The sequence below is a fragment of the Streptomyces sp. NBC_00328 genome, from assembly GCF_036139655.1.
GTDB lineage: Bacteria > Actinomycetota > Actinomycetes > Streptomycetales > Streptomycetaceae > Streptomyces.
The window spans coordinates 3,047,907-3,105,577 of the sequence record NZ_CP108013.1 but is presented as its reverse complement, the minus strand read 5'-3'; the positions used below and the strand labels follow the sequence as shown (position 1 = coordinate 3,105,577).

The window sequence follows — 57,671 nt, the reverse complement described above, 5'->3', positions numbered from 1 at the left end:
GAAGAGTCCAAGGAACAGACACACTGGTAACCCTAAACTTCAGCGTTAGGGTTCGGGTCGGCGTTCGGACCGCCCCATTCGGCATCAGTCGTCGGATCGCGAACACGCGAGGCGACGACACGTAACTCGAGGCGAGAGGCCTTCGACGTGGCAGCACCGCAGAACTACCTCGCAGTCATCAAAGTCATCGGTGTCGGCGGCGGTGGTGTCAATGCCATCAACCGGATGATCGAGGTCGGTCTCAAGGGCGTCGAGTTCATCGCCATCAACACCGACGCGCAGGCGCTGTTGATGAGCGACGCCGACGTCAAGCTCGACGTCGGCCGGGAACTCACGCGCGGCCTGGGGGCCGGAGCCAACCCGGCAGTCGGCCGCAAGGCCGCCGAGGATCACCGCGAGGAGATCGAGGAGGTCCTCAAGGGGGCCGACATGGTCTTCGTGACGGCCGGAGAGGGCGGCGGCACCGGTACCGGCGGCGCGCCCGTCGTGGCCAACATCGCCCGCTCGCTGGGCGCCCTCACCATCGGCGTGGTCACCCGCCCGTTCACCTTCGAGGGCCGGCGCCGCGCCAACCAGGCCGAGGACGGCATCGCGGAACTCCGCGAAGAGGTCGACACCCTCATCGTCATCCCGAACGACCGGCTGCTGTCCATCTCGGACCGCCAGGTCTCGGTCCTCGACGCCTTCAAGTCGGCGGACCAGGTCCTGCTCTCCGGCGTCCAGGGCATCACCGACCTGATCACCACGCCCGGTCTGATCAACCTCGACTTCGCCGACGTCAAGTCCGTGATGTCCGAGGCCGGTTCGGCTCTCATGGGCATCGGCTCCGCCCGCGGCGACGACCGCGCGGTGGCGGCGGCCGAGATGGCCATCTCCTCGCCGCTGCTGGAAGCCTCCATCGACGGCGCCCGCGGCGTCCTGCTGTCCATCTCCGGTGGCTCCGACCTCGGCCTGTTCGAGATCAACGAAGCGGCCCAGCTGGTCAGCGAGGCGGCGCACCCCGAGGCCAACATCATCTTCGGCGCGGTCATCGACGACGCCCTCGGCGACGAGGTGCGGGTCACCGTCATCGCCGCCGGCTTCGACGGCGGGCAGCCGCCGGCCAAGCGGGAGAACGTCCTCGGCTCGGCCGCGACCCGACGCGACGACCCCGCCCCGTCGCGTCCCGCCGAGAGCCGCCCGTCCTTCGGGTCGCTCGGCAGCGTCACGCCCAAGGAGCCCGCTCCGGAGCCCGCCCCGGAGCCGGTCAGCGAGCTGCCGGTGTCCCCGCCGGTCCCGCCGTCCCGCTCCTACTCGGACAGCGCCGCCGAGGAACTGGACGTGCCGGACTTCCTGAAGTGATAGGACAGCGCTCCGCTGCGAGCACCGTGAGCGGCGCCCACTTCGCCTTCACCGACAGGTGGGGCGGGGTGAGCGCCGTTCCGTACGAGGAGCTCAACCTCGGCGGGGCGGTCGGCGACGACCCCGACGCCGTACGCGCCAACCGGGAACTCGCCGCCAAGGCGCTCGGACTCGACGCGGCCCGGGTCGTCTGGATGAACCAGGTGCACGGGCCGGACGTGGCGGTCGTCGAGGAGCCCTGGGGCGCCTCGGAGATCCCCGCCGTCGACGCGATCGTCACGGCGCGGCGAGGGCTCGCGCTCGCCGTCCTCACCGCCGACTGCACGCCCGTCCTGCTGGCCGACCCCGTCGCCGGTGTGGCGGCCGCCGCGCACGCGGGACGGCCCGGCATGGTCGCCGGCGTGGTTCCCGCGGCCGTACGGGCCATGGTGGAACTCGGCGCCGACCCGGCCAGGATCGTCGCCCGCACCGGACCCGCCGTCTGCGGGCGGTGCTACGAGGTGCCGGACGCGATGCGCGCCGAGGTCGCCGCCGTGGAACCCGCGGCGTACTCCGAGACCGGGTGGGGGACTCCCGCGGTCGACGTGACCGCCGGGGTGCACGCTCAGCTCGAACGGCTCGGAGTGCGCGACCGCGAGCAGTCGCCGGTGTGCACACTCGAATCAAGGGACCACTTCTCGTACCGACGGGACCGCACCACCGGGCGGCTCGCGGGTTATGTCTGGCTGGACTGATGGGGCATGACGGACCGTAAGGCGCAACTCGCCGCGAACCTGGCGAAAGTGGAAGAGCGCATCGCGGCGGCGTGCGCGGCCGCCGGGCGCGAGCGCGAAGAGGTGACCCTGATCGTGGTCACCAAGACCTATCCCGCCAGTGATGTGCGGATCCTGTCGGAACTCGGTGTGCGTCACGTGGCCGAGAACCGGGACCAGGACGCTGCGCCCAAGAGGGCGGAGTGCTCGGACCTGCCCCTGTTGTGGCATTTTGTCGGTCAATTGCAGACCAATAAGGTGCGTTCTGTGGTCGGTTACGCGGATTTCGTGCAGTCCGTCGACCGTTCCCGGCTTGTTGCGGCCCTCTCGAAGGAAGCGGTGCTGGCGGAACGCGAAGTGGGATGCCTCGTCCAGGTCGCGCTGGACGCGCAGGAGGGCGGCCGGGGCGAGCGGGGAGGCGTGGGTGTCGGCGGGGTGGAGGAGTTGGCCGACCTCGTCGCGCAGTCCCCGGGGCTCCGGTTCGACGGGCTGATGACCGTCGCTCCGCTCACCGGCGCGTACGAGGGACGTCAACAACAGGCGTTCGAGCGGCTGATGGATTTGTCGACTGTCCTGCGCCGGACCCATCCGGCTGCGAACATGGTCTCGGCAGGGATGAGCTCGGATCTCGAACAGGCCGTGGCGGCCGGAGCGACACATGTACGCGTCGGTACTGCGGTACTCGGAGTCCGACCCGGCCTCCGGTAACGTCGCCAAGAAGTCGGACCACAGCAGAAAATATGGTCATTACCGCCAAATGCGGGCATAACGACCTCGTGGATCGCGGGCACTTGGCACTTCGTCAGCCGATCCACCACAGAGCGGAGGACTCAGAGCATGGCCGGCGCGATGCGCAAGATGGCGGTCTACCTCGGCCTCGTGGAGGACGATGGGTACGACGGCAGAGGATTCGACCCCGACGACGACTTCGAGCCCGAACTCGACCCGGAGCCCGAGCGGGACCGGCGGCGGCATGAGCCGCCGCACCAGTCACATCAGGCGCACTTGTCCCAAAGGGACGAACCGGTACGAGTAGTACAGCCCCCGGCGCCGCGTGACCCGGTGCCGCATTCCGCCTCGCTCGCCTCGGAGTCCGGGCGTCCGGCGCGCATCGCCCCCGTGGCGTCCATCACACAAGAACGTCAGAGCCTGGAGAAGAACGCCCCGGTGATCATGCCCAAGGTCGTGTCGGAACGAGAGCCGTACCGGATCACCACGCTGCACCCCCGGACCTACAACGAGGCCCGTACCATCGGGGAACACTTCCGCGAGGGCACCCCGGTGATCATGAACCTGACGGAGATGGACGATACTGACGCCAAGCGACTTGTCGACTTCGCCGCCGGTTTGGTGTTCGGTCTCCACGGCAGCATCGAGCGGGTGACGCAGAAGGTGTTCCTGTTGTCGCCTGCTAACGTCGATGTCACGGCGGAGGACAAGGCTCGCATCGCAGAGGGCGGGTTCTTCAACCAGAGCTGAGACGCAGGACCGGAACACCGTATGGAAAACAGGGGAGAGGGAAGCGCGGATCATGAGCGTGGTCGGGCAGGTCTTCTACATCGCGCTGATGTGCTTCCTCATCGTGCTGATTTTCCGGTTGGTCATGGACTACGTCTTCCAGTTCGCCCGCTCATGGCAACCCGGCAAGCCGATGGTGGTCGTTCTGGAGGCCACCTACACTGTCACCGATCCACCGCTCAAGCTTCTGCGGCGGTTCATTCCGCCGCTGCGTCTCGGGGGCGTGGCGCTTGACCTGTCCTTCTTCGTGCTGATGATCATCGTTTTCATCTTGATCAGACTTGCGCAGAGCGTGATGTGAGCGATGTGAACGATACGGTCTTGCCGAATGCCGACGACTACGTTGAGGTGAAGAGATGCCGTTGACCCCCGAGGACGTGCGGAACAAACAGTTCACGACCGTCCGCCTCCGAGAAGGCTATGACGAGGACGAGGTCGATGCCTTCCTCGACGAGGTCGAAGCCGAACTGACTCGCCTGCTCCGCGAGAACGAGGACCTGCGCGCCAAGCTGGCCGCCGCCACCCGCGCGGCCGCGCAGAACCAGCAGCAGCAGGGTATGCGCAAACCGCCCGAGCAGCAGGACCAGCAGGGCCCGCCGCAGGGTATGCGAGGGCCTGGCGCTCCTGTGCCCGCCGGGATATCAGGTCCGCCGCAGGGCATGGGCGGCCCCATGGGTGGTCCGCCTCAGCTGCCGAGCGGTGCTCCCGCGCTGCCCGCGGGCCCCAGTGGCCAGGGCGGCCCGCAGGGTCAGGGCCCCATGGGCCAGGGTCCGATGGGCCAGGGCCCCATGGGTCAGGGTCCGATGGGCCAGGGCCCCATGGGTCAGGGTCCGATGGGCCAGGGCCCCATGGGTCAGGGTCCGATGGGCCAGGGCCCCATGGGTCAGGGTCCCGGCCAGATGCAGCAGATGGGTGGCCCCATGGGCCAGGGTCCCGGCCAGATGCAGCAGATGGGTGGCCCCATGGGCCAGGGTCCCGGCCAGATGCAGCAGATGGGCGGTCCCATGGGTGGCCCCATGGGCGGTCCGATGGGTGGCCCGATGGGCGGCCCCGGTCAGCAGATGCCGCAGCAGGGCCCCGGTGGCGACAGCGCCGCGCGTGTCCTCTCGCTGGCTCAGCAGACCGCCGACCAGGCGATCGCCGAGGCGCGCTCCGAAGCCAACAAGATCGTCGGTGAGGCCCGTAGCCGCGCCGAGGGTCTGGAGCGCGACGCCCGTGCCAAGGCCGACGCCCTGGAGCGGGACGCGCAGGAGAAGCACCGCGTCGCGATGGGCTCCCTGGAGTCCGCCCGCGCCACGCTGGAGCGCAAGGTCGAGGACCTGCGCGGCTTCGAGCGCGAGTACCGCACGCGTCTGAAGTCCTACCTGGAGTCGCAGCTGCGCCAGCTGGAGACGCAGGCGGACGACTCGCTCGCTCCGCCGCGTACCCCGGCCGCCGCGTCGCTGCCGGCGGCCTCCGCGCCGTCGATGGCTCCCGCGGGTGCCGGTGCGCCGTCCTACGGCGGCAACCCGGGCATGGGCGGGCCGTCGCAGGGGGGACCGTCCTACGGCGGGCAGCAGCAGATGTCGCCCGCGATGACCCAGCCGATGGCTCCGGTGCGGCCCCAGGGCCCGTCGCCGATGCAGCAGGCGCCCTCGCCGATGCGCGGGTTCCTCATCGACGAGGACGACAACTGACGGCCACCGGAACGCCTTAGGCGTCGGCAGCATTCAGGGCGGGGCCCCCGGAGAGATCCGGGGGCCCCGCCCTTTTGCGTGCCTGCCAAAGGCTTGTGCGGGGGCCAGGGGGCGCTGGTACGGGTGCGCGGGTCCATCGGCGGCCCACGGGGTCGGGACGCCCTGTACGGGCGGCTCGCGGCCCCCGGTACGGCGGCGCGTTGCACCGAGGGCCGGGGTCGGGACGCGGAGAGGCGGGCGTTACGCCGAAAGCCTGGGACAGGGCGTGGGGAGCCAGCCGTGACGCCGACGGCCCGGGGTTGGGCGTGGGGAGGCGGGCTGTGTTGCCGAGGGTCCGGGGTCGGGGCGTGGGGAGGCGGGCGTCACGCCGAAGGCCCGGGGTCACCAGGATGTCCTGGTGGCCCCGGGCCTTCGCTACGGGTGTGGCGTCCTCGTCACGCCTTGCGGAGGCGGAACACCAGGGACAGGCCCTCGTCGGTGAACGGCTCCCCGTAGGTGTCGTCGGCCTCTCCCCGCGCGAAGTCCGTGGCGAGGACCTCGTCGGCGATGAGACCGGCGTGCTCGCCGAGCGCCGCGACGACCGCCGGGTCCGTGGAGGTCCAGCGGAGCGCGATGCGGTCGGCGACGTCGAGGCCGCTGTTCTTGCGGGCCTCCTGGATCAGCCGGATCGCGTCACGGGCGAGGCCCGCCTGCCGCAGCTCCTCGGTGATCTCCAGGTCGAGCGCGACGGTCGCGCCGGAGTCGGAGGCCACCGACCAGCCCTCGCGCGGGGTCTCTGTGATGATGACCTCGTCCGGGGCCAGGGTCACGGTCTCGCCGCCGACCTCGACCGACGCGTTGCCCTCGCGCAGGGCGAGGGACAGGGCGGCGGCATCCGTCCCGGCGATGGCCTTCGCCACATCCTGGACGCCCTTGCCGAAGCGCTTGCCCAGCGCGCGGAAGTTCGCCTTCGCCGTGGTGTCGACCAGTGAGCCGCCGACCTCGGAGAGTGAGGCGAGCGAACTCACATTCAGCTCCTCGGTGATCTGCGCGTGCAGTTCGGGGTCGAGGGTCCCGAAGCCGGTCGCGGCGATCAGCGCGCGGGACAGCGGCTGACGGGTCTTGACGCCCGACTCCGCGCGCGTGGCCCGGCCGAGCTCGACGAGACGGCGCACCAGCACCATCTGGCGCGACAGCTCCGGGTCGATGACGGACAGGTCCGCCTCCGGCCAGGTCGACAGGTGCACGGACTCCGGGGCGTCCGGGGAGACCGGGACGACCAGGTCCTGCCAGACCCGCTCGGTGATGAACGGCGTCAGCGGGGCCATCAGCCGCGTGACGGTCTCCACGACCTCGTGCAGCGTGCGCAGCGCGGCCTTGTCGCCCTGCCAGAAGCGGCGGCGGGAGCGGCGCACGTACCAGTTCGAGAGGTCGTCGACGAAGGCCGACAGGAGCTTTCCGGCCCGCTGGGTGTCGTACGCCTCCAGAGCCTGCGTCACCTGGTCGGTGAGCGCGTGGAGTTCGGAGAGCAGCCAGCGGTCCAGGACCGGGCGGTCCGCCGGGGCCGGATCGGCCTCGCTGGGCGCCCAGTCGCTGGTGCGGGCGTACAGCGCCTGGAAGGCGACGGTGTTCCAGTAGGTGAGGAGCGTCTTGCGGACGACCTCCTGGATGGTGCCGTGGCCCACGCGCCGGGCCGCCCACGGGGAGCCGCCGGCCGCCATGAACCAGCGCACCGCGTCGGCGCCGTGCTGGTCCATCAGCGGGATCGGCTGGAGGATGTTGCCCAGGTGCTTGGACATCTTGCGGCCGTCCTCGGCGAGGATGTGGCCGAGGCACACGACGTTCTCGTACGAGGACTTGTCGAACACCAGGGTGCCGACGGCCATCAGCGTGTAGAACCAGCCGCGCGTCTGGTCGATGGCCTCGGAGATGAACTGCGCCGGGTAGCGGCTCTCGAAGATCTCCTTGTTCTTGTACGGGTAGCCCCACTGCGCGAACGGCATCGAACCCGAGTCGTACCAGGCGTCGATGACCTCGGGGACGCGGGTCGCCGTCAGGCCGCAGCCGTCTTGCGGGCACGGGAAGGTGACCGCGTCGATGTACGGGCGGTGCGGGTCGAGTTCCGACTGGTCGGTGCCGGTCAGCTCGGACAGTTCCGCGCGCGAGCCGACACAGGTGAGGTGGCCCTCCTCGCAGGTCCACAGCGGCAGCGGGGTACCCCAGTAACGGCTGCGCGAGAGCGCCCAGTCGATGTTGTTGTTCAGCCAGTCGCCGAAGCGGCCGTGCTTGACGGACTCCGGGAACCAGTTGGTCCCCTCGTTCTCCTCCAGGAGACGGTCCTTGACGGCCGTGGTGCGGATGTACCAGGAGGGCTGCGCGTAGTACAGGAGCGCGGTGTGGCAGCGCCAGCAGTGCGGGTAACTGTGCTCGTACGGCACGTGCTTGAAGAGCAGGCCGCGGGTCTGGAGGTCCTCGGTGAGCTTTTCGTCCGCCTTCTTGAAGAAGATGCCGCCGACGAGCGGGACGTCCTCCTGGAAGGTGCCGTCGGTGCGGACCGGGTTCACGACCGGGAGGCCGTACGAGCGGCAGACCTTGAGGTCGTCCTCGCCGAAGGCGGGGGACTGGTGGACCAGACCCGTACCGTCCTCGGTCGTCACGTACTCGGCGTTGACCACGAAATGGGCGGGCTCGGGGAACTCGACGAGCTCGAACGGACGTTGATACGTCCAGCGCTCCATCTCGGCACCCGTGAAGGACTCGCCGGTGGCCTCCCAGCCCTCGCCGAGCGCCTTCTCCACGAGCGGCTGCGCGACGACGAGCTGCTCCTCGCCGTTCGTCACGACGACATAGGTGACACCCGGGTGGGCGGCGACCGCGGTGTTGGACACCAGCGTCCACGGCGTGGTCGTCCACACCAGGAGCGAGGCACGGCCGGCCAGCGGACCGGAGGTGAGCGGGAAACGGACGTACACGGAGGGGTCGACGATCGTCTCGTAGCCCTGGGCCAGCTCGTGGTCCGACAGGCCCGTCTCGTCGCGCGGGCACCAGGGCGCCACGCGGTAGTCCTGGACCAGCAGGCCCTTGTTGAAGATCTCCTTGAGCGACCACCACACGGACTCGATGTACTCGGGGTCCATGGTCCGGTAGGCGTCGTCCAGGTCGACCCAGTAGCCCATGCGGTTCGTCAGCTCGGTGAACGCGTCGGTGTGACGGGTCACGGACTGGCGGCACCGGTCGTTGAACTCGGCGATGCCGAACGCCTCGATGTCCTGCTTGCCGGTGAAGCCGAGCTCCTTCTCGACCGCCAGCTCGACCGGCAGGCCGTGGCAGTCCCAGCCGGCCTTGCGGGCCACGTGATAGCCGCGCATGGTGCGGAAGCGCGGGAAGACGTCCTTGAAGACGCGCGCTTCGATGTGGTGGGCGCCCGGCATGCCATTGGCGGTGGGCGGACCTTCGTAGAACACCCACTCCGGCCGGCCCTCGGACTGCTCGAGGCTCTTGGCGAAGATCTTCTGCTCACGCCAGAAGTCGAGCACGGCGTGCTCGAGGGCGGGCAGGTCGACCTGGGCGGGCACCTGGCGGTACGTCGGCGCTGTCATCGGCGAGCTTCCTCCAACGGACTTTCTGCCTTCCGTCGGAGGGACGAGAGCCGTGTTGCTACGGACGCCGTGTGCGGCGCGCTCCCGCGGTACCACCCTCCTTGGCCCTCCGACGCGCCGTTCGTGTCGGTGAGCCCCCTCATTGGGGTCGCGATGCCGGGTCTACTGGCCCCTCAGGGGGTGTTCTTCCGGCGGCTCCGGGGTGATCTTCGCGTCGCGCTCGCCCCCGGGCTTCCACCGTCCCCGGGTCGCTCCTGGCCGCGTACGCCGCTACTCGTCCCCATCCACGCTTCTCGCTGCGCCCAGTGTACGGCGCACCGGGGACGGCGGCCGACCGGTTTTCCCGGTCACCGCCGTGGCCCGCTCGGTGACCCGAATGGCGAGGTGCGCGCGTCCGGATCCCGGGACGCCGGTCCCGTCGGATTACCCGGCGGGGAGCTGGGCACAACGCAGGCAGACTCGCCGCGCGGGGCTCGCGTGGCGGGCGAATCGTGGCAGGCCCCGTTGCCGCGGGCCGGAAGTCGATTTATCGTCCCAGCACGATTCGCGAGCAAGATCACAATATGTGAAGGGGCCGCGGCCATGGTGGCGAAGAAGACCGCCGTACAGCAGTCGGCGTCGGGCAGATCCACGAGTGCGGCGGCCAAGGACCCGGGCGGGAAGAAGAACGCGCGGGCGGCCTCCGCGAAGACGGCCGGGACGAAGGCGGCCTCCTCGGGGACCGCGTCCGCCAAGGCCGCGGCCAAGAAGACGGCCGGCGGGAAGACCACGGCGAGGAAGGCGGCGACGGCGGGAAAGTCCGCGTCCGGGAAATCGGCGGCCTCCGCAGCCTCCGCGGCGAGGAAGAGCACGGGCACGGCGAGGAAGAGCACCGGTACGGCCAGGAAGACCGCCGCTTCGGCGGCCCAGGGCGCGGCCGAGGCCGCGAAGACGACGGGAGCCACGACGGTGGTTGCGAAGAAGACCCGTGGCGCGGCCACGGCCGCGAAGAAGGCCACCGCGGTACCGAAGGCGAGGATCGCCGCGGTGGAGCCCGGAGAGCTCGCGGTGCGGCCGGGAGAGGACCCCTGGACACCGGAGGAGGTCGGGGCGGCCCGCGCGGAGCTCCAGTCGGAGGCGCTGCGGCTGCGTACCGAGATCTCTTCGTCCGAGGAGGCTCTCGCGGGCCTGATGCGGGACTCCGGCGACGGCGCGGGCGACGACCAGGCGGACACCGGTACGAAGAACATCACACGCGAGCACGAGATGGCGCTCAACTCGAACGCGCGCGAAACGCTGGAACAGACCGAGCACGCCCTGGACCGCCTCGACGCGGGCACCTACGGGCTCTGCGAGAACTGCGGCAACCCCATCGGGAAGGCCCGTATGCAGGCCTTTCCGCGCGCCACCCTGTGCGTCGAGTGCAAGCAGAAGCAGGAACGCAGGCACTGAGCCCCGGGCGCCGCACGGGAGCGCGACCGCCTCGCGGCCGGGAGTGATCCTGAGCACCTGGGCCCGCGAGCGTGTGACGTACCCTCGTCCTCAGTCAGGAACCTAGGTCGAGGGACTCACTCACGTGGCAGAGGCGGAGCGCATCATCGGTACGCCGGACATTCCGGGGGCGGCGGGGGCCGAACCGGAGCAGTCCGGCGGGAACGCGGCGTCCGGCGACCGGGCCGGCGCCGACGCGCCGGCTCCGGCCGAGCGGCCCAGGGGCAAGCGCAGGATCGCCGTGCTCTTCACGGTGGCCGTACTGGCGTACGCCCTCGATCTCGTCAGCAAGATGATCGTGGTGGCGAAGCTGGAGCACCACGACTCGATCGACATCCTCGGGGACTGGCTGAAGTTCGAGGCGATCCGCAACGCGGGCGCCGCCTTCGGCTTCGGCCAGGCCTTCACGATCATCTTCACGGTGATCGCGGCGGCGGTGATCGTCGTCATCGCGCGGCTCGCCCGCAAGCTCTACAGCGTGCCGTGGGCCATCGCGCTCGGCCTGCTGCTGGGCGGTGCGCTCGGCAACCTGACCGACCGGGTCTTCCGTTCGCCCGGCGTCTTCGAGGGCGCGGTCGTGGACTTCATCGCACCCAAGCACTTCGCCGTCTTCAACCTCGCCGACTCGGCGATCGTCTGCGGCGGCATCCTGATCGTGCTGCTGTCCTTCCGGGGCCTGGACCCGGACGGCACGGTCCACAAGGACTGAGACCCGCCCCGGGCCCGTCGTACGGACCGTCTCACGGTCCGTACGACGCCTCGGGACGGCCCCGGCCGGGCACTGGCGTTCGGGCCGTGGTCCGGCGGTGTCCGAGCCGTCCGGCATACTCGACGGGTGAGCACCGTTCCCGAGATCCGCACCCTGCCCGTGCCCGACGGCCTTGAGGGCGAGCGCGTCGACGCCGCCATCTCCCGCATGCTGGGCTTCTCCCGTACCAAGGCCGCAGAACTCGCCGCGGCGGGGAAGGTCACGGTCGACGGCTCGGTGGTCGGCAAGTCCGAGCGCGTGCACGGCGGCGCCTGGCTCGAGGTCGAGATGCCCGGGGCCCCCGCGCCCGTCCAGATCGTCGCCGAGCCCGTCGAGGGCATGGAGATCGTCTACGACGACGACGACGTTCTCGTGATCGTCAAGCCCGTCGGCGTGGCCGCGCACCCCAGCCCCGGCTGGTCCGGCCCCACCGTCATCGGCGGCCTCGCCGCCGCCGGCTACCGCATCTCGACCTCCGGCGCCGCCGAGCGCCAGGGCATCGTCCACCGCCTGGACGTGGGCACCTCCGGCCTGATGACGGTCGCCAAGTCGGAGTACGCGTACACCTCGCTCAAGCGCCAGTTCAAGGAGCGCACGGTCGACAAGCGCTACCACGCGCTCGTGCAGGGCCACCCGGACCCGACCAGCGGCACCATCGACGCGCCCATCGGACGCCACCCGAACCACGACTACAAGTGGGCCGTCACCGCCGAGGGCAAGCCCTCGGTCACGCACTACGACCTGGTCGAGGCGTTCCGTGCCGCCTCCCTGCTCGACATCAAGCTGGAGACCGGGCGCACCCACCAGATCCGCGTCCACATGTCCGCCCACCGCCACCCCTGCGTCGGCGACCTGACCTACGGCGCGGACCCCACGCTCGCCAAGCGTCTCGGCCTCACCCGCCAGTGGCTGCACGCGGTACGGCTCGGCTTCGAGCACCCCGCGGACGGCCGGTGGGTGGAGTTCGAGGCCGGCTACCCCGAAGACCTCCAGCGGGCGCTGGACAAGGTCCGCGAGGAGAGCAACGCGTGAGCGGCGGTCCGGACGGGGCGGCCGGCGTCCCCTCCGCGCTGCGGGGCGGTGCCTACGAGGTACGGGTCGCCGAGCACGCCGGCGACCGTGAGGCCTGCTTCGCGGTGCGCAAGGACGTCTTCGTCGGCGAGCAGGGCGTCCCCGAGGACATCGAGTACGACGCGTACGACCCCGGCGCCCTGCACGTGCTGGCGGTCCGCGAGGACGGCGTGCCCCTCGGCACCGGACGGCTGCTGGAGGGCGAGGCGGCCGCGGCGAAGGTCGGCGGGGATCCGGCCGTCGGCTCGCTCGGGCGGCTCGCCGTGACGCGCGAGGCACGCGGCCTCGGCGTCGGCGCCGCGCTCGTGCGGGCCATCGAGACCGCGGCACGCGCGCGTGGCCTGGCCGCCGTGGACCTGCACGCGCAGACCCACGCCCTGGGGTTCTACGAACGGCTCGGATACGTGGCGTACGGTCCGGAGTTCGCGGACGCGGGAATGCCGCACCGCGCGATGCGCAAGGTGCTGTGAGCCGGGGGATCGCCGTAGCGGCGTGGCACGCTTGAGGTCTGGATCGCCCGTGATCGTCTAGACCCCGCCGGAGCGCTGACCGTGGATCAGTTGGCCCTGCTGTTCGTGCTGCTGCTCGGGGCCGTGGTCAGCGTCCCGGTCGGAGAGCGGTTCGGGCTTCCCGCACCGGTCCTGATGACTCTGCTCGGCATAGTGCTGGCCGTGCTGGACTTCGTCCCGAACGTGGACATCCCGCCGGACCTGATCCTGCCCGCGCTGCTGCCGCCGTTGCTCTACGCCGCGGTGCGCCGCACCTCGTGGAGACAGTTCACCGCGAACAAGCGCCCGATCTTCCTGCTCGCCGTGGCCCTGGTGTTCGTCACCACGCTGGCGGTCGCGGCCGTCGCGAGCGCGATCGTGCCGGGCCTGCCGCTCGCCGCCGCCTTCGCGCTGGGCGCCCTCGTGGCACCGCCCGACCCGGTCGCGGCGACCGCCGTCGCGGGACAGCTCGGGCTGCCGCGCCGCCTCGTGTCGATCCTGGAGGGGGAGGGGCTCTTCAACGACGTGACGGCGATCGTGCTGTACCACGTCGCGATCGCCGCCGCGGTCAGCGGAACCTTCTCGCCCTGGCGGGCCGGACTCGACCTCGTGCTCTCCGCCGTCGTCGCGCTCGTCGTCGGGGTGGCCCTCGGGTGGGCCGCGAACAGGCTGATGACGCTCGTCGGCGACGCCACCCTCCAGATCGGGCTGACCCTGCTGGTGCCGTACGCCGCGTACGTGCTGGCCGAGGAACTGCACGGGTCGGGGGTGCTCGCCGTGCTCACCACCGCCCTGTTCCTCGCGGAGTACGCCACCGACGCCGACGACGTCATGACCCGGCTCGCCGGGTCGACCGTCTGGGACGTGGTGGACACGCTCGTCACCGGCGTCGCCTTCGGGCTCATCGGCCTCGAACTCCACAACGCGATCCGTACGGCGTCGGGACGCTGGGGCGAGATGCTCGGCTGGGCCGCCACGATCGTGGTGGTGGTCGTGCTCGTACGCCTGGCCTGGCTGCTGCCCGCGACCTGGCTGACCAAGCGGCTGCACGCCAAGCGGGACTACGACGAGGAGATCCCGACCTCATGGCGGGAGACCGTGGTCATGTGGTGGGCCGGGATGCGCGGGGTCGCCTCCGTGGCCCTGGCGCTCGCGATCCCGCTGGAGATGGACGACGGGTCGCCGTTTCCCGACCGGGACGAGATCGTGTTCATCGCCTTCGGGGTGATCATGGCGACCCTGGTGCTCCAGGGGCTCACCCTGCCGTGGCTGGTCAGAAGACTCGGGGTACGGGCCGACGAGGACGTCGAGAAGGCCTTCGAGAAGGAGCTCGCGGTACGGGCCGCCAAGGCCGCGAAGCGCAGGCTGCGGGAGATCGAGGAGGTGGAGGAGCTGCCGGAGGAGGTCTCCGAGCAACTGCTGCGCCGGGCCTTCGAGATCGGCGTGCGGATCAGTCCCGACATGGGGGACGAGGAGCGGCGCGAGGCGCATCTGCAGCGGGTCCGGCGGATGAAGCGGATGAGGCGGATCCAGGGGGAGATGATGAGCGCGGCCCGGCACGAGGTGCTGTCCGCGCGGAGCGAGCCCGGGGCCGACCCGGAGATCGTGGACCGCGTCCTCAGACACCTCGACGTCCGCAGCCTCCGCTGACGCCTGCCGAAGCATCCACTGGCGTCACCGGCGCCGGGTGCGTCCATCCGGCGCCGGACGGGCTGCCCGGGCTCAGCCGCGGCCCGGGCCGGTGCGGGGTGGTTCGTGGGCATGGCGGCCGTGGTTCGGGCGGGCGGCCACCGCGTCCGGCTCCGGGCGCCCCGTGCGCGGGCCCTGCCCGGGGAGCAGCGCCGCCTCGGCCGTGTTGACGCGGGGGAGCGCGTAGGGGTGCTGTTCGGCCAGCCAGCGGATCAGCTGCTCGCGGACCGTGACCCGTACCGTCCAGATGTCGTCCGCGTCCTTCGCGGTGACCAGGGCGCGCACCTGCATGGTGTTGGGCGTCGAGTCGGTGACCGCGAGGCCGTAGTCGCGGCCGTCCCAGGCCGGGCACTCGCGCAGGATGTCGCGCAGCTTCCCGCGCATCGCCTCCACCGGGGCGGAGTGGTCGAGGTGCAGGAAGACGATGCCGGTCATCTGGGGAGTGCCGCGCGACCAGTTCTCGAACGGCTTGGAGGTGAAGTACGAGACCGGCATGGTGATCCGGCGCTCGTCCCACGTCCGTACCGTCAGGAACGTCAGGGTGATCTCCTCGACCGTGCCCCACTCGCCGTCGACCACCACCGTGTCGCCGAGCCGCACCATGTCGCCGAAGGCGATCTGCAGTCCGGCGAAGAGGTTCGCGAGGGTGGACTGGGCGGCGACACCGGCGACGATGCCGAGGATTCCGGCCGAGGCCAGCAGCGAGGCACCGGCCGCGCGCATCGCGGGGAAGGTGAGCAGCATCGCGGCGGCCGCGACGACACCGACGACCGCGGTGACCACCCGCTGGATCAGCGTGACCTGGGTGCGGACCCGGCGGATCCGGGCCGGGTCGCGGTGCGCGTTCGCGTAGCGGCTGTACGAGGTCTCGACGACCGCCGTGGCGATGCTCACCACCAGCCAGGCGGCGGCGCCGATGAGGATCAGGGTGAGCGTCCGGCCGATGCCGATCCGGTGCTCGACCAGGAGCTTCGCCTGGTCGTAGGACCCTCTGAGCAGGGCCGCGAACAGGACCAGCTGGAAGGGGACACGGCCGCGGCGGAGCAGACCCCACAGGGAGGTCTCGCTGTGCCGGTCGTCAGCCCGGCGCAACAGACGGTCCACGGACCATCCGATGAGCAGGGTGAGCGCGACCGAGCCACCGACGACGATCACCGGGCGCAGTACGTTCTCCATGTCTGAGAACCTAACCGGCCACCGGCGTCATGAACATGTGTTCTCGGGGCGGAGCCGGGTATCCCAGAGGCCGCCGCCGATGACGGCCGGACGGGTGCTGTCGGTACCGGCTGGCACCATGGAGTCCATGAACATCATGCTCTTTCACTCGACCTACGGACCGCGGCCGGCGGTGCGCGCGGCGGCGGACCGGCTGCGGGCCGCGGGACACGAGGTGTGGACCCCCGACCTCTTCGAGGGGCGCACCTTCGAGACCGTCGAGGAGGGCATGGCCTTCAGTGACGGGATCGGCAAGGACGAGCTGCTCAAGCGCGCGGTCCTGGCCGCCGCGCCCTACTCCGATCGCGGCCTGGTGTACGCGGGCTTCTCCCTCGGCGCCTCCGTGGCGCAGACCCTGGCCCTCGGCGACGAGAAGGCCCGCGGGCTGCTCCTGCTGCACGGCACGTCGGACATCGCCGAGAGCGCGTCCGTGGACGAACTGCCGGTCCAGCTGCATGTCGCCGAGCCCGACCAGTTCGAGACGGACGACTGGCTGAGCGCCTGGTATCTCCAGATGCAGAGAACCGGAGCGGACGTGGAGATCTACCGGTACGCGGGCGCCGGCCACGTCTACACCGACCCCGGCCTGCCCGACTACGACGCCGAGGCGGCCGAGGCCACCTGGAAGGTGGCGCTCGGCTTCCTCGATTCGCTGTAGCCCGGGGGGACTACACCGGGTCGTACGTCCGCTCGACCGTCTGCGTGCCGCTGCGCGTGCGGTACGAACGGGCCCAGGACGAGGTCGCGTCCGGCTTCGTGCGGTCGGACAGCACGTAGTAGTCCATCTGCGCGCGGTCGGCCGTGATGTCCAGGACCCCGTAGCCGTGCCGGTCGGTGTCGACCCAGTGGACATGGCGGTTGGCCGCGCGGATGACGGGTGAGGCGACGGCCGAGACGACGCCCTCGGGGACCTTGACGATGTCGTCGAGGTTGTCCGACGTCATCGAGGTGACGACGAACTCCGTGGCGGCGGACGGGGACAGCGGGTACGTACCGGCGTCCACCGGCACGTCGTTGGCCCAGGCCATGTGGATGTCACCGGTCAGGAAGACCGTGTTGCGGATGGCGTTGGACCGCAGGTGCGCGAGCAGTTCGCGGCGGTCGTCGGTGTAGCCGTCCCACTGGTCGGTGTTGAGGGCGATGCCCTCCTGCGGGAGTCCGAGCAGCTTGGCGAGCGGCTTCAGCAGATCGGCGGAGAGGGAGCCCACCGCGAACGGCGAGATCATCACCGAGTTGCCGACCAGACGCCAGGTGGTGTCCGAGGACTTGAGCCCGGACTTCAGCCAGTCGAGCTGGGCGCGGCCGGTGATCGTACGGTCCGGGTCGTCGACCGAGCCGCTGGCGGTGGAGGCCTGCTGCGACCGGAAGGAGCGCAGATCGAGCAGCGCGAGGTCGGCGAGCTTGCCGAAGCGCAGCCTGCGGTAGGTGGTGCCGGCGATGGCCGGGCGGACCGGCATCCACTCGAAGTAGGCCTGCTTGGCCGCTGTCTGACGGTCCGTCCAGGCGCCCTCGGCACCCTCGGTGTGGTTGACCGCGCCGCCCGACCAGGAGTTGTCGGCGAACTCGTGGTCGTCCCAGATCGCGACGACCGGTGCCTTGTGGTGCAGGGCCTGGAGGTCGGGGTCGGTCTTGTAACGGCCGTGCCGGGTGCGGTAGTCGGCGAGCGTGAGGATCTCGTTCGCGGGGGCGTGCGGCCGTACGACGGTGCCGCGGGTCCCGTACTCGCCGGACTTGTACTCGTAGATGTAGTCGCCGAGGTGCAGCCAGGCGTCCAGGTCGTTCCGGGCCGCGAGATGGCGGTAGGCCGAGAAGTAGCCGGCCTCCCAGTTGGCGCAGGAGACCACGCCGAAGCGCAGACCGGCCACGGAGGCGTCGGCGGCCGGGGTGGTGCGGGTGCGGGCGACGGGCGAGTCGGTGCCGCCGGCGGAGAAGCGGAACCAGTAGTCGGTGGCGGGCTGCAGGCCGCGGATGTCCGCCTTGACGGTGTGGTCGGAGGCGGCCGTCGCGATGGTGGAACCCTTGGCGACGATCGTGGTGAAGGCCTTGTCCTTGGCGACGGTCCAGCTCACCTCGGTGTCCGGGCCGAGTCCGGAGCCCGGTATCGCCTGGGAGTCGGGTGTCACCCGGGTCCACAGCAGGATGCCGTCGGGCAGCGGGTCGCCGGAGGCGACTCCGTGCAGGAACGCGGGCGCCTCGGCGGCGCGGGCGGGCAGGGCGGCCGCGAGCGGGGCGGCGAGGACGGCGGTGGCGGCCGCGGCCTTGACGACCGTACGGCGGCGCGGGGCGCGGGAGTTGAGGTCCCCCGCGAAGTCGGATGATCTCTGTCGACTGGTCACGGGCGATGAGGTTACCGATCGGTACACGCCAAGAGCGGGCGAACTGGAAAAGTTCGCCCGCTCTTAGGCTTTTCGCCGCTCGGGTCGCACCGGCCACAAGGGCCGCTCGCGTCACCGGAGTTGTCGCTCCGGACGGCTCGGGGGCCGTCGCGGCACCGGTCAGGCCTTGAGGGCCGCGTCGATCGCCGTGGTGAAGTCGGCGACCGTCATCGGCGCGTTGCCGTCCGAGGTGGTGACCTTCTTGCCGTCCATCACCAGGCTCGGCGTGCCGTTGACGCCGTCCTTGTTGGTGTTCCACGTCTCGGACATGGCCAGCGCCCAGGCGTCGTACGTGCCGTTCTTGACGGCGTTCTGGAACGTGGTGTTGTTCTTGAGCGCGTCGACCGTGTTCGCCACCTTGATCAGGTAGTCGTCGCTCTTGAACTTGTCGGTCGTCTCCTCGGGGTGGTACTTCGCCGAGTACAGCGCGCTCTTGTACTCCAGGAAGGCTTCCTGGCTCACGTTCAGCGCGGCACCCATGGCGCTCATCGCGGTCTTCGAGCCCTCGCCGCGGGAGCCGATCTGGATCTTGCCCTTCTCGTCGGAGTCGCCGTCGATGAACGTGCCGCCGATGTACTGGATCTTGTACTTGCCGGCGTCGAGGTCCTTCTTGACGGTCGGGCCGACGGTCTGCTCGAAGGTGGCGCAGATCGGGCAGCGCGGGTCCTCGTACAGCTTCAGGGTCTTCTTCGCGGTGCTCTTGCCGATGACGACCGTCGTGCCGTCCTTGCCCGTGGTGTTGGCCGGGGCGACCACCTTGTCGCTCGCGACGGCCTCCCACTGGGACGGCTTGTTGTTCTGCACGACCGCGTAGCCGATGCCGCCCGCTATCGCGAGGACCGCGACGAGGGAACCGGCGACGATCGCCTGGCGCTTGACCTTGTCGCGCTTGGCCTGGCGCTCGCGCTCCAGGCGCAGCCTCTCGCGCGCCGCCGTCTTCGACTCCTGGCTGTTCCGCTTGCTCATAGTGGTGTTCTCCATCGGGACGCGCACGACGTGGTACGCGGAATACGTAAGGGGGACTGCTGATGCTCAGGGCTGTTCGGAGGAACGTCCGTTCACCCGCGGTGGCCCGGAAGCGGTGACCGGTGAGCGGTGACCGGTGAGCCGTGGCCGGGGCGGTCGCCCGCGCCGGTCCGCTCAGACGGGAACGGCCCGGCGCGGCGGTCCGCGGCGTCCCAGGGAGTGCGTGAACAGACGGGTGCGGGCGGCGGCCGGCCGGGGCGCGGTGCGCGGCAGCGGACGGGCCGGAGCGAGTCGTACGGTCACCGCGGCGACCGCGAGCAGCAGCGGGCGGAAGGTCGAGGCGGCCACCGCGCGCAGCAGCTGGTCCAGGGCGCGCTCGCCCCGGCGCAGCCACGCGGCCGCGAGCAGGCCGACGGCGACATGCGCGCCGAGCAGCAGCCAGGCGGCGGCCGGGTCGGCGTGCGCGAGCAGGGCGGCGGCGCGGTCGGGGGCGCCGCCGGTCACCCGGGACAGCGGGGCCCCCACGCTGCCGCCGCCGCACAGTACGTCGAGGCCGACCGAGCGCAGCGGGCCCGCGACCGGGCCGCCCGCTCTGCCGTAACAGACGTGCTGGCCCGTCGTGAACACGGTGTCGGCGGCCAGTTCCAGCGGGATGAGCAGGGCCGCGATGCGGCCGAAGCCCCGCTCGCGGCCCGCGAGGGCGAAGGAGAGAGCGAAGACGGCGGCGCTGATCGCGGCCACGGTGGCCAGCGGCAGCGGCATCCGGGACAGCAGCACGTGCGACGCGGCGGAGAGCGTCACGACGACAGCCGTGAACACGGCCGCGCGCGCGGCTCTGAGCTGGGTCCCGGATATGTCCATAGCGGAAGTGAGTCTCCCACGCGCTCCCATAAGCGTCCCCTAAAGGGTTGCTGTGCGTTACGGGAGCGTTGTGGGGCGGCCGGTCGCGGGGCGTGCGGCCCCGTGGCCGGCCGTGCGCTCTACAGGCCCGGGATCCGTCCGTTGCGGAACAGGTCCACGAAGATCTGGTGGTCGGCTCGCGCGCGGCCGCCGTAGCTGTGCGCGAAGTCCACCAGGAGGTCGGCGAAGCCGTCCTCGTCGGCCGCGATGGCCGCGTCGATGGCCCGCTCGGTGGAGAACGGCACCAGCTCCGAGTGGCCGCTCTCGTCGTCCGCCGCCGCGTGCATCGTGGCGGTGGAGCGGCCGAGGTCCGCGACCACCGCGGCGATCTCCTCGGGGTCGTCGATGTCGCCCCAGTCCAGGTCCACCGCGTACGGCGAGACCTCGGCGACGAGCTGGCCGGCGCCGTCCAGCTCGGTCCAGCCGAGCCACGGGTCGGCGTGCGCCTGGAGGGCGCGCTGCGAGATCACCGTGCGGTGGCCCTCGTGCTGGAAGTAGCCGCGGATCGCGGAGTCCGTGACGTGCCGGGAGACGGCCGGGGTCTGCGCCTGCTTGATGTAGATCACCACATCGTTCTCCAGGGCGTCGCTGTTGCCCTCCAGAAGGATGTTGTACGAGGGCAGGCCGGCCGAGCCGATGCCGATGCCGCGGCGGCCCACGACATCCTTCACGCGGTACGAGTCCGGGCGGGTCAGCGAGGACTCCGGGAGCGTCTCCAGATAGCCGTCGAAGGCCGCGAGGACCTTGTAGCGGGTGGCGGCGTCCAGCTCGATGGAGCCGCCGCCGGGTGCGAAGCGGCGCTCGAAGTCGCGGATCTCGGTCATCGAGTCCAGGAGCCCGAAGCGGGTCAGCGAGCGGGCGTCGCGCAGCGCGTCCAGGAGCGGGCCCTCGGCGGTGTCCAGCGTGAAGGGCGGCACCTCGTCGCTCTTGGCGCCGGTGGCCAGCGCGTGGATGCGCTCGCGGTACGCGGCCGCGTACACCCGCACCAGCTCGGTGATCTGCTCGTCACTGAGCGCCTTCGCGTAGCCGATGAGGGCCACGGAGGCGGCGAAGCGCTTGAGGTCCCAGGTGAAGGGGCCCACATAGGCCTCGTCGAAGTCGTTCACGTTGAAGATCAGACGGCCCTGGGCGTCCATGTACGTGCCGAAGTTCTCGGCGTGCAGGTCGCCGTGGATCCACACGCGCGAGGTGCGCTCGTCCAGGTACGGGCCGCCGCGCCTGTCCTGGTCGAGGTCGTGGTAGAAGAGCGCCGCGGTGCCGCGGTAGAACGCGAAGGCGGAGGCCGCCATCTTGCGGAATTTCACACGGAACGCGGCCGGGTCGGCGGCCAGGAGCTCGCCGAAGGCGGTGTCGAAGACGGCGAGGATCTGCTCGCCGCGTTGCTCGGCGCTGAGCTGCGGGACCGACATCGCTGGGTGCCTCCTGGTGCAGGTGGTGCGTGGCTGACAGGGCGGGCGTGCCGCCCCGGGGACAAGGGGTCCGTCCACTTCCAACGGACGAAGATACGCGGGAGTGCCCGGGTTCCGGCGACGAACGTACGCCCGGAATCCCGGCCCCGCATGAAGGTACGGGTGATCCTCCGCAGAGTGTCAGTCCGGCGTCATAGACTTCGACGCTGACCCCCCAGACTGTCCGCAGCCTGTAACCGATGGTTCTTCCTGGAGGCCGAAACCGTGTCGAAGCCGCCGTTCACGCACCTGCACGTCCACACCCAGTACTCGCTGCTGGACGGTGCCGCGCGGCTCAAGGACATGTTCGACGCGTGCAACGAGATGGGCATGTCCCATATCGCGATGAGCGACCACGGCAACCTCCACGGGGCCTATGACTTCTTCCACACGGCGAAGAAGGCGGGCGTCACGCCGATCATCGGCATCGAGGCGTACGTCGCCCCGGAGTCCCGGCGCAACAAGCGCAAGATCCAGTGGGGCCAGCCGCACCAGAAGCGCGACGACGTGTCCGGTTCGGGCGGTTACACGCACAAGACGATCTGGGCGTCGAACCGGACGGGCCTGCACAACCTCTTCAAGCTCTCCTCGGACGCGTACGCCGAGGGCTGGCTCCAGAAGTGGCCCCGGATGGACAAGGAGACGATCTCCCAGTGGTCGGAGGGGCTCATCGCCTCCACCGGCTGCCCCTCCGGCGAGCTCCAGACCAGGCTGCGCCTCGGCCAGTTCGACGAGGCCGTGAAGGCGGCCGCCGAGTACCAGGACATCTTCGGCAAGGACCGGTACTTCCTGGAGCTGATGGACCACGGCATCGACATCGAGCGCCGGGTCCGTGAGGACCTGCTCCGGGTCGGCAAGAAGCTCGGCATCCCGCCCCTGGTGACGAACGACTCGCACTACACGTACGCGCACGAGGCGACGGCCCACGACGCCCTGCTGTGCATCCAGACCGGCAAGAACCTCTCCGACCCGGACCGCTTCCGCTTCGACGGCACCGGCTACTACCTGAAGTCGACGGACGAGATGTACGCCGTCGACTCCTCGGACGCCTGGCAGGAGGGCTGTGCCAACACCCTCCTGGTGGCCGAGCAGATCGACACGACCGGCATGTTCGAGGCGAAGAACCTCATGCCGAAGTTCGACATCCCCGACGGCTTCACCGAGGTCACCTGGTTCAAGGAGGAAGTCCGCCTCGGCATGGAGCGCCGCTTCCCCGGCGGCGTGCCCGACGACCGCCAGAAGCAGGTCGAGTACGAGATGGACGTCATCATCCAGATGGGGTTCCCGGGGTACTTCCTCGTCGTCGCCGACTTCATCATGTGGGCCAAGAACCAGGGCATCGCGGTGGGCCCGGGCCGTGGTTCCGCGGCCGGCTCGATCGTCGCGTACGCCATGGGCATCACCGACCTCGACCCGATCCCGCACGGTCTGATCTTCGAGCGGTTCCTCAACCCCGAGCGCGTCTCCATGCCCGACGTCGACATCGACTTCGACGAGCGTCGGCGCGTCGAGGTGATCAGGTACGTGACCGAGAAGTACGGCGCCGACAAGGTCGCCATGATCGGCACGTACGGCAAGATCAAGGCGAAGAACGCCATCAAGGACTCCGCGCGCGTGCTGGGCTACCCGTACGCGATGGGCGACCGGCTCACCAAGGCGATGCCCGCCGACGTCCTCGGCAAGGGCATCGACCTGAACGGCATCACCGACCCCTCGCACCCCCGCTACGGCGAGGCCGGCGAGATCCGCGGGATGTACGAGAACGAGCCGGACGTGAAGAAGGTCATCGACACCGCCAAGGGCGTCGAGGGCCTGGTCCGGCAGATGGGCGTGCACGCCGCCGGCGTGATCATGTCCAGCGAGCCCATCGTCGACCACGCGCCCATCTGGGTGCGGCACACCGACGGCGTGACCATCACCCAGTGGGACTACCCCCAGTGCGAGTCGCTGGGCCTGCTCAAGATGGACTTCCTGGGCCTGCGCAACCTCACGATCATGGACGACGCCATCAAGATGGTGAAGGCCAACAAGGGCGTCGACCTGGAGATGCTCGCCCTCCCGCTGGACGACCCCAAGACCTTCGAACTGCTCTGCCGCGGCGACACCCTCGGCGTCTTCCAGTTCGACGGCGGCCCGATGCGCTCGCTGCTCCGCCAGATGCAGCCCGACAACTTCGAGGACATCTCCGCCGTCTCGGCCCTGTACCGGCCGGGCCCGATGGGCATGAACTCGCACATCAACTACGCGGAGCGCAAGAACAAGCGCCAGGAGATCACCCCGATCCACCCGGAGCTGGAGAAGCCGCTGGAAGAGGTCCTGGCCGTCACCTACGGCCTGATCGTCTACCAGGAGCAGGTCCAGAAGGCCGCCCAGATCATCGCCGGGTACTCGCTCGGCGAGGCCGACATCCTGCGCCGCGTGATGGGCAAGAAGAAGCCCGACGAGCTGGCGAAGAACTTCGTCCTCTTCCAGGAGGGCGCCCGCAAGAACAACTACAGCGACGAGGCGATCCAGGCCCTGTGGGACGTGCTGGTCCCGTTCGCCGGCTACGCCTTCAACAAGGCGCACTCCGCCGCGTACGGACTGGTCTCGTACTGGACCGGCTACCTGAAGGCGAACTACCCGGCCGAGTACATGGCCGCGCTGCTCACCTCGGTCAAGGACGACAAGGACAAGTCGGCCGTCTACCTCAACGAGTGCCGGCGCATGGGCATCAAGGTGCTGCCGCCCAACGTGAACGAGTCCGAGCAGAACTTCGCCGCCCAGGGCGACGACGTGATCCTCTTCGGTCTCTCGGCCGTCCGCAACGTCGGCACGAACGTGGTGGAGTCGATCATCCGCAGCCGCAAGGCCAAGGGGAAGTACGCCTCCTTCCCCGACTACCTCGACAAGGTCGAGGCGGTCGCCTGCAACAAGCGCACCACGGAATCGCTGATCAAGGCGGGCGCGTTCGACACGATGGGGCACACCCGCAAGGGCCTCACCGCGCAGTTCGAGCCGATGATCGACAACGTGGTGGCGGTCAAGCGCAAGGAGGCCGAGGGCCAGTTCGACCTCTTCGGCGGCATGGGGGACGAGGACACCAGCGAGCCCGGCTTCGGACTCGACGTGGAGTTCACCACCGACGAGTGGGACAAGGTCTATCTGCTCGCCCAGGAGCGGGAGATGCTCGGCCTGTACGTCTCCGACCACCCGCTCTTCGGCCTGGAGCACGTCCTGTCCGACAAGGCGGACGCGGGCATCTCCCAGCTCACCGGAGGCGAGCACGCGGACGGCGCCGTCGTCACGATCGGCGGCATCATCTCGGGCCTGCAGCGCAAGATGACCAAGCAGGGCAACGCCTGGGCGATCGCCACCGTGGAGGACCTCGCGGGCTCCATCGAGTGCATGTTCTTCCCGGCGACGTACCAGCTGGTGTCGACCCAGCTCGTCGAGGACGCGGTCGTCTTCGTCAAGGGGCGCCTCGACAAGCGCGAGGACGTGCCGCGGCTGGTCGCGATGGAACTCCAGGTCCCGGACCTGTCGAACGCGGGCACCAACGCGCCCGTGATCCTCACCATCCCGGCGCTGAAGGTGACTCCGCCGATGGTCAGCAGGCTCGGCGAGATCCTCAGCCACCACAAGGGCGAGAGCGAGGTCCGCATCCGGCTCCAGGGCCCGAGCAGGACCACGGTGCTGCGGCTCGACCGGCACCGCGTGAAGCCGGACCCGGCGCTCTTCGGCGATCTGAAGGTGCTGCTCGGCCCGGCCTGCCTGGCCGGCTGACGACCGCACGGCGGAGACCTACCGACGCACCGAGGGGCGCATCCTGTGACGGATACGCCCCTCGGTGCATGCCCGGGCTTCAACAGCCCGCGCGGCGGCCTCAGTTGTGGCCGAAACGCCTCTGATGCTTACGGGCAACATCAGCGGGGCTGCCCTGGGCCTGCGACATCGGCGACTGCTGTGCCTGGGCCGAAGACCGCTGGGCCTGCTCCTGCGCGCGCTCGGCCTGCGAGGAGCGGTCCTGCTGGCCGCCCTGCTTGCGATTCTTGTTCTTGGCCATGGTGATCTGCCTCCTGTGGGGGATCTGGGGGCCGGGGCCGCGACCAGATTCACATAGGCTGACAAGCAGCGCATTTCGTAGAATTACCGTGCGTAATGAGACCTGTGCGCAGGTGTTCTTCCGATCCGCCACGCCGAAGATCGAGTTCCGGCCGTTAACCTCCGCACGGTCGGGCAGACTCCAAGGAAGCCCGAAGCAAACCTCCCGGAAAGAGGGTGGACCGCGTGGACCGATGCATCGTCCTGGTGGACGCCGGGTATCTGCTCGGGGCCGCCGCCAGTCTCCTCGCCGGGGAGCCGTCACGATCCCGGATCACCGTCGACCACACCTCCCTCATCCAGGGACTGCGCGAGCGCGCCGAGTCCGACACCGAGCGGCCCCTGCTGCGCATCTACTGGTTCGACGGCGCTCCCGACCGCGTACCGCAGCCCGAGCACCGCAGGCTGCGCGTGATGCCACGGGTCACGGTGCGCCTGGGCGCGCTGACCCGCAGCGACGGGCGGTGGGCGCAGAAGGGCGTGGACGCCGCCATGCACGCCGAGCTGACCGAGCTCGCGCGCAACCGCGCCTGTTCCGACATCGTCCTCGTGACCGGCGACGGCGATCTGCTGCCGGGCATGATGGCCGCCAAGGAGCACGGCGTGGCCGTACACCTGTGGGCCGTGCAGGCCGCGGACGGCGACTACAACCAGTCCGAGGACCTGGTGGCCGAGGCAGACGAGCGGCGGGTGCTCGACCGCGCCTGGATCACCAAGGCGGTCCGCGCCAAGGACATCGGCGGGATCTGCGCTCCGCCGCCCGTACCGCGCCCCGAGATCGCCGCCATCCTCTCCGCGCCGCTGCCCGAGTCGGCCCTCGCCGCCGCGGCCGAGCGCTCCGCCCAGGAGACCGAGCACCACCAGGCGGCCGAATCGCCGAACGGCACCCAGGAACGGGGCCCCTCCGCCAAGGGGGTCCCCACACCGAAGGACCTGGCCGCGCTCCGCGGACCGGGCACCCAGGCCGCCCAGCACCCCGCCAACGCCACGCTGCGCTGGTCCTCGGACAAGGGCTGGGTCGACCGGCCCGGCACCACCATGGAGTCCCCGGAGGCGGCCGCCCTGCCCACGCTCGCCCAGCTCACCTCCGCGGAACAGCGGTGGGCGGACCGCGAGGAGGACATCACCACGGTCGGTGGCGACCCCTACGAGGTCGGACAGGTCTTCGCGCGCCGCTGGATGGGGCGTCTCACCGACCCGAGCCACCTCCAGAAGCTGTCGGCGATGTACCCGCGGGTCCCCCACCGGGTGGACGGCGAACTGCTGCGCTACGCGGCCCGCTTCGGCCTGCTCGCGCACAAGGACGACCAGATCGACGAACACGACCGCTACGCGATCCGGGCCGGGTTCTGGCGGGAGATCGATGTGCGCACCGCGACCGAGCACGCGCCCGTGGGGGAGTGATCCCGGGGCCCCCGGACAGGGACCGCGGAGGCCTCCGTCCGGTGCCCGCCACGGCCCCGGGCGCATAACAGGGCATCGGACCCCGTACTCTCGTCCTTCGTGAGTACGCGCACGGCACAGACGGCCCCGACGGGACACAGGGGCGATGTCGTGTGCGCCGTGCGAGGTCTCACCAAGACCTATCCGGCGGTCCGCGGCCGCCGCGGCACCCCGGCGACACCCGAGGTCAGGGCCACCGACGGGGTACGCCTGGACATCCGCCGGGGCGAGATCTTCGGACTGCTCGGGCCGAACGGCGCCGGCAAGTCCACCCTCGTACGCCAGCTCACGGGGCTGATGCGTCCCGACAGCGGCAGTGTCGAGATCCTCGGGCACGACATCGTGCGCCACCCCGAGCGGGCGGCCCGCCTCCTCGCCTACCTCGGGCAGGAGTCCACCGCCCTGGACGAGCTGACCGTGTCCCTCGCCGCCGAGACGACCGGGCGGCTGCGCGGGCTCGACCTGCGCGCGGCACGGGCCGAACGGGACGCCGTCCTCGACGAACTGGGCCTGACCGCGCTCGCCTCCCGTCCCCTGAAGAAGCTCTCCGGCGGACAGCGCAGGCTCGCCTGCTTCGCCGCAGCCCTCGTCGGGCGGCGTCCGCTGCTCGTCCTCGACGAGCCCACCACCGGCATGGACCCCGTCGCCCGGCGCGCCGTGTGGGCCGCCGTCGACCGGCGCCGCGCGGAACAGGGCGCCACGGTCCTGCTGGTCACCCACAACGTCATCGAGGCCGAGACCGTCCTCGACCGGGTCGCCGTCCTCGACGAGGGACGGGTCATCGCCTGCGACACCCCAGCCGGGCTCAAGGAACAGGTCGCCGGCGAGGTACGGGTCGAACTCGTCTGGCGCGAGACCGCCCCGCTGCACGTCCCCGAGGTCGCCGCGCTGCGCGCCCGCGCCGTCGAGTCCGGCCGCCGCTGGACCCTGCGGCTCGCGCCCGAGGAGGCCCGCGCGGCGGTTGCCACGGTCACCGGCGGAGCCGCCTTCGCCGCACTCGACGATTTCACGCTGGCCACGCCGAGCCTGGAGGACGTGTACCTGGCCCTCGGCGGCCACGCGACACAGGGACTGGTGAAGGCGTGAGTGTCCGGGGCGTGGAATCCGTACGGGAGAAGGGCGTCGTACGTGTGCGGAACAGGACGGCTGCCGACGAAGGGGAGCAGTTCGACGTGAGTGCCGTACCCGCTGGAGTGCTGCCGGGCAGCGCGCTGCCCCTGGCCGAGGACGACGCCGACGCGGCGGCGGAGCTGGGGCCGCGGGCGCGGCTGTGGCCCTCGATGGCCGCCGTGTACCGGGCACAGCTCTCCCGGGCCCGTGTCGCGCGCATCCCGCTGCTGTTCGTGGCCACCTTCCAGTCCCTCGGCATCATGATCATGATGCGCGGGGTGGTGGACGGAGGCGCCGAGGCGCGGGCCGTGGTCGCCGGGTCGACGGTCCTGGTCGTCGCCTTCGTCGCCCTCAACCTGCTCGCGCAGTACTTCGGGCAGCTCCGGGCGAGCGGCGGGCTCGACCACTACGCGACGCTGCCGGTGCCGCCGTCGGCCGTGGTGCTCGGTGCCGCGGCCGCGTACGCGTCCTTCACCGTGCCCGGCACCGTCGTCACCGCCGTCTTCGGGTGCCTGCTGTTCGGGCTGCCGCTGGCCCATCTGTGGGTGCTGGCCGCGGTCGTCCCGCTCGCCGGCGCCGCCCTCGCCGGGCTCGGGGCCGCGTTCGGGCTGCTCGCGCCGCGGCCCGAGCTGGCCACCCTGCTCGGCCAGATGGGCATGTCAGCGGCCCTGCTGCTGGGCGTTCTCCCGGCGGACCGGATGCCGGCCCCGGTGCAGTACCTCCGGGACCTGCTGCCCTCGACCTACGGTGTCGAGGCCTTCGCCCGCACCTTCGGAGCGGCTCCCGACTGGGCCGCCGTCCTCGGCGATCTGGCCGTCTGCGCCGGAGTCGGGGTGGTCTCGCTGGCCCTCGCGGCCTGGGCCTACCGCCGGGCGGCCGTCCGGTGACGCGGCCGGCAGCGACGCCTGGCACGATGGCAGGGTGACCGCTCCGCTGACTCCACCTCCGCCGCCGCACGAACAGTCCCCCGAGGACCGGCGCGAACCGTACCCTGCCTGGCAGACCCGGCCCGCTCCCGGCCCGGCGGGTCACCCCGTGTACCCGGGCGCGTACGAGGTCCCCTACGGACAGGACGGACCCGGGATGAAGACCGAACTGCGGGAGGCCGCCGTGATCACGATCGCGGTCGCTCTCGCGGGGGCTCTGCTCGGGGTGCTCTGGTCGTGGCTGGCGCCGCACGTGCCGTTGATCGCGGACGCCACCACCGTGTACATCAAGGACACCGAGGGCGAGCAGGCCATCGGCGTGGACGGAACCTTCACCCTGCTCGCGCTGGGCTTCGGAGCGCTGAGCGCCCTGGTCGTGTTCCTCGTACGACGGCGTGGCGGTGTGCCTCTGGTGATCGCGCTCGCCCTGGGCGGCCTGCTCGGATCGCTGCTCGCCTGGCGGGTCGGGATCTGGCTCGGACCCACGCAGAACGTGGTCGCGCACGCCAAGGCCGTGGGCAAGGGCGTCACGTTCTCCGCGCCGCTGAAGCTCGGGGCCAAGGGCGCGCTGCTGGCGTGGTCCCTGAGCGCCCTGGTGGTCCACCTCGGCCTCATGGCCCTGTTCGGCCCCCGTGACCCCGATCCGTACCAGCAGAAGCCCTACCCGGTCACCGCGCCGCCGCCGGGACCTCCGGCCGCCTAGCGTCACCCGCCCGCGTCTTTGCCCTGATCGGCCGGACAGGCCGGTCCTCGGCCCTGCCCCGGACGGGCGGCAGGGCCGGCCGGGCGCCGGGAGAACGGCTGCCCGGGCCGGCCCTTCGGTGCGGAGCGTGGGTCATGCGGGACGGCGGCCGTGGTTCGAACGGCCCTTCTTGATGCGCCACCTGCGTTTCCGCGTTCTCTTCGACATGCCCCTCGTGCTTAACCGAGGAAGAGGCATCCGTCGAGGGGCCGCGCAGGCCGCCGCCTTCGAGGGGTCCTGGACGGCAGGACGGGTGCCGGCGCCGGCAGGGCCGCCGGGCGGCAGGTCACGCCCGTCCGACGGGCGCGGACACCGCCTCCGTGAGCTTCGCGAGGTCGGCGGGGGAGAGCTCCACCTCCATGCCGCGGCGGCCCGCCGAGACACAGATCGTGTCGTGCCCGGAGGCCGAGGAGTCCAGGACGGTGCGGAGCCTCTTGCGCTGCCCGAGGGGCGAGATGCCGCCGCGGACGTACCCCGTCGTGCGCTCGGCCGCCGCCGGGTCGGCCATCACCGCCCGCTTGCCGCCCACCGCCGTGGCGAGGGCCTTGAGGTCGAGCGAGCCCGCCACCGGGACGACCGCGACCACGAGCGCGCCGTCCACGTCCGCCACCAGGGTCTTGAAGACCCGCTCCGGCGACACGCCCATCGCCTCGGCCGCCTCCTCGCCGTAGGACGGGTGGGAGGGATCGTGCTCGTAGGCGTGGACGGTGAACGGGACGCCCGCCTCCGTCAGCGCCACCGTGGCGGGGGTGCCGCCGGACTGCTTCTTCGCCTTCTTGGCCATCGACCTTCTCGCAAGCGTCAGTTCAGGCTCGTCGGGCCGCGCGTCAGGTCCGACGCGGGCAACGACGGCAGATTACGGATGATGGCCGTCTCGGCGCGCAGCACCTTCAGCTCCTCGCGCAGCCTGGAGGCCGTGTCGGGGGCCTGGAGCAGCCGCTGTCTGGCCGGGACGTCCAGCATCGCGGCGGCGGCGACGAGATAGGAGACGACCGCCGGTTCGTCCGGCAGGTCCGCGCCGGTCGACAGCGAGCGCTCGCGCGCACCGGCCAGCCGCTTCTGGTACTGGCGGAAGGCGCGCAGGACCCCCTCGGCGAGCGCCCCGGCCTCGTCGCCCGGGTCCTCCGGGAGCTCCTCCAGCTCGGCCGTCAGGAACGCCCCGGAGGCGTCCACCGACAGCAGCCGGACCCGTGTCGTGCCGGTCGCCAGCACCTCGAAGCTGCCGTCGGCGCGCTCCCGGACGGTCGCCGCGTCCGCGACGCAGCCCACCTCGTGGAAGGCCGCGAGCGGATCGTCCCCGAACCCGGCGGCGGGCCCGCGGTCGGGCACGGCGGTCCCGTCGGGCATGCCGGGCGCGCTGGGCGAGACCTCATGGCCGTCGCGGATGGCGACGACGGCGAATCGGCGGGATTCGTCCTCGGGCGTCTTGAGCAGATCGCGCATCATGGCGCGATAGCGCTCCTCGAACACGTTCAGAGGAAGCACGAGCCCGGGGAACAGCACCGAGTTCAGGGGGAAGAGCGGGAGCCGGACGGTGGTCACGACGGGAAAGCCTAATGGTCGACGGAGCGGACGAGTCCGCCGTACCCGATCCGTGGGAGCCGGCTGGGGGCACGATCCCGCAGCGGAAGCCCCGAGGCCACCTCCAGACGGACCCCGTCGCGCAGCTCCAGGTACCGGCCGAGCGGGTCGTCGGAGACCCGGGCCCAGGGGAACGAGGTCACGTACGGGCCGATGAGACGGAGCTGCTCCAGGGCGTCCTGCCAGCGCTCCAGCCGGACCAGGACGTACGCCAGCAGGTTGCGCACCTCGGCGGGCCACGGGTCGGCGGCGGCGTAGGCGGCGGAGACCGAGATCGCGAGGTCGGCCGCGGCGTCCAGGCGCTCGCGCGGCACCTCGGGACCGCCGCCCTCGGTCAGATAGGCGAAGGCCGCGCGCACCGGCAGTGCCTGGACCAGGGAGCCCGGCAGGGCGTCCTGCGCGGCGGGCTCGGCGAAGTCGAAGCACTCGGTGTGCGAGCCGTACCAGGCGGCGGAGAGGTACTGCAGAGCGGCCACGTGACAGCCGTAGTGGTGCGGGGAGCGCCGGACGGCCTGGGCCCAGAGCCGCTCGAAGCCGGTGTGCCCGACGTTGGTGCCGCGGGCCTGGTCGAGCGCGATCCGCCACGGCACCGGGTCGCGCGGATCGCCCTCGGCGGCGGACATGATCAGCGGGCCGACCTCGCGCAGCAGTTCCATCCGCGCGGGCGACTCCCAGCCGCGGCGGACGGCCAGTTCGGCCTTGACGAGCAGGGCGTCCGGGTCGTGCGGGGCGTCGGCCTGCCACCGCCTGAGCCATTCGTCGCGGGAGCGCGCGAAGGCGGCGAGGCGTACGGCGTACCGGTCGCGGTCCTCCCACTCGGCGGACGCGCGGGTGGCGGCCAGCAGCGCGGCCGCGGGGGCGTACTCGCCCTGGGCCGCGGCGACGAGTGCCGGTCCCAGGCGGTGGTCGGGGGCGTCGAGCAGCACGTCCTCGTCGGCCGGCAGTCCGGCGGCGAGGCGTGAGGTGTGCCGTGCCATCCGGGTGGTACGGAGGAGCGCGCTCAGCAGTGCCATGGTGTCGACCATTGAAAACCGCAGGTCGGAGCTGTGCCAGAGGCGATCGGTGACGCTTTCGTAAAGCCAATTGGTTGTGCGCTACATGGTCAAGGTCGGGCAAAGCGTGATCTGCCTCCGGTGCGCCGACCCTGGACGACCGTTCGACGGACATGGACGGCCGTGCGCCGAACGCGAACGTTCGTGCGAACGGCACGGACGTCCATGCGGCGTCCATGCCGTGACTTTGCGATGCCTGGGCAATGTCCAATGCCTGTGCGATGCCTGCGCGGCGACCGGGTGGCGTCAGCCGCGGCGCAGCAGCCGGGTGGCGCCGGCGGCCACCGTCGTCGCCAGGACCCAGCCGAGCAGAACCACCACCGCGGCCAGCCACTGCCAGCCGCCGCGCAGTTGCCAGAAGCCGGTCTGGCCCAGGTCGATGACCGGCAGCAGCAGATCCAGGGCGTAGAGCGAGGCGTTCCACGCGGGATGCCCGTCGGTGTTGACCGGCCGGTGCCCGGCGTGCGCGAAGGCGACCGACGTCGCCGCCCACAGCACCGCCATCCACAGGGCGGCGCGCCCGGGTCGGTATCCGTAGGCGACCGTCATGTCCTGCGCGTAGCCCCAGAGCTTGGCGGCCAGCGGCAGGGTCTCCCGGCGGCGGCGCTGCTTGGCGAGCAGCACCTCGCGGGCGTCCTCGTCCTCACCGGAGTCCCGTAGCACGGCGGCGAGGCGCTCGTACGGCTCCGGGGCGTACTCGGCGGTGGCCGCCGCCACCCACTCCAGACGCCGGGTCAGCGGGAAGGCGCCCTGCGGGACCAGGTTCTCGTACGTGAAGCCGCCCATGTGCAGGCTGCCGGGGCCCGGCCAGCTCGACGCCCGGTCGACCAGGTTGACGATCCGCGCGCCGGACAGCACGACCGTGCCGCGCTCGGGCCGCTCGCCGAGGAAGCGCAGCTCGGGCGTCTGGACCCGGAGCAGCGACAGCCCCTGGTCGTCGTCGAAGGTGAAGCGGGCCCGGTCGAAGTCGACCGCGTCCCCGAAGCGCCCGTCGTCCAGGCGGATCCCGCCCTGGCACTCGAACCGCTGCACCAGCGTGCCGCGCGCGGGCGTGGTACCGCTGGTCATCACCGGATTGCCGAGGCCCGCGGGGGTCATGTAGAGCGTGCGGTTGACGGTGAGCTGGGGGGCGTTGAGGGCGAGCCGGGTGTACGGGTTGCTGAGCCTGCTGCCGCGCAGGCTCAGCGACACGCCGACGGTCGCGCCGCGCAGACTGAGTTCGCCGTGCGACTCCAGCATCTCGGCCTGGAGGTCCTGGCCGACGGTCATGCCGTCGCCGGTGATCGAACGCCCGCGCCGGTCCCGGTAGACCACCGCCTGGTTCAGCAGCAGATCCGTGCCGATGTGCGCGTCGGTCAGCCGCACCCCGTTGTGGAAGCGGCAGCGCGGCAGATGCAGATCGCCCTCGGTGTGCAGCCGGGCCGCCTCCAGCCGGGGCACCGCGCAGTCCACCAGCCGCAGCGTCGTGAACCGGGACTCCGGCAGCAGCACCTCCTTCTCGAACCGGCACCCCTTCAGCTCCACGTACGGCACCACCGTGCCGCCCGCGAGGTCGAGCACACCGGTGATCCGTACACCCGTCAGCTTCAGGGAGGGGACCCGGCCCTGGAGGGCGGGCGGCCCGTCGAGCAGCAGCCAGGCCACTATCCGGGCCCGGACACTGCGCTCGGGCCCCCAGGGACGGCCGCCGTGCGGATCGTCGACGGCCGTGTCCCCGTCGCGCAGGTCGTACACGCTGCCGTTGCGGAAGGCCTGCCACATCCCCGCCTCGGCGGCGGTCAGCTCGTCCGGCAGGTCCCCGGTCCGCAGGCCGGCACCATCGGTCACGGCACCTCACTTCCTCCCCGGCTACTCGCGGGTTCGTACGTTCGTGCAATGCCCGCTCAGTGACGGCGTGAACGCTCCTGGTGAAGGCGGATCTTCCGCGGAGGCGAAGGTGGCTTGTATCAGCCACTGATACAGGCGTCCGGCGCCCTGCCGCCGTCTGAGAGAATTGAGTCCGTGATCTCCCGAATCGATCTGCGCGGCGACGCCCTCCCCGACGGCCCCGCCCTGCGCGACCTGCTGCCCCGAGCCGACTTCGACGTCTCGGCCGCCCTGGAGAAGGTGCGGCCGATCTGCGAGGCAGTGCATCATCGGGGCGACGCGGCGCTGATCGACTACGCGGAGAAGTTCGACGGAGTACGGCTGGAGTCCGTACGCGTCCCGGCCCAGGCCCTCGCCGACGCCCTGGAGCAGCTCGACCCCGCCGTGCGCGCGGCCCTGGAGGAGTCGATCCGCCGCACCCGCCTCGTCCACCGCGCACAGCGCCGTACGACCCACACCACCCAGGTCGTGCCCGGCGGCTCGGTCACCGAGAAGTGGGTGCCGGTCGACCGGGTCGGGCTGTACGCGCCCGGCGGCCGCTCCGTGTACCCGTCATCCGTGATCATGAACGTGGTCCCGGCGCAGGAAGCCGGCGTCGGGTCCATCGCGCTCGCCTCCCCGGCCCAGTCCGCGTTCGGCGGCCTGCCGCACCCGACGATCCTCGCCGCCTGCGCCCTGCTCGGCGTCGACGAGGTGTACGCGGCCGGCGGCGCCACGGCCGTCGCCATGTTCGCCTACGGCACCGAGTCCTGTCCCTCGGCCGACATGGTCACCGGCCCCGGCAACATCTGGGTCGCCGCGGCCAAGCGCTACTTCACCGGCCGCATCGGCATCGACGCCGAGGCCGGCCCGACCGAGATCGCGGTCCTCGCGGACGACACCGCCGACCCCGCGCACATCGCCGCCGACCTGATCAGCCAGGCCGAGCACGACCCGCTCGCCGCCGCCGTCCTGGTCACCGACTCGCCGGACCTCGCGGACGCCGTGGAGAAGGAGCTGGAGCCGCAGGTCGCGGCCACCAAGCACATCGACGACCGGATCGTCCCGGCCCTGAGCGGCAGGCAGTCCGCGATCGTCCTCGTCGACGGCGTCGACGAGGGCCTGCGGGTCGTCAACGCCTACGGCGCGGAGCACCTGGAGATCCAGACGGCGGACGCGGCGGCGGTCGCCGACCGGGTCAGGAACGCCGGAGCGATCTTCGTCGGCCCCTGGTCCCCGGTCTCCCTCGGCGACTACGCGGCGGGCTCCAACCACGTCCTGCCCACCGGCGGCTGCGCCTGTCACTCCTCGGGCCTGTCCGTCCAGTCCTTCCTGCGCGGCATCCACATCGTGGACTACACGAAGGACGCGCTCGCCGACGTCGCCCATCACGTGGTGACGCTGGCGGAGGCGGAGGACCTGCCCGCGCACGGCGCGGCGGTCAAGGCAAGGTTTGTCGGAGACGAACAAATGTCGCGCGGCTGGAAGGTACCCGAGGGCAAGTGACCGGCATCGACGATCTCCCCGTACGGGACGAACTGCGCGGCAAGACCCCTTACGGCGCACCCCAGCTCGACGTCCCCGTACGCCTGAACACCAACGAGAACCCCTACCCGCTGCCCGAGGCGCTCGTCGAGCGGATCACCGAGCGGGTCCGCGAGGCCGCCCGCGGCCTCAACCGCTACCCCGACCGCGACGCGGTGGAGCTGCGCACCGAGCTGGCCGCCTATCTGACGAAGACCGGCAAGCACCCGGTCGGCACCGAGAACGTCTGGGCCGCCAACGGCTCGAACGAGGTCATCCAGCAACTGCTCCAGACCTTCGGCGGACCCGGCCGCAGCGCGATCGGCTTCGAGCCGTCGTACTCGATGCACGCGCTCATCGCGCGCGGCACGGGCACGGCCTGGATCTCGGGCCCGCGCAACGAGGACTTCACCATCGACCTCGCCGCCGCCGAGCGGGCGATCGCCGAGAACCGGCCGGACGTCGTCTTCATCACCACCCCGAACAACCCCACGGGCAACGCGGTCCCGCCCGAGACGGTCCTCGCGCTCTACGAGGCCGCGCAGGCCGCGAAGCCGTCGATGGTCGTGATCGACGAGGCGTACATCGAGTTCAGCCACGGCGACTCGCTGCTGCCGCTGCTGGAAGGACGGCCGAATCTCGTCGTCTCCCGGACGATGTCGAAGGCCTTCGGCGCGGCGGGACTGCGCCTCGGCTACCTCGCCGCCCACCCGGCGGTCGTGGACGCCGTCCAGCTCGTCCGGCTGCCGTACCACCTGTCGGCCGTCACCCAGGCGACCGCGCTGGCCGCCCTGGAACACACCGACACCCTGCTCGGATACGTGGAGCAGCTGAAGGCCGAACGGGACCGGCTGGTCACCGAACTGCGCGCGATGGGCTGCGAGGTGACTGAGTCGGACGCGAACTTCGTGCAGTTCGGACGGTTCGCCGACACCCACGCGACCTGGCGCGGGATCCTCGACCAGGGCGTCCTGGTCCGGGACAACGGCGTACCGGGGTTCCTGCGGGTCTCCGCCGGAACCCCGAAGGAAAACGACGCGTTCCTCGACGCGGTACGTGAACTACTGGGCTCTGTGGGGGACGACCCCACATCCCCGAAGGAGCAGAGCGCATGAACCGCGTAGGACGCGTGGAGCGGGTGACGAAGGAGACGTCGGTCCTCGTCGAGATCGATCTCGACGGCTCCGGCAAGGTCGACGTGGCCACCGGCGTCGGCTTCTACGACCACATGCTCGACCAGCTCGGCCGGCACGGTCTGTTCGACCTGACCGTGAAGACCGAGGGCGACCTGCACATCGACTCGCACCACACCATCGAGGACACCGCCCTCGCCCTCGGCGCCGCCTTCAAGCAGGCACTCGGCGACAAGGTGGGCATCTACCGCTTCGGCAACTGCACCGTCCCGCTGGACGAGTCGCTCGCCCAGGTCACCGTCGACCTGTCCGGCCGCCCCTACCTCGTGCACACCGAGCCCGAGAAGATGGCGCCGATGATCGGCGAGTACGACACGACGATGACCCGGCACATCCTGGAGTCCTTCGTCGCCCAGGCCCAGATCGCCCTGCACGTGCACGTCCCCTACGGACGCAACGCGCACCACATCGTGGAGTGCCAGTTCAAGGCGCTGGCCCGGGCCCTGCGTTACGCCTCCGAGCGCGACCCGCGCGCAGCCGGCATCCTCCCCTCCACTAAGGGCGCACTGTGACAGGCCTTTCCAGCATTCTCATCGTCGTCGGTCTCTTCCTCGCCGGAGGGATCTACTCCTTCGTCAAGCAGGACATGCCCAGGAGCCTCGTCGTCCTGCTGTCCATCGGCGCCGCGATGTGCCTCGTCGCGGGCGTCATGAGGCTGGAGGTCTGGAGTTGAGCGCGTCCAGGAAGGTCGTCGTCTTCGACTACGGCTTCGGGAACGTACGCTCCGCCGAGCGCGCCCTGGCCCGCGCGGGCGCCGAGGTCGAGATCACCCGTGACTTCGACACCGCGATGAACGCGGACGGGCTGCTGGTGCCGGGCGTCGGCGCCTTCGCCGCCTGCATGCAGGGCCTCAGGGAGGCGCGCGGCGACTGGATCATCGGCCGCCGGCTGTCCGGCGGGCGCCCCGTCATGGGCATCTGCGTCGGCATGCAGATCCTCTTCACCCGCGGCATCGAGCACGGCGTGGAGACCGAGGGCCTCGACGAGTGGCCGGGCACGGTCGGACCGCTGGAGGCCGACGTCGTGCCCCACATGGGCTGGAACACCGTCGATACCCCGGAGGGCTCCGAGGCCTTCGCCGGCCTCGACGCCGACGCGCGGTTCTACTTCGTCCACTCCTACGCCGTCCACGACTGGTCGCTGGAAGTCGGCAACCCGCTGCTGCGCGCACCCCTGGTGACCTGGTCCACGCACGGCAAGCCCTTCGTGGCGGCCGTCGAGAACGGCGCCCTGTGGGCCACCCAGTTCCACCCCGAGAAGTCCGGCGACGCCGGAGCCCAGCTCCTCACCAACTGGATCGGAACACTGTGAGCAAGCTCGAACTCCTCCCCGCCGTCGACGTCCGCGACGGCCAGGCCGTCCGTCTCGTGCACGGCGAGTCCGGGACCGAGACCTCCTACGGCTCCCCGCTGGAGGCCGCCCTGGCCTGGCAGAGCGCCGGCGCCGAGTGGCTGCACCTCGTCGACCTGGACGCCGCGTTCGGCACCGGCGACAACCGCGCGCTGATCGCCGAGGTGACCGGGGCGATGGACATCAAGGTCGAGCTGTCCGGCGGCATCCGCGACGACGGCACCCTTGCCGCCGCGCTCGCCACCGGCTGCACCCGGGTGAACCTCGGCACCGCCGCCCTGGAGACCCCCGAGTGGGTCGCCAAGGTCATCGCCGAGCACGGCGACAGGATCGCGGTCGGCCTCGACGTCCGCGGCACGACCCTGCGCGGCCGCGGCTGGACCCGTGACGGCGGCGACCTCTACGAGACGCTGGCGCGCCTCGACTCCGAGGGCTGCGCCCGCTACGTGGTGACGGACATCGCCAAGGACGGCACGCTCCAGGGCCCGAACCTGGAGCTGCTGCGCAACGTGTGCGCGGTGACCGACCGCCCGGTGGTGGCCTCCGGCGGTGTGTCGTCGCTGGACGACCTGCGCGCCATCGCCGAACTCGTGCCCCTCGGCGTCGAGGGCTCGATCGTCGGCAAGGCCCTGTACGCCAAGGCGTTCACCCTGGAAGAGGCCCTGGCGGCGGTAGCCCGGTGAGCGCCGTACGCCGACTTTCGACCGGCGCGCCCTCGGAGGAGGCCTTCGGGTACTCCCGCGCGGTGGAGCTGCCGAACGGACTGGTGCTGGTGTCCGGCTGCACCTCGGTGGTCGACGGCGATGTCGTCGAGGGCGACCCGTACGAGCAGGCGGTCAACGCCTTCGGCGCCGCGTTCGCGGCCTTGGAGCAGCTCGGCCTGGGCCGCGAGGATGTTGTTCGCACACATATGCACATCACCCATGCCCGGGACGTTGAAGATGTTGGCCGCGCCCACAAGACGCTGTTCGACGACATCCGCCCCGCCGCATCCATGATCATCGTCGAGGGTCTGGTGGACCCGCGGCTGGTGGTCGAGGTCGAGGTGGAGGCGTTCCGTCCGGACGGGGACCGTGGGGAACGGTCCGGCGAGGACGGCGGAGCACGGTCCGGCGAGGACACCACAGAGCGGGGAGAAGCTCAGTCATGACGCTGGCGGTCCGAGTGATTCCCTGCCTGGACGTGGACAACGGCCGGGTCGTCAAGGGCGTCAACTTCCAGAACCTGCGCGACGCGGGCGACCCCGTCGAGATGGCCAAGGTGTACGACGCCGAGGGCGCCGACGAGCTCACGTTCCTGGACATCACCGCGTCCTCGGGCAACCGTGAGACCACGTACGACGTGGTGCGTCGTACGGCCGAGCAGGTCTTCATCCCGCTGACGGTCGGCGGCGGTGTCCGTACGGCCGAGGACGTCGACAAGCTGCTGCGGGCCGGCGCCGACAAGGTCGGTGTCAACACGGCCGCCATCGCCCGTCCCGACCTCATCCGGGAGATCGCGGAGCGGTTCGGGCGGCAGGTGCTCGTGCTGTCGGTGGACGCGCGCAGGACCGGGAGCGGTTCCTTCGAGGTGACCACCCACGGCGGCCGACAGGGCACCGGCGTCGACGCCGTCGAGTGGGCCCACCGGGCCGCCGAGCTGGGCGCGGGCGAGATCCTGCTCAACTCGATGGACGCCGACGGAACGAAGGACGGCTACGACATCGAGATGATCGAGGCCGTACGCAAGCACGTCACCGTTCCGCTGATCGCCAGCGGCGGCGCGGGCCGGCTCGACCACTTCCCGCCGGCCATCGGGGCGGGCGCCGACGCGGTGCTGGCCGCGTCCGTCTTCCACTTCGGCGACCTGCGGATCGGCGAGGTCAAGGAGACCCTGCGCGCGGCGGGGCATCCCGTCCGCTAGCCGGCCCCACCGACGGCTTTCACAGCCTCGTACGGTCTCCGTCACGGTCTCCGTCACGGCCCGTACCCGGGCAGCCTCCGCTGCCGGGTACGGGCCGTTCGCCGTGTTCCGTGGCCGGTGTGGGGCCCGCGTGGCCGTTGTCCCGGGGAGGCCGCTTCGCGGGAAAGGGGGCGCCTGCCGCCGCACCGTGAAGCCTCGCTCCGGTGGGGGAGGCTTCACGGTGCGGCGCAGGGGCGCGGTGGGCCAAGACCGGTGATTCTGCCGATGTACGGGCCGGGTCCGGGGCGGACAGTTGCCACCGCAACCACCGAGACGGACCCCCGCCGTCATCGCAGCGTGCGCCTTCCGACACCCATGCCAGGGCGGCGTTCCGACCGCGGCGCGGGTCCGTCCTCCCTCACCGAGAGGATGCATCCACCGTGCAGCAGCCGAACCGCCCCTTCCCCGCCGCACCCGTCGGCCCTGATCCGTCCCCCCGCCGCCCGCACCGGCTCACGAGCCGTCTGGCGCGGGCCGGTCTCGCGGTGCTCCTGGCCGCGGGCGGCCTCGTCGCCGCGCAGGCCACCGGAGCGCAGGCTGTCGCCGGAGCACCGGCCGTCTCGGCACAGGCCGCCGCGAACCCGTACGAGCGGGGCCCCGCCCCCACGGTCGCCAGTATCGAGGCCGCGCGCGGGTCGTACGCCGTCTCCCAGACCACCGTCTCCTCGCTGTCCGTGAGCGGCTTCGGTGGCGGAACCGTCTACTACCCGACCTCGACCGCCGACGGCACTTTCGGGGCGGTCGTCATCTCGCCGGGGTACACCGCCTACCAGTCGTCCATCTCCTGGCTCGGGCCCCGGCTCGCCTCCCAGGGCTTCGTGGTGTTCACCATCGACACCCTCACCACCCTCGACCAGCCCGACAGCCGCGGCCGGCAGTTGCTGGCCGCGCTCGACTACCTGACCCAGAGCAGTTCCCTCCGGACCAGGATCGACAGCAGCCGGCTCGGCGTGATGGGCCACTCGATGGGCGGTGGCGGCACGCTGGAGGCCGCGAAGAGCCGTCCCTCGCTCCAGGCGGCGATCCCGCTCACCGGCTGGAACCTGGACACCACCTGGCCGGAGATCAAGACGCCGACCCTGATCGTGGGCGCCGACGGCGACACGATCGCGCCGGTGGCCACCCACTCCGAGCCCTTCTACGCGAGTCTGCCGAGCACACTCGACAAGGCGTACCTGGAACTCAGGGGCGCCACCCACTTCACGCCCAACAGCTCGAACACCACGATCGCGAAGTACAGCATTTCGTGGCTGAAGCGGTTCATCGACAACGACACCCGCTACGAGCAGTTCCTGTGCCCGCTGCCGCAGGCGTCCCTGACGATCGCCGAGTACCGGGGCAACTGCCCGCACACCTCCTGATCCGTCCCGCACGGTCTGTCCCGCACCGGCGGTCCACAGGGCCGGTTCGTGCGGGCCCGGTTCGTGCGGGGGTGACGGCCGCCGTCCTCCGGCGGCCGTCACGTGTGTGTCCGGCCGCGGTGCCCGCGAGGGGGCCGCGGCCGTTGTGCGGGCGCACAAGCCTGGCCCGCCGGGCCTGGGAGTCTGCCCACCCGCCGTCCCCTTGAGGGCCTTGTCTTCCCAGGTCGGATGGGTTTTCCGGGCCCAGTCTCGCAAGTGAACGCGGGGCTTCCGCCATCGTTTACGCGGAAGTAACGTGACGGTCGTGACGGGAAACGCGACTGTGCCAAGTCTCCTCCGGACGGCGGCCCGGAGCTCATTACCGTTGCTCGTCCGGCACGAGCCGAACGAGCCGAACGAGCCGAAGGAGCCGGACGAGCCGAAGGAGCAGGACCGCTCCGACCAGCGCCGCGCCCCCGGTCGGCCGCTCCCCCCGGGACACGATCCGCAACCGGACGCGCCCCGCCCGCCGGACGCGCCCCGCCCGCCGGACGCGCCTCGCCCGTCGGTCGCGGCGCCCGAGCTTGCCCGCCCGGCCGCCGGGACCGGGACGCCGGTGCCGGAGACCCGGGAAGGGGCCGTGCCCGGTGCGGCGCCCGGTGAGGGCGGGGGCGGGTGCCCGGAGCCGGGTGTCCTGGGCGCGGGCCCGGCAGGTCTGCTGCTGCTGGTGGCGGCCGAGCGGGAGCGGGACGCGAGGAGCGCCGGGGCGGACGCCGCGGTGATCGTCGGGGCGGCCGGAGCGGGCGGACTCGACGCGGACGCCCTCGACGCCGCCGAGGACGCGGGACTGATCCGCCTCGCCGGAGGCCGCGTCCAGCTCGTCGACCCCGGCCTCGCCGGCACCGTATACGCCGCCGTCCCGCCCGCCCGTCGGCGTGCCGCGCACCGGCTGCTGGCCGACGCCCACACCGGGGGCCCGCACGCCCTGCCGGTCCTCTTCCACCGGGCCTCGGCGGCCGTCGCCCCCGCACCCGGCCTCGGCGACGCGCTGGCCGCCGCGGCGGAGCCGCCGGACGGCGGACCGACGCACGCGGAGCGCTCGGCGGCCTGGGCGCGGTCCGCCGAACTCGCCGTCGGCCAGGGGCTGCGCGCCGCCCGCCTGGTCAACGCCGCGGACCAGGCCCGGCTGGCCGGACTGCCGCACCGCGCGCGGGAGTTGCTCGCGCGGGCCGGGTGCGAGGGTCCGGCCGGAGCTGTGCGCGGCGCGGCCCAGCGGGTGAGCGGGCTGCTCGCGCTCCAGGACGGCCCGGTCGCCGACGCCCGCGAAGCACTGCTGCTGGCCGGCGAGTCGCTGGCTCCCGTCGACGCGCACCTCGCCCAGACCGCGCGGCTCGCCGCCGTCGAGGCGTCCTGGGCGATGGGGGACGCGGCGGCATGCGTGGAAGCCCTGGACGGGGGTCCCGCCCAGCCGGGATCCGACCCGCTGCTCGCGGCGTACCGGGCGGGGATGTCCGCGGTGATGCACGGCCGCCTGGACAGCGGACGGCAGCCGTTGCGGGAGGTCGTGGCCGGAGCGGGCGCCGCGGCCGGGGTGCCCGACGGCACGGAAGCCCTGCTGCGGGCCGGGAGCGCGGCCCTCCTCGTCGGCGACCTCGACGCGGCCGCTCGCGCCAACTCCCGGGCCCTCGCCGTCGCCAGGGCCCGGGGCCCGTACATCCTGGTCGCCCAGGCGCTGGAACGGCTGGCCTACGGAGAGCTGCGGGCCGGCCGCCACGCCCGTGCCCGCGCCCACGCCGAGGACGGCCTGCGTACCGCCCTCGGCGCCGGTCAGGACAACCTCGCGGCGCACCACCACGCGATCCTCTCGCTGGTGGCGTCCGTGGAGGGTTCCCCGGAGGCCGTCGCGGAGCACGCCGCGGCCGCCGAACGTGTCGCGGCGGCCCATGGACTCGTGCAGGCGGCCACGCTGTCCCAGTGGGCGCGCGCCCGTGCCGACCTGGCCCGCGGCCGGCTACCCGAGGCGGCGGCTCGGCTCGGCCCCCTGGTCGGCGCCGGCCCGCGCCGCGGTCACTTCGCGATACGGATGCTCGCCGTTCCCTGCTTCGTGGAAGCGGCGGCCCGCACGGGACAGCATGAGGCCGCCCGGTCGGCCGTGGGCGAGTTCGCGCGCTGGGCCGCGCAGGGCGCCGACCCCCAGGCCCCCGCTCAACTCGCGCGTTGCCGTGCGCTGTTGAGCGGCCCCGAGGAATGCGAGGCACTGTTCGCCGCCGCGCTGGCCCGGCACGACGAGGTGGCCGGGGACTTCGAACGCGGCCGCACCCAACTCCTCTACGGCGCCTGGCTGCGGCGCAGGCGCAGACCCGGTGAGGCGCGCGGCCGGCTGCGGGACGCGCTGGTGTCCTTCGAGCGGGGCGGGGCACTCGGCTGGGCCACGCAGGCGCGGGCCGAACTGCGGGCCACCGGCGACGCCGGACCGGGCGAACCGGCAGGTCAGCTCACGCTTCTGACGCCCCAGCAGCTTCGGATCGCCCGCTGTGTGGCGGAGGGGGCCACCAACCGCGAGGTGGCGCTGCGCCTGTCCGTGAGCACCCGCACCGTGGACCACCACCTGCGCAATGTCTTCGCCGCTCTGGGGGTCCGCTCCCGCGTCGAACTGTCCCGTCTGGTGGACCGGGCGGAGAAGACCACCGCAAACCCCTAGGTACCGACCGGTAGGTATGTCATCCTGCGGGATCAGGAGGTCCGGAGCACCCGTGTGCCGCGCGTCGGCCGGCGGGCAGCCCCGGCCGAGCCGACTCCGGTGGAGGACAGCGATGCAGCACCTCGTACCCGCCCATGTCCGGGCCCAGCCCGGAACCCGGTCCCCGGTACCGGCCGCCCGCCCGGCCGTCGACGCGGAGGCGCTCGCGGTGCTGCACCGCGCCGCCCGGGCGCTGATGGCGGGGCTGCCCGAACTCGGCGAACGCCTGGTGGACCTCCTGGTGGCGCGCGAACCCGCGTACCGCGCGGCCATGGAGGCGGACGCGGACAGCGTTCGCGACGAGGTGCGGCGCTCGCTGCGGCTCAACGTCGGATCCCTGATCCAGCCCGGCGAACTGCGCGAGGCCGCCCACCGCTGCTCCTGGGCCATCGGCAGGGCCCGCGCCGAACGCGGCCTTCCGCTGGACGCCCTGCTGCGCGCCTTCCGGCTGGGCGGGGGCATGATCTGGCAGGAGCTCGTCGACGAGACGACCCGCCGCCATCCCTCCGACGCTCGCCTGCTCGTGCATGTGGCCGCCGATGTCTGGAACTTCGTCGACGACCACTGCGCCGTGGCCGCGGACGCCTACCGTCAGACCGAGCGCGAGCTGATGTGGCGCCGGGAGAACCGGCTGCGGCTGATGACGGCCGCGCTCCTCGACGGCACCGCCCGGATCGCCGATCTGCCGGCCACGGCCGCCGCCCTGGGGCTTCCCGAACACGGCCGGTACGCGGTGGTGCTGGCCCGCCTGCCGTCCGGCCGCGCCTTCACGGACGTACGCGGCCAGGTGAGCCTCGCCGGCCTGCGGGTCCTCTGGTACCGCGACCGGGACAGCGAGGGCAGCTACGGCATCGTCCTGCTCGGCGACCTCCCCCACGACGGGGAGCAGCCCGGCCGCGGCCACGACGGCGGGCTCCTCGGCGCGGGCCACGGGCCGGGCTCCGCTCCGGCGGCCGAGGCGGGTCCCGACGGCGTGGACGGCCGGGTCGGGGAGCGTCCCGGGACGCACGGGCCCGACGTGGACGCCGGGGAGATCGCCCGCCGGCTGACCGCCCCGCCGGTGGCCCGGATCGGAGTGAGCCCGGTCGTGGAGGGGCTCGCGGCGATCGGCGACGCCCGTCGCCTGGCCGACACGGCACTGCGGGCCTGCCCGCGCGTCGGCGGAACCGTCGTACTGGAGGAGCATCTGCCCGCCGCGCTCGTCGTCTCCGCTCCGGTCCTCGGCGCGGCCCTGTCGGAGCGGGTTCTCGGGCCGCTGCTGCGGCTGGACCTGTCCGACCGGGACATCATGCTCGACACCCTCACGGTCTGGCTCGCCTGCGACGGCTCCGCCCAGCGGGCCGCGGGCCGCCTCTACTGCCACCGCAACACCGTCCTGAACCGGCTGCGCCGCTGCGAACAGCTCACCGGCCGCTCCCTGACCCGGCCCGCGGACGTGGTCGAGCTGTCCCTGGCCCTGGCGGCGCATTCTCTGCTCGATCCGTGACCTGCCCGCCGGGCCGCCTCTCCGCCGGGCCGCCTCTCCGCCGGGCCGCCTCTCCGCCGGGCCGACGGCCCGGCGGACGGGCTCCCGCGCAGCGTTCGCCGCGCCGACCAGATGTGAAAGAAAAGTTGCGCAATTTTAGTTGCGCAACTTTTCTTTCATATCTAGGGTCGGCTCATGGCAAGCAAGGAGAACCGCCGGATCACGGACGTAGGCACGCTCAAAGCCCTCGGACACCCCCTGCGCATGCGCCTGTACCGCGCCCTGCTCGTCGCGGACGCGGCCACCGCCTCCCAGCTGGGCGAGCAGGTCGACGAAGCGCCGTCGCTCGTCAGCTACCACCTGCGCAAGCTCGCCGAGCACGGGCTGATCGAGGAAGCCGAGCCGCGCAGCGGCGACGGTCGCGAGCGTTGGTGGCAGCCGGCCTCCGACGGCGTCAGCGTCCGGGGCGTCGATTTCCGGGACGCGCCCGAGCGGGAGGCGGCCCATCTCGCCTTCACCCGGCTCTACCACGACCAGCGCAGCGACCTGTACCGGCGCTACCTCGACGAACGAGCCGCCTGGCCGACGGAGTGGAACGACGCCGCGGCCGACGCGGAGGCCACGCTGCGGCTGACGGCGGCCCAACTGGGCGAATTGCAGGACGAGTTGCTCGCCGTCATCAGGAAGTTCGACGAGAAGGGCCGCGCGGACGAAGCGGCCGGCGACACCGAGGGGCGCGAGAACGTCGCCCTGCACGTCTACGGATTCCCGTTCCGTGTCTGACCCCGAGAGCACATCCGCCCCGAAAGGCCCCGGCCCCGTGACCGCGACCGTCATACCCGGCCCCGCCCGGACCACCGCGCACGCTCCCGGCAAGGCCGCCCACCGCGACGGCAACGTCCTGCGCTGGCTCGGCGCCTACACCTCGTCGATGATCGGCGACAACGTCTACTACATCGCGTTGTCCTGGGCCGCCGTCCAGGCCGGCAGCCCTTCCCAGGCCGGGCTCGTGATGTCCGTCAGCGCCGTACCGCGGGCCCTGCTGATGCTGGGCGGGGGAGTGGTCGCCGACCGGTTCGGGCCGCGGAAGGTCGTCATCGGCAGTGACGCGGTGCGCTGCGCGACCGTGCTGGCGGTCGCCGCGCTGCTCTTCGCGACCAGTCCCGGGCTGTGGCTGCTGAGCCTGCTCGCCGTCGTCTTCGGCATCGTCGACGCCGTGTTCATGCCCGCCGTGGGCGCCCTGCCCGCCCGTGTCACCGGACGTGACCAGCTCGCTCGGGTACAGGGCATGCGGGGTCTCGCCGTCCGCTCCGCCAATGTGCTGGGCGCCCCGCTCGGCGGCCTCGCCGTCGCCCTCGGCGGCGCGGCAACGGCGTTCGCGCTGGCCGGCCTGCTCATCGCCGTGTCGGTTCCGCTGCTGATCTCCGTACGCATGCGGGAACTGCCCCCGGGCGACGCCGCGGACCCGGCGGACCGCACCGCCTGGCGCGACCTCCTCGACGGGCTGCGCTACATCCGAGGCCACCGCGTCCTCGCCCCGCTCATCGCCGCCATCGCCCTCGGCGACCTCGGCTTCGTGGGACCGCTGAACGTGGGACTGACCCTGCTGGCCGACCGGCGCGGCTGGGGCGCGTCCGGGATGGGCTGGGTGCTCGCGGCCTTCGGCGTCGGTGCGGGAGCCGCCGGGCTGCTGCTGACGCTGCGCGGACGGCTGCCGCGCGCGGGGACCGTCGCAGCCGTGGCCATCCTGGGCGGCTCCGTCGCGATCGGCGCGCTCGCCTTCGCGCCCGGCGTCGCCGCGGCCGTCGGTGTCGCCCTGGTCATCGGCCTGCTCGCCGGGCTCAGCGGAGCCCTGTGCGGGGCACTCCTCCAGACCCAGTCCGACCCCGCTTACCTGGGCCGGGTCACCGCCGTCGGCGGGATCGTCAGCCTGGGCCTCGCGCCCCTCAGCATGCCGCTGACCGCCGCCGCGATCGGCTGGTGGGGCACCGGGCCCGTCTTCGTCACCAGCGCCGCCGTGTGCGGCCTCGGCGGCGTCCTCGTCCTGTGCGTACGGGACCTGCGGCGCGCCGAACTCCCCGGCTGACCGACGGTGCCGTCCCGGTCGTCCTGGCCGTTCTGCCGGGCAAGTACCTGGACCTCTATCGCCGGACCGTCGCCAGGTCCCTGGAGCCCTAGATCCCCAGCTGCCTCGCCTCGTGGAGCTTGGTGATCGCGTCCTTGTCGCCGTCCAGTTCGACGTCCGCCACGCTCTGCCGGCCGAACGCGAACATCAGCAGCTCCGAGGGCTCACCGGTCACCGTCACCACCGGCGTTCCCTTGTTCAGCACCGTCGTCTGGCCGTTCGGGCGGCGCAGGACCACACCCGTCGGGGCGCCGCGGCCCATCAGCCGGGCCGTTCGGTCCAGGCGCGACCACAGGGCCTCCTGGAACACCGCGTCCAGCTCGCGCGGTTTCCAGTCCGGCCGCGCGCGCCGTACGTCCTCGGTGTGGACGTAGAACTCCACCACGTTCGACGCCTCGTCCACCTGCTTCAGGGTGAACGGGGAGAAACGCGGCGGCCCCGTACGGATGAGCCGGATCAACTCCTCGTACGGCTTCTCGGCGAACTCCGCCATCACCCGCCCCAGGCGGGGCGCGAGCTGCTTGACGACGAGACCGCCGGCGGCGTCGGGGCGGCGCTCGCGCACCACCACGTGCGCGGCGAGATCCCGGCCGGTCCAGCCCTCGCACAGAGTGGGTGCGTCCGGTCCCACGGCTTCCAACAGATCGGCCAGAAGGAGCCGTTCGCGCTTCGCATGGGTCGACATGTCAGCCAGCCTACGACCGGGCGGTCGCCCCGCCCAGTGGAGAGCGCGGCGCGGCCCGCCGATCCCCCCTGTGGACGGGCACGGAGGTCCGGCCTGTGGACAACGGCCGGGCGGGACGGTCCGGCGCGGCACAATGGCACCCATGACCAGCACGCCTCCCGCCAGCAGCCTGGACCCCGAGATCGCCGCCCGCCTGAGGCGCAGCGCCGACGGACTCGTCCCCGCCATCGCCCAGCAGCACGACACCGGTGAGGTGCTGATGCTCGGCTGGATGGACGACGAGGCGCTGCACCGCACCCTCACCACGGGCCGCTGCACCTACTGGTCGCGCAGCCGCCAGGAGTACTGGGTCAAGGGCGACACCTCCGGCCACTTCCAGCACGTCAGGTCCGTGGCCCTGGACTGCGACGCCGACACCCTGTTGGTGCGCGTCGACCAGGTGGGCGCCGCCTGCCACACCGGCGCCCGCACCTGCTTCGACGCCGACGTGCTGCTGAAGGACGGCGGCGACAGGACCGAGGACGCCGATTCCGGCGCACCGGCCGGGAATCAGTAAGGTCAGCCGCCATGGATCTCGAGACGTTCCGCAAGCTGGCCACCGACCGCCGTGTCATCCCCGTCAGCCGCAAACTGCTCGCGGACGGCGACACGCCGGTCGCGCTCTACCGCAAACTGGCCGCCGAGCGCCCCGGCACGTTCCTGCTCGAATCCGCCGAGAACGGCCGCACCTCCCTGTCCTGGTCCCGCTACTCCTTCGTGGGCGTCCGCTCCGCCGCGACCCTCACCGAGCGGGACGGACAGGCGCACTGGCTCGGCACCCCGCCCGTCGGCGTCCCCGTGGACGGCGACCCGCTCGCGGCCCTGCGCGCCACCATCGAGGCGCTCCACACCCCGCAGGGCGAGGGACTGCCCCCGTTCACCGGCGGCATGGTCGGCTATCTGGGCTACGACATCGTGCGCCGCCTGGAGAAGATCGGCCCCGGCGAGCGGGACGACCTGAAGCTGCCCGAGCTGACCATGCTGCTCACCAGCGACCTGGCCGTCCTGGACCACTGGGACGGCTCCGTCCAGCTGATCGCCAACGCGATCAACCACAACGACCTCGACACAGGCGTCGACGAGGCGTACGCGGACGCCGTCGCCCGCCTCGACGCCATGGAGGCCGACCTCTCGCGCGCGGTGTCCCAGCCGCCCGCCGCGCTCCCGCCCTCCGAGCTCCCCGAGTACACCGCGCTCTGGGGCGGCCCCGACTTCCAGGACGCCGTCGAGGACATCAAGGAGCGCATCCGGGCCGGCGAGGCCTTCCAGGTCGTCCCCTCCCAGCGCTTCGAAACCCCCTGCACGGCCAGCGCGTTGGACGTCTACCGCGTCCTGCGGGCGACCAACCCCTCGCCGTACATGTACCTGTTCCGCTTCGACGGCTTCGACGTCGTCGGCTCCTCCCCGGAAGCCCTGGTCAAGGTCGAGGGCGGACAGGCCATGGTGCACCCCATCGCGGGCACCCGGCCGCGCGGCGCGACCGTCCAGGACGACCAGGCCCTCGCCGACGAGCTGCTCGCCGACCCCAAGGAGCGCGCCGAGCACCTCATGCTCGTCGACCTGGGACGCAACGACCTCGGACGGGTCTGCGAGCCCGGCTCCGTCGAGGTCGTCGACTTCATGTCCATCGAGCGGTACTCGCACGTGATGCACATCGTCTCCACGGTGACCGGCCGGGTCGCCGCGGGCCGTACGGCCTTCGACGTGCTCACCGCCTGCTTCCCCGCCGGAACCCTCTCCGGCGCGCCCAAGCCGCGCGCGATGCAGATCATCGACGAACTGGAGCCGTCCCGGCGCGGGTTGTACGGCGGCTGCGTCGGCTACCTCGACTTCGCCGGCGACTCCGACACCGCCATCGCCATCCGTACGGCCCTGCTGCGCGACGGCACGGCGTACGTCCAGGCCGGCGCCGGCATCGTCGCCGACTCGGTGCCGGCGCTGGAGGACGACGAGTGCCGCAACAAGGCGGCGGCGGTGCTGCGCGCCGTCCACACCGCGAACCGCCTCGGGAACTAGCACTTACGGCAGCCCCCGGTACCAAGGGGCTGCCGGACGGCCCCGGGCGGTGGCACGACGGGCGCGTGCGGGGCCGGCCGGGGCCACCGGACCGGCTCGCGCGGTCCGGTGGCGGGCAGTTGGAGCAACGCCCGGCGTACGGCCCCGGCGGCGCCCGGGGCCGTACGACCCGTGCGAACCGCGCCCGAACGGAGCGAATAGGACGAGGCTCACGTAACCCCGGATGACGGTTCGCCCGGGGTTCAGGCGATAGTGGGGTCTGTGACTGCTGTACCTCACCCCCGATCCGAAGCCGCGGGACCCGCCCGGTCCGGCCGCCGCAGCCTTGCCGTGACCCTCCTGAGCGGCGCGCTCGGCGCGGCCGTGGCCCTGCTGTCCACCCGGCAGAGCTGGGCGACGGGGACCGCGACCGTGGCCGGCGGAGCCTTCCCGCTGACCGCCAAGGGCAGCGACGTCACGGGTGTGCCCGCGGCGCTCGCGATAGTCGGCCTCGCCGCGCTCGTCGCCGTCTTCGCCGTCCGCCGCTCCGGCCGCCTCCTGGTCTCCGCGCTGCTCGCGCTCTCCGGCGCCGGCATCGTCCTCGCCTCCGTCCTCGCCGCGGGCGACAGCTCCGCCCTCGACGAGCGGGCCGCCGCCGCCTCCGGCAACACCGCCGCCACCGCGGCCGGGATCGGCCACACCGTCTGGCCGTACGTGACCGCGGCGGCCGGCGCGCTCATCCTGCTGGCCGGGCTGCTCGCGCTGCGCCACGGCCGCTCGTGGCCCGTCATGTCCGGCCGCTACGAGCGGGACGGCAGGCCCCGGCCCCGCAAGGCCAAGCCGGTCGACCCGGACCGCCCCGAGGACCTCTGGAAGGCACTCGACCGCGGCGAGGACCCCACCGGCCCCGACCCGGCCGGGACCTAGGCCCGTAGTCCAGGGGACCTGCGCCCCGGGTCCTTCGCCGTGAACCGGCCGGACCGGCACGCGAGGAGTGACCCCCCGCTCATGGCGGACCCGTGCGTACGGGACAATGGGCGGTGAGTGTCCGACTCACACACGCATACAGCAACGAGGAGCAAGTCATGGCGGGCAGCAGCCACGGTCACACCCCGGCCGCCTGGACCGGTGTCATCATCGCCTTCATCGGTTTCTGCGTCGCGGGTGCCTTCATGGTCAAGGCCGAACCGCTGGGCTTCTGGGCCGGCATGGTCGTCGTCGTCCTCGGCGGTGTCGTGGGCATGCTCATGCGGAGCATGGGCCTCGGCCAGCCGAAGGCCGCCCCGCACCCTGCGAACACGGCGCGCTCGACCGTGGGCGCCGACGCCTGACCCACTGAGGCTGTTCGGAAGGCGGCCCCGGCACACCTGCCGGGGCCGCCTTTCGCGTACCCGGGCGAGCGCCCGGCCCGCGCGGGAGGCAGAATGCGTCGCGTGAACGCCGAAACCCGGAGGGTGACGCGGACCGGGCCGGACGCGGGCGCGGCGCGGCGGCTGGCCGTTCCCGGCGGGCTGCTCGCGGCCGTCGCCGGGGCCTTCGCGTACGTCGGGGCCGTCGACCCCAATCAGCCCGGCCACTATCCCGTCTGCCCGCTGCTGCGCCTCACGGGCCTGTACTGCCCCGGCTGCGGCGGTCTGCGCAGCGCGCATGCCTTCGTGCACGGGGACCTCGCCACGGCGCTCACGGACAACGCGCTCGCCGTCGGCGGCTACCTGGCCTTCGCGGTGCTGTGGGCCGTCTGGGTGATCCGCGTGGTGCGCGGACGCCCGGCGCGGCTCGATCTCGGACCGGTCCACCTGTGGAGTCTGGGCGCGTTGACGCTGGTCTTCACCGTGGTCCGGAACCTGCCGTCCGGTGGCTGGCTGCACCCTTGATCAAATGACAAATGTCCAGGTAATGGGACCGGCGTCAACCGGATGCGAGGGCTACGCCATCCTCCGGATACCATCGCAGTGACCCGACTTATCCGTCAGGGACGGTTGAACCCGGGTCCGCTCGACCGCTTCAACCGTCCACCGCAGGGAAGGGGGCCGCTCGCGTGAGTGTGCTCGACGAGATCATCGACGGAGTCCGTGCCGACCTCGCGGAGCGGCAGGCGCGCGTCAGCCTCGACGAGCTCAAGGAGCGCGCGGCGAAGGCTCCGGCGGCCAAGGACGGCGTGGCCGCCCTGCGCGGCGACAGCGTCAAGGTCATCTGCGAGGTCAAGCGGTCCAGCCCGTCCAAGGGCGCGCTCGCCGCGATCGCCGACCCCGCCGGCCTGGCCGCCGACTACGAAGCGGGCGGCGCGGCCGTCATCTCCGTCCTCACCGAACAGCGCCGCTTCGGCGGTTCGCTCGCCGACCTGGAGGCCGTCCGCGCCCGCGTGGACATCCCGGTGCTGCGCAAGGACTTCATCGTCACGTCGTACCAGCTGTGGGAGGCCCGCGCGTACGGCGCCGACCTGGCCCTGCTCATCGTCGCGGCCCTCGAACAGCCCGCCCTGGAGTCCCTCATCGAGCGCGCCGAGTCCATCGGGCTCACGCCGCTGGTCGAGGTGCACGACGAGGACGAGGTCGAGCGCGCGGTGGACGCCGGCGCCAAGATCATCGGTGTCAACGCGCGCGACCTGAAGACGCTGAAGGTCGACCGCACGACCTTCGAGCGGGTCGCCCCCGAGATCCCGGACCACCTCGTCAAGATCGCGGAGTCCGGTGTCCGCGGCCCCCACGACCTCATCGCGTACGCCAACGCGGGCGCCGACGCGGTCCTGGTCGGCGAGTCCCTCGTCACCGGCCGCGACCCGAAGACCGCCGTCTCCGACCTCGTGGCGGCGGGCGCCCACCCCGCCCTGCGGCACGGACGGGACTGACCTGCCGGTGCCCGCCCCGATCCTCGCCCCCGCCGTACCCCGTCCGGGCCAGTGCCCCGACGGGGCAGCGGCGCGCGCGGGGTCGGCCGCTCCGGCTCCGGCCGGCGCGTTCCCGCGGGCGCGGGCCGGATCCTCCGGGGCGGAGGGCGAGGGCCCGATGCCGCCCGTCGCGCACCACCCGCTCCCCGGGGACCCGTACGGGCGCCCGTGCGTGCCCTCCGCCGCCGTGCTCCCGGTGCCTTCGGCGGCCCGTGACCCCTACGCCCGTCTCGCCCGCGGCTGCCGGCCGCGCGGCTGCCGTGCGCCGGCACGCCGCGTGCACGGGCGCCGGGTCCGTTACGTCATCGGCGACGAGCCGGGTCAGGTCAACGGCATGCGATGGCCCGAGCGCGTACGCGCGCTCACGCCCTCCCCGGTCCGGTCCACCTCACGGGTGCGTCGGACCGGGTCCACCGGACCGGTGGACCGGGCCGTATCCACCGCACACGTGGACCGGGCCGAGTCCACGGCATAGGCGGACCGGGCCGCATCCACCCCGCACAAGGGACCGAGCCGGAATCCGGCACACCCCGGTCCTCGCGACGGTACGTCCGTCGGGTGCGCGGCCGGACCCGCGGCAGGGCGGGCGGAGTCACCGGCCGAACGCGCCGGTGACGACGGAGCGCGGGTATGTCCGGCTTCCGTGACCCCTGTCCGATCCCGTAACCGGGGCTGTCGCCCCTGTGAGGTGTCCGCATGCCCAGCGAGTTCTTCATTCCCGACCCCGACGGTCAAGTCCCCACCGCCGAGGGCTATTTCGGCGCGTTCGGCGGCAAGTTCATCCCGGAGGCGCTGGTCGCCGCCGTGGACGAGGTCGCCGTCGAGTACGACAAGGCGAAGGCCGACCCCGAGTTCGCCCGCGAGCTCGACGACCTGCTCGTCCACTACACCGGACGCCCGAGCTCCCTCACCGAGGTGCCGCGCTTCGCCGAACACGCCGGCGGCGCGCGGATCTTCCTCAAACGCGAGGACCTCAACCACACCGGATCGCACAAGATCAACAACGTGCTCGGCCAGGCCCTGCTCACCCGGCGGATGGGCAAGACCCGGGTCATCGCGGAGACCGGCGCCGGCCAGCACGGCGTCGCCACGGCCACCGCCTGCGCGCTCTTCGGCCTCGAATGCACCGTCTACATGGGCGAGATCGACACGCAGCGCCAGGCGCTGAACGTGGCCCGGATGCGCATGCTCGGCGCCGAGGTCATCGCCGTGAAGTCCGGCTCCCGCACCCTGAAGGACGCCATCAACGAGGCGTTCCGCGACTGGGTCGCCAACGTCGACCACACCCACTACCTCTTCGGCACCGTCGCCGGCCCGCACCCCTTCCCGGCCATGGTCCGCGACTTCCACCGCGTCATCGGCGTGGAGGCCCGCCGGCAGATCCTGGAGCGCGCCGGACGGCTGCCCGACGCCGCCGTCGCCTGCGTCGGCGGCGGCTCCAACGCCATCGGCCTCTTCCACGCCTTCATCCCCGACAGCGGCGTCCGCCTGATCGGCTGCGAGCCCGCCGGGCACGGAGTGGAGACCGGCGAGCACGCGGCGACCCTGACCGCGGGTGAGCCCGGCATCCTGCACGGATCACGGTCGTACGTCCTCCAGGACGAGGAGGGCCAGATCACCGAGCCCTACTCGATCTCGGCCGGACTCGACTACCCCGGCATCGGCCCCGAGCACTCCTACCTCAAGGACAGCGGCCGGGGCGAGTACCGCGCGGTCACCGACGACGCGGCGATGCAGGCGCTGCGGCTGCTCTCCCGCACCGAGGGCATCATCCCGGCCATCGAGAGCGCCCACGCGCTGGCCGGAGCCCTGGAGGTCGGCAGGGAACTGGGCAAGGACGGGCTGATCGTCGTCAACCTGTCCGGGCGCGGCGACAAGGACATGGACACGGCCGCCCGCTACTTCGGCCTCTACGACAACGGCGTCGACGCGGTCGTCGCCGCGGACGCCGACAGCGAGAACGCCGAGATCGAGGGGGACGCCAAGTGAGCGGCAACATCGAGCTGTTGAGCGACACCCTCGCCGGGGCCAGGGCGGAGGGGCGGTCCGCCCTCATCGCGTACCTGCCGGCCGGCTTCCCGACCGTCGACGGCGGCATCGCGGCCATCAAGGCCGTCTTCGACGGCGGCGCCGACATCGTCGAGGTCGGGCTGCCGCACAGCGACCCCGTCCTCGACGGTCCCGTCATCCAGACCGCCGACGACATCGCCCTGCGCGGCGGCGTCAGGATCGCGGACGTGATGCGGACCGTCCGGGAGGCCTTCGAGGCCACCGGCAAGCCCGTCCTCGTGATGACGTACTGGAACCCGATCGACCGCTACGGCGTCGAGCGCTTCACGGCCGAGCTCGCCGAGGCGGGCGGCGCGGGCTGCATCCTGCCCGACCTGCCCGTCCAGGAGTCGGCCCTGTGGAGGGAGCACGCCGAGAAGCACGGTCTCGCGACCGTCTTCGTCGTCGCGCCCAGCAGCAAGGACGCCCGGCTCGCCGAGATCACCGCGGCCGGCAGCGGCTTCGTGTACGCGGCCTCGCTGATGGGGGTCACCGGAACCCGGGCGTCGGTCGGCAACCAGGCCCAGAACCTGGTGGCGCGTACGAAGGCCACCACCGAGCTGCCCGTCTGCGTCGGCCTCGGCGTCTCCAACGCCGAGCAGGCCGCCGAGGTGGCCGGCTTCGCCGACGGCGTGATCGTCGGCTCGGCGTTCGTGAAGCGGATGCTGGACGCCCCGGACGAGGCGGCCGGCCTCGAAGCCGTACGGGAGCTCGCGGCCGACCTCGCGAAGGGTGTGCGCACGACGGCGTGACGCGACGGAGCGGATCGACGCGGATCCGCGCTGATCCGCGCCGATCCGTGCCGATCCGTCCGGTCATGTCCGCGCGGACACGACCGGACGGACACGATCGGGTGGTCCCGCCCCGTGCACGGCTGGGGCGATCCGTGCGCAACGGACAATCCGCTCACCCGAACGGGTGGACCTTGGACCGGGGAGGCGCGCTGTGCCTCCCCGGTTCGTTCTGCCGGATGTGAGCGAGAAGAACCATGACGGAAAGCGCAACGCCCGCGAGCGGCTGGCGGTCGAGCGAGAGAAGCAGAAGGCCGCGGACAAGCGCCGGCGGGCGCTGATCGTGGGGGCGTCGGTGATCTGCGTCCTCGGCCTGGCGGCCGTGATCGGCGTGGTGGCCGCCAACTCGGGCAAGGACAAGAAGAGCGACACGTCGGGTCCGGTCGTGTCGCCCTCGGGTGCCACCGGCAAGGACAGTCTCGCGATCCCCGTCGGCAAGGACGGCGCCAAGTCGACCCTCACGGTGTGGGAGGACTTCCGCTGCCCGGCCTGCCAGGCGTTTGAGACGGCGTACCGCCCGACGATCAAGGAGCTGACCGACTCGGGGCAGCTGAAGGTCGAGTACCACCTCGTCACCCTGATCGACGGGAACATGGGCGGAAGCGGCTCCCGCAAGGCCGCCAACGCCGCGGCGTGCGCCCAGGACGCCGGCAAGTTCCGCGAGTACCACGACGTGCTGTACGACAACCAGCCCAAGGAGACCGACGACGCCTTCGCCGACAACGCCAAGCTCATCGAGCTCGCCGGCAAGGTCGACGGCCTGGACACCCCGGCCTTCCGCGCGTGTGTCAACGACGGCACCCACGACAGCTGGGTCCAGAAGTCGCACGCCGCGTTCCAGGCCGGCGGCTTCTCGGGCACCCCGACGGTGCTCCTGGGCGGCAAGAACATCTACGCGGACCAGTCGATGACCCCCGCCAAGCTCAAGCAGATGGTGCAGGACGCCAACAAGGGCTGAGCCGCTTCCGCGTGCTCCGGTGCCCCCGCCTCCACGGGCCGGGGGCACCGCACGTTATGGACCCGTTGCGGGGCCGCCCGCCGTGGGTGGCGTCCGGCACGGTAGCGTCGACCTTGCCATGGAACTTGCCTACATTCCCAGCCCGTCGCACGGTGTGCTGCACCTCGGCCCCATTCCGCTGCGCGGCTACGCGTTCTGCATCATCATCGGCGTCTTCCTTGCCGTCTGGCTCGGCAACAAGCGCTGGATCGCCCGTGGAGGGCGGGCCGGCACGGTGGCCGACATCGCGGTCTGGGCCGTGCCCTTCGGCCTCGTCGGCGGGCGGCTCTACCACGTGATCACGGACTACGAGCTGTATTTCAGCGAGGGCCGTGACTGGGTGGACGCCTTCAAGATCTGGCAGGGCGGGCTCGGCATCTGGGGCGCCATCGCCCTCGGTGCGCTTGGAGCCTGGATCGGATGCCGCCGACGCGGTATTCCGCTGCCCGCCTGGGCCGACGCCGTGGCACCCGGCATCGCCTTCGCCCAGGCGTGCGGGCGCTGGGGCAACTGGTTCAACCAGGAGCTGTACG

General features: G+C 71.9%; 52 protein-coding genes and 1 pseudogene (1 of these 53 only partly in view). 41 read left to right on the top strand and 12 right to left on the bottom strand.

Annotated features, from left to right (window positions below; genetic code table 11):
* The first annotated feature begins 147 nt into the window (after positions 1-147).
* The 6 genes from ftsZ to OG485_RS13585 all read left to right on the top strand — a co-directional run bounded on the left by ftsZ (position 148) and on the right by OG485_RS13585 (position 5,287).
* Entirely contained in the window at positions 148-1,341 is a 1,194-nt protein-coding gene (gene ftsZ, locus OG485_RS13610; RefSeq protein WP_328668589.1) for a cell division protein FtsZ, read from the top strand.
* Complete coding sequence (gene pgeF, locus OG485_RS13605) at positions 1,338-2,075, top strand: peptidoglycan editing factor PgeF (RefSeq protein WP_328668588.1); 738 nt, start codon at positions 1,338-1,340, stop codon at positions 2,073-2,075. Before ftsZ ends, pgeF begins: the two co-directional genes overlap by 4 nt.
* Before the next feature lie 6 nt (positions 2,076-2,081).
* On the top strand, positions 2,082-2,801 hold the full coding sequence (locus OG485_RS13600) for a YggS family pyridoxal phosphate-dependent enzyme (protein ID WP_328668587.1): 720 nt from the start codon (positions 2,082-2,084) through the stop codon (positions 2,799-2,801).
* Between the two features lie 129 nt (positions 2,802-2,930).
* Entirely contained in the window at positions 2,931-3,572 is a 642-nt protein-coding gene (gene sepF / locus OG485_RS13595) for a cell division protein SepF (RefSeq protein WP_328668586.1), read from the top strand.
* A 52-nt stretch (positions 3,573-3,624) separates the two neighbouring features.
* Positions 3,625-3,912 (top strand): YggT family protein, encoded by a 288-nt coding sequence (locus OG485_RS13590; RefSeq protein WP_326788310.1) that lies wholly within the window; start codon positions 3,625-3,627, stop codon positions 3,910-3,912.
* A gap of 55 nt (positions 3,913-3,967) precedes the next feature.
* A complete protein-coding gene (locus OG485_RS13585) occupies positions 3,968-5,287 on the top strand; it encodes a DivIVA domain-containing protein (RefSeq protein ID WP_328668585.1) in 1,320 nt (439 codons plus the stop codon).
* A 434-nt stretch (positions 5,288-5,721) separates the two neighbouring features.
* Here OG485_RS13585 and ileS read toward each other — a convergent pair whose 3' ends face one another.
* Complete coding sequence (gene ileS, locus OG485_RS13580; protein ID WP_328668584.1) at positions 5,722-8,865, bottom strand: isoleucine--tRNA ligase; 3,144 nt, start codon at positions 8,863-8,865, stop codon at positions 5,722-5,724.
* A 582-nt stretch (positions 8,866-9,447) separates the two neighbouring features.
* On the opposite strand from ileS, the gene OG485_RS13575 reads away from it, so the two are divergent.
* The 5 genes from OG485_RS13575 (at position 9,448) to OG485_RS13555 (ending at position 14,292) form a co-directional block, all read left to right on the top strand.
* On the top strand, positions 9,448-10,296 hold the full coding sequence (locus tag OG485_RS13575; RefSeq protein ID WP_328668583.1) for a TraR/DksA family transcriptional regulator: 849 nt from the start codon (positions 9,448-9,450) through the stop codon (positions 10,294-10,296).
* Between the two features lie 124 nt (positions 10,297-10,420).
* Entirely contained in the window at positions 10,421-11,044 is a 624-nt protein-coding gene (gene lspA / locus OG485_RS13570; protein ID WP_326788314.1) for a signal peptidase II, read from the top strand.
* A 126-nt stretch (positions 11,045-11,170) separates the two neighbouring features.
* Positions 11,171-12,115: an RluA family pseudouridine synthase gene (locus OG485_RS13565; RefSeq protein WP_326788315.1), complete on the top strand. Its 945-nt coding sequence runs from the start codon at positions 11,171-11,173 to the stop codon at positions 12,113-12,115.
* 38 nt (positions 12,116-12,153) lie between these two features.
* Positions 12,154-12,624: a GNAT family N-acetyltransferase gene (locus OG485_RS13560; RefSeq protein WP_328674424.1), complete on the top strand. Its 471-nt coding sequence runs from the start codon at positions 12,154-12,156 to the stop codon at positions 12,622-12,624.
* 81 nt (positions 12,625-12,705) lie between these two features.
* Complete coding sequence (locus tag OG485_RS13555; RefSeq protein ID WP_328668582.1) at positions 12,706-14,292, top strand: Na+/H+ antiporter; 1,587 nt, start codon at positions 12,706-12,708, stop codon at positions 14,290-14,292.
* A gap of 72 nt (positions 14,293-14,364) precedes the next feature.
* Here OG485_RS13555 and OG485_RS13550 read toward each other — a convergent pair whose 3' ends face one another.
* Positions 14,365-15,507 carry a mechanosensitive ion channel family protein gene (locus tag OG485_RS13550; RefSeq protein WP_328668581.1) on the bottom strand — a complete coding sequence of 381 codons (1,143 nt, stop codon included), beginning with the start codon at positions 15,505-15,507 and terminating at the stop codon, positions 14,365-14,367.
* 127 nt (positions 15,508-15,634) lie between these two features.
* Here OG485_RS13550 and OG485_RS13545 point away from each other — a divergent pair, with 127 nt between their 5' ends.
* A complete protein-coding gene (locus OG485_RS13545; RefSeq protein ID WP_328668580.1) occupies positions 15,635-16,204 on the top strand; it encodes a dienelactone hydrolase family protein in 570 nt (189 codons plus the stop codon).
* 10 nt (positions 16,205-16,214) lie between these two features.
* Here OG485_RS13545 and OG485_RS13540 read toward each other — a convergent pair whose 3' ends face one another.
* The 4 genes from OG485_RS13540 to OG485_RS13525 all read right to left on the bottom strand — a co-directional run bounded on the left by OG485_RS13540 (position 16,215) and on the right by OG485_RS13525 (position 21,196).
* Positions 16,215-17,882, bottom strand: coding sequence for an alkaline phosphatase D family protein (locus OG485_RS13540; RefSeq protein ID WP_328668579.1), 1,668 nt, complete (start codon positions 17,880-17,882; stop codon positions 16,215-16,217).
* 159 nt (positions 17,883-18,041) lie between these two features.
* Positions 18,042-18,887, bottom strand: a complete 846-nt coding sequence (locus OG485_RS13535) for a thioredoxin domain-containing protein (protein ID WP_328668578.1) — start codon at positions 18,885-18,887, stop codon at positions 18,042-18,044.
* Between the two features lie 174 nt (positions 18,888-19,061).
* Positions 19,062-19,748 (bottom strand): hypothetical protein, encoded by a 687-nt coding sequence (locus OG485_RS13530; protein ID WP_328668577.1) that lies wholly within the window; start codon positions 19,746-19,748, stop codon positions 19,062-19,064.
* Positions 19,749-19,867: 119 nt separating this feature from the next.
* Positions 19,868-21,196, bottom strand: a complete 1,329-nt coding sequence (locus OG485_RS13525) for a DUF2252 domain-containing protein (protein WP_328668576.1) — start codon at positions 21,194-21,196, stop codon at positions 19,868-19,870.
* A gap of 264 nt (positions 21,197-21,460) precedes the next feature.
* Here OG485_RS13525 and dnaE point away from each other — a divergent pair, with 264 nt between their 5' ends.
* Positions 21,461-25,000 carry a DNA polymerase III subunit alpha gene (dnaE, locus tag OG485_RS13520; RefSeq protein WP_328668575.1) on the top strand — a complete coding sequence of 1,180 codons (3,540 nt, stop codon included), beginning with the start codon at positions 21,461-21,463 and terminating at the stop codon, positions 24,998-25,000.
* Between the two features lie 100 nt (positions 25,001-25,100).
* On the opposite strand, the gene OG485_RS13515 is transcribed toward dnaE, so the two are convergent.
* Complete coding sequence (locus OG485_RS13515) at positions 25,101-25,280, bottom strand: hypothetical protein (RefSeq protein WP_326788325.1); 180 nt, start codon at positions 25,278-25,280, stop codon at positions 25,101-25,103.
* 224 nt (positions 25,281-25,504) lie between these two features.
* Between OG485_RS13515 and OG485_RS13510 the strand changes: the two genes are divergently transcribed.
* From OG485_RS13510 to OG485_RS13495, 4 genes are all read left to right on the top strand, one after another.
* Positions 25,505-26,722 carry an NYN domain-containing protein gene (locus OG485_RS13510; protein ID WP_328668574.1) on the top strand — a complete coding sequence of 406 codons (1,218 nt, stop codon included), beginning with the start codon at positions 25,505-25,507 and terminating at the stop codon, positions 26,720-26,722.
* A gap of 150 nt (positions 26,723-26,872) precedes the next feature.
* On the top strand, positions 26,873-27,847 hold the full coding sequence (locus OG485_RS13505) for an ABC transporter ATP-binding protein (RefSeq protein ID WP_328674421.1): 975 nt from the start codon (positions 26,873-26,875) through the stop codon (positions 27,845-27,847).
* An 86-nt stretch (positions 27,848-27,933) separates the two neighbouring features.
* Entirely contained in the window at positions 27,934-28,758 is an 825-nt protein-coding gene (locus OG485_RS13500; protein ID WP_328674418.1) for an ABC transporter permease, read from the top strand.
* Between the two features lie 34 nt (positions 28,759-28,792).
* The gene (locus OG485_RS13495; protein ID WP_328668573.1) at positions 28,793-29,500 is read left to right on the top strand and encodes an AAA family ATPase; all 708 of its coding nucleotides are present in this window, start codon (positions 28,793-28,795) and stop codon (positions 29,498-29,500) included.
* Between the two features lie 325 nt (positions 29,501-29,825).
* Here the strand turns inward: OG485_RS13495 and ybaK are convergent, their stop codons facing one another.
* From ybaK to OG485_RS13475, 4 genes are all read right to left on the bottom strand, one after another.
* Entirely contained in the window at positions 29,826-30,323 is a 498-nt protein-coding gene (gene ybaK, locus OG485_RS13490) for a Cys-tRNA(Pro) deacylase (RefSeq protein WP_326788329.1), read from the bottom strand.
* 17 nt (positions 30,324-30,340) lie between these two features.
* The gene (locus OG485_RS13485) at positions 30,341-31,081 is read right to left on the bottom strand and encodes an LON peptidase substrate-binding domain-containing protein (protein ID WP_328668572.1); all 741 of its coding nucleotides are present in this window, start codon (positions 31,079-31,081) and stop codon (positions 30,341-30,343) included.
* 11 nt (positions 31,082-31,092) lie between these two features.
* Positions 31,093-32,133, bottom strand: a complete 1,041-nt coding sequence (locus tag OG485_RS13480; RefSeq protein WP_328668571.1) for a hypothetical protein — start codon at positions 32,131-32,133, stop codon at positions 31,093-31,095.
* A 285-nt stretch (positions 32,134-32,418) separates the two neighbouring features.
* Positions 32,419-33,999 (bottom strand): oxidoreductase, encoded by a 1,581-nt coding sequence (locus tag OG485_RS13475; protein ID WP_328668570.1) that lies wholly within the window; start codon positions 33,997-33,999, stop codon positions 32,419-32,421.
* 174 nt (positions 34,000-34,173) lie between these two features.
* Here OG485_RS13475 and hisD point away from each other — a divergent pair, with 174 nt between their 5' ends.
* The 13 genes from hisD to OG485_RS13410 all read left to right on the top strand — a co-directional run bounded on the left by hisD (position 34,174) and on the right by OG485_RS13410 (position 47,656).
* Positions 34,174-35,523: a histidinol dehydrogenase gene (gene hisD, locus OG485_RS13470; protein ID WP_328668569.1), complete on the top strand. Its 1,350-nt coding sequence runs from the start codon at positions 34,174-34,176 to the stop codon at positions 35,521-35,523.
* Positions 35,520-36,656 carry a histidinol-phosphate transaminase gene (locus tag OG485_RS13465; RefSeq protein WP_328668568.1) on the top strand — a complete coding sequence of 379 codons (1,137 nt, stop codon included), beginning with the start codon at positions 35,520-35,522 and terminating at the stop codon, positions 36,654-36,656. Before hisD ends, OG485_RS13465 begins: the two co-directional genes overlap by 4 nt.
* Positions 36,653-37,246, top strand: a complete 594-nt coding sequence (hisB, locus tag OG485_RS13460) for an imidazoleglycerol-phosphate dehydratase HisB (RefSeq protein ID WP_266757720.1) — start codon at positions 36,653-36,655, stop codon at positions 37,244-37,246. The genes OG485_RS13465 and hisB overlap by 4 nt, the downstream gene beginning before the upstream one ends.
* Positions 37,243-37,407 (top strand): hypothetical protein, encoded by a 165-nt coding sequence (locus tag OG485_RS13455; RefSeq protein ID WP_326788335.1) that lies wholly within the window; start codon positions 37,243-37,245, stop codon positions 37,405-37,407. Before hisB ends, OG485_RS13455 begins: the two co-directional genes overlap by 4 nt.
* Positions 37,398-38,045 (top strand): imidazole glycerol phosphate synthase subunit HisH, encoded by a 648-nt coding sequence (gene hisH / locus OG485_RS13450; protein WP_328458486.1) that lies wholly within the window; start codon positions 37,398-37,400, stop codon positions 38,043-38,045. Before OG485_RS13455 ends, hisH begins: the two co-directional genes overlap by 10 nt.
* Positions 38,042-38,767 (top strand): bifunctional 1-(5-phosphoribosyl)-5-((5-phosphoribosylamino)methylideneamino)imidazole-4-carboxamide isomerase/phosphoribosylanthranilate isomerase PriA, encoded by a 726-nt coding sequence (gene priA / locus OG485_RS13445; RefSeq protein WP_328668567.1) that lies wholly within the window; start codon positions 38,042-38,044, stop codon positions 38,765-38,767. Before hisH ends, priA begins: the two co-directional genes overlap by 4 nt.
* Positions 38,764-39,234: a RidA family protein gene (locus OG485_RS13440; RefSeq protein ID WP_443048691.1), complete on the top strand. Its 471-nt coding sequence runs from the start codon at positions 38,764-38,766 to the stop codon at positions 39,232-39,234. The genes priA and OG485_RS13440 overlap by 4 nt, the downstream gene beginning before the upstream one ends.
* Positions 39,231-39,986 (top strand): imidazole glycerol phosphate synthase subunit HisF, encoded by a 756-nt coding sequence (gene hisF / locus OG485_RS13435; protein ID WP_328668566.1) that lies wholly within the window; start codon positions 39,231-39,233, stop codon positions 39,984-39,986. The genes OG485_RS13440 and hisF overlap by 4 nt, the downstream gene beginning before the upstream one ends.
* Positions 39,987-40,405: 419 nt before the next feature.
* Positions 40,406-41,386 carry a bis(hydroxyethyl) terephthalate hydrolase gene (gene bdeA, locus OG485_RS13430; protein WP_443048690.1) on the top strand — a complete coding sequence of 327 codons (981 nt, stop codon included), beginning with the start codon at positions 40,406-40,408 and terminating at the stop codon, positions 41,384-41,386.
* A gap of 364 nt (positions 41,387-41,750) precedes the next feature.
* Positions 41,751-44,066, top strand: a complete 2,316-nt coding sequence (locus OG485_RS13425; RefSeq protein WP_328668565.1) for a helix-turn-helix transcriptional regulator — start codon at positions 41,751-41,753, stop codon at positions 44,064-44,066.
* A gap of 112 nt (positions 44,067-44,178) precedes the next feature.
* Positions 44,179-45,591, top strand: a complete 1,413-nt coding sequence (locus tag OG485_RS13420; RefSeq protein WP_328668564.1) for a PucR family transcriptional regulator — start codon at positions 44,179-44,181, stop codon at positions 45,589-45,591.
* A gap of 174 nt (positions 45,592-45,765) precedes the next feature.
* Positions 45,766-46,353, top strand: a complete 588-nt coding sequence (locus OG485_RS13415; RefSeq protein WP_328668563.1) for an ArsR/SmtB family transcription factor — start codon at positions 45,766-45,768, stop codon at positions 46,351-46,353.
* A 37-nt stretch (positions 46,354-46,390) separates the two neighbouring features.
* Positions 46,391-47,656, top strand: coding sequence for an MFS transporter (locus OG485_RS13410; RefSeq protein WP_328668562.1), 1,266 nt, complete (start codon positions 46,391-46,393; stop codon positions 47,654-47,656).
* Positions 47,657-47,744: 88 nt separating this feature from the next.
* On the opposite strand, the gene OG485_RS13405 is transcribed toward OG485_RS13410, so the two are convergent.
* Entirely contained in the window at positions 47,745-48,380 is a 636-nt protein-coding gene (locus tag OG485_RS13405; protein ID WP_328668561.1) for a TIGR03085 family metal-binding protein, read from the bottom strand.
* Between the two features lie 142 nt (positions 48,381-48,522).
* Here OG485_RS13405 and hisI point away from each other — a divergent pair, with 142 nt between their 5' ends.
* From hisI to lgt, 11 genes and pseudogenes are all read left to right on the top strand, one after another.
* Entirely contained in the window at positions 48,523-48,936 is a 414-nt protein-coding gene (gene hisI, locus OG485_RS13400) for a phosphoribosyl-AMP cyclohydrolase (RefSeq protein ID WP_328668560.1), read from the top strand.
* 11 nt (positions 48,937-48,947) lie between these two features.
* Complete coding sequence (locus tag OG485_RS13395; RefSeq protein WP_328668559.1) at positions 48,948-50,435, top strand: anthranilate synthase component I; 1,488 nt, start codon at positions 48,948-48,950, stop codon at positions 50,433-50,435.
* 252 nt (positions 50,436-50,687) lie between these two features.
* The gene (locus OG485_RS13390; RefSeq protein WP_328668558.1) at positions 50,688-51,341 is read left to right on the top strand and encodes a TIGR02234 family membrane protein; all 654 of its coding nucleotides are present in this window, start codon (positions 50,688-50,690) and stop codon (positions 51,339-51,341) included.
* A gap of 158 nt (positions 51,342-51,499) precedes the next feature.
* Positions 51,500-51,745: an HGxxPAAW family protein gene (locus OG485_RS13385; RefSeq protein WP_326788346.1), complete on the top strand. Its 246-nt coding sequence runs from the start codon at positions 51,500-51,502 to the stop codon at positions 51,743-51,745.
* Between the two features lie 93 nt (positions 51,746-51,838).
* Complete coding sequence (locus OG485_RS13380) at positions 51,839-52,288, top strand: DUF2752 domain-containing protein (protein ID WP_328668557.1); 450 nt, start codon at positions 51,839-51,841, stop codon at positions 52,286-52,288.
* A 164-nt stretch (positions 52,289-52,452) separates the two neighbouring features.
* Positions 52,453-53,262 (top strand): indole-3-glycerol phosphate synthase TrpC, encoded by an 810-nt coding sequence (gene trpC, locus OG485_RS13375; RefSeq protein WP_328668556.1) that lies wholly within the window; start codon positions 52,453-52,455, stop codon positions 53,260-53,262.
* A gap of 157 nt (positions 53,263-53,419) precedes the next feature.
* Positions 53,420-53,653, top strand: a pseudogene (trpM, locus tag OG485_RS44005) (tryptophan biosynthesis modulator TrpM); the annotation flags it as partial.
* Between the two features lie 344 nt (positions 53,654-53,997).
* Positions 53,998-55,290 (top strand): tryptophan synthase subunit beta, encoded by a 1,293-nt coding sequence (gene trpB / locus OG485_RS13365; protein WP_328668554.1) that lies wholly within the window; start codon positions 53,998-54,000, stop codon positions 55,288-55,290.
* Positions 55,287-56,102: a tryptophan synthase subunit alpha gene (trpA, locus tag OG485_RS13360; protein WP_328668553.1), complete on the top strand. Its 816-nt coding sequence runs from the start codon at positions 55,287-55,289 to the stop codon at positions 56,100-56,102. The genes trpB and trpA overlap by 4 nt, the downstream gene beginning before the upstream one ends.
* A gap of 220 nt (positions 56,103-56,322) precedes the next feature.
* Complete coding sequence (locus OG485_RS13355; RefSeq protein ID WP_328668552.1) at positions 56,323-57,099, top strand: DsbA family protein; 777 nt, start codon at positions 56,323-56,325, stop codon at positions 57,097-57,099.
* A 118-nt stretch (positions 57,100-57,217) separates the two neighbouring features.
* Positions 57,218-57,671 carry the 5' end (the start) of a prolipoprotein diacylglyceryl transferase gene (gene lgt, locus OG485_RS13350; protein ID WP_328668551.1) on the top strand. It continues 668 nt past the right edge of the window, so 454 of the gene's 1,122 nt are visible here — the first part of the coding sequence; it begins with the start codon at positions 57,218-57,220; its stop codon lies off the right edge, out of view.

Bases quoted from the DNA above. Each gene is read 5' to 3' on its own strand.
- OG485_RS13550 (WP_328668581.1), bottom strand. From the start codon at position 15,507: ATGGAGAACGTACTGCGCCCGGTGATCGTCGTCGGTGGCTCGGTCGCG.
- OG485_RS13585 (WP_328668585.1), top strand. From the start codon at position 3,968: ATGCCGTTGACCCCCGAGGACGTGCGGAACAAACAGTTCACGACCGTC.
- OG485_RS13535 (WP_328668578.1), bottom strand. From the start codon at position 18,887: ATGAGCAAGCGGAACAGCCAGGAGTCGAAGACGGCGGCGCGCGAGAGG.
- hisI (WP_328668560.1), top strand. From the start codon at position 48,523: ATGACCAGCACGCCTCCCGCCAGCAGCCTGGACCCCGAGATCGCCGCC.
- OG485_RS13530 (WP_328668577.1), bottom strand. From the start codon at position 19,748: ATGGACATATCCGGGACCCAGCTCAGAGCCGCGCGCGCGGCCGTGTTC.
- OG485_RS13545 (WP_328668580.1), top strand. From the start codon at position 15,635: ATGAACATCATGCTCTTTCACTCGACCTACGGACCGCGGCCGGCGGTG.
- hisB (WP_266757720.1), top strand. From the start codon at position 36,653: ATGAACCGCGTAGGACGCGTGGAGCGGGTGACGAAGGAGACGTCGGTC.
- OG485_RS13590 (WP_326788310.1), top strand. From the start codon at position 3,625: ATGAGCGTGGTCGGGCAGGTCTTCTACATCGCGCTGATGTGCTTCCTC.
- OG485_RS13405 (WP_328668561.1), bottom strand. From the start codon at position 48,380: ATGTCGACCCATGCGAAGCGCGAACGGCTCCTTCTGGCCGATCTGTTG.
- OG485_RS13385 (WP_326788346.1), top strand. From the start codon at position 51,500: ATGGCGGGCAGCAGCCACGGTCACACCCCGGCCGCCTGGACCGGTGTC.
- trpB (WP_328668554.1), top strand. From the start codon at position 53,998: ATGCCCAGCGAGTTCTTCATTCCCGACCCCGACGGTCAAGTCCCCACC.
- OG485_RS13380 (WP_328668557.1), top strand. From the start codon at position 51,839: ATGCGTCGCGTGAACGCCGAAACCCGGAGGGTGACGCGGACCGGGCCG.
- OG485_RS13415 (WP_328668563.1), top strand. From the start codon at position 45,766: ATGGCAAGCAAGGAGAACCGCCGGATCACGGACGTAGGCACGCTCAAA.
- OG485_RS13515 (WP_326788325.1), bottom strand. From the start codon at position 25,280: ATGGCCAAGAACAAGAATCGCAAGCAGGGCGGCCAGCAGGACCGCTCC.
- OG485_RS13420 (WP_328668564.1), top strand. From the start codon at position 44,179: ATGCAGCACCTCGTACCCGCCCATGTCCGGGCCCAGCCCGGAACCCGG.
- OG485_RS13525 (WP_328668576.1), bottom strand. From the start codon at position 21,196: ATGTCGGTCCCGCAGCTCAGCGCCGAGCAACGCGGCGAGCAGATCCTC.
- OG485_RS13600 (WP_328668587.1), top strand. From the start codon at position 2,082: ATGACGGACCGTAAGGCGCAACTCGCCGCGAACCTGGCGAAAGTGGAA.
- hisF (WP_328668566.1), top strand. From the start codon at position 39,231: ATGACGCTGGCGGTCCGAGTGATTCCCTGCCTGGACGTGGACAACGGC.
- OG485_RS13395 (WP_328668559.1), top strand. From the start codon at position 48,948: ATGGATCTCGAGACGTTCCGCAAGCTGGCCACCGACCGCCGTGTCATC.
- ileS (WP_328668584.1), bottom strand. From the start codon at position 8,865: ATGACAGCGCCGACGTACCGCCAGGTGCCCGCCCAGGTCGACCTGCCC.
- sepF (WP_328668586.1), top strand. From the start codon at position 2,931: ATGGCCGGCGCGATGCGCAAGATGGCGGTCTACCTCGGCCTCGTGGAG.
- ybaK (WP_326788329.1), bottom strand. From the start codon at position 30,323: ATGGCCAAGAAGGCGAAGAAGCAGTCCGGCGGCACCCCCGCCACGGTG.
- OG485_RS13575 (WP_328668583.1), top strand. From the start codon at position 9,448: ATGGTGGCGAAGAAGACCGCCGTACAGCAGTCGGCGTCGGGCAGATCC.
- OG485_RS13480 (WP_328668571.1), bottom strand. From the start codon at position 32,133: ATGGCACTGCTGAGCGCGCTCCTCCGTACCACCCGGATGGCACGGCAC.